This is a genomic window from Microbacterium sp. (assembly GCF_049650565.1).
In the GTDB taxonomy this organism is placed as follows: Bacteria; Actinomycetota; Actinomycetes; order Actinomycetales; family Microbacteriaceae; genus Microbacterium.
This window is the reverse complement of record NZ_JBASAK010000073.1, coordinates 1-43,185: the sequence shown is the minus strand read 5'-3', so window position 1 is coordinate 43,185 and position 43,185 is coordinate 1. Positions and strand designations below refer to the sequence as shown.

General features: G+C 69.2%; 44 protein-coding genes and 1 pseudogene. 31 read left to right on the top strand and 14 right to left on the bottom strand.

Going from position 1 to position 43,185, the window contains the following annotated elements; all coding sequences use genetic code 11:
- The 3 genes from WA967_RS12565 to WA967_RS12555 form a co-directional block, all read left to right on the top strand.
- Positions 1-1,056, top strand: a 1,056-nt coding sequence (locus WA967_RS12565) for an AAA family ATPase (RefSeq protein ID WP_424423079.1), incomplete at its 5' end; no start/stop codon positions are given.
- Between the two features lie 36 nt (positions 1,057-1,092).
- Positions 1,093-1,968, top strand: a complete 876-nt coding sequence (gene ftsY / locus WA967_RS12560) for a signal recognition particle-docking protein FtsY (protein WP_424423077.1) — start codon at positions 1,093-1,095, stop codon at positions 1,966-1,968.
- 38 nt (positions 1,969-2,006) lie between these two features.
- Positions 2,007-2,507, top strand: a complete 501-nt coding sequence (locus tag WA967_RS12555) for a DUF2004 domain-containing protein (RefSeq protein WP_424423075.1) — start codon at positions 2,007-2,009, stop codon at positions 2,505-2,507.
- Positions 2,508-2,525: 18 nt separating this feature from the next.
- On the opposite strand, the gene WA967_RS12550 is transcribed toward WA967_RS12555, so the two are convergent.
- From WA967_RS12550 to lipB, 4 genes are all read right to left on the bottom strand, one after another.
- Positions 2,526-3,206, bottom strand: a complete 681-nt coding sequence (locus WA967_RS12550) for a GNAT family N-acetyltransferase (RefSeq protein WP_417553986.1) — start codon at positions 3,204-3,206, stop codon at positions 2,526-2,528.
- Positions 3,203-5,581, bottom strand: a complete 2,379-nt coding sequence (locus WA967_RS12545; protein ID WP_424423073.1) for a hypothetical protein — start codon at positions 5,579-5,581, stop codon at positions 3,203-3,205. The genes WA967_RS12550 and WA967_RS12545 overlap by 4 nt, the downstream gene beginning before the upstream one ends.
- An 84-nt stretch (positions 5,582-5,665) precedes the next feature.
- Positions 5,666-6,658 carry a lipoyl synthase gene (gene lipA / locus WA967_RS12540; RefSeq protein WP_424423071.1) on the bottom strand — a complete coding sequence of 331 codons (993 nt, stop codon included), beginning with the start codon at positions 6,656-6,658 and terminating at the stop codon, positions 5,666-5,668.
- Positions 6,655-7,299, bottom strand: coding sequence for a lipoyl(octanoyl) transferase LipB (gene lipB / locus WA967_RS12535; protein WP_424423069.1), 645 nt, complete (start codon positions 7,297-7,299; stop codon positions 6,655-6,657). Before lipB ends, lipA begins: the two co-directional genes overlap by 4 nt.
- Positions 7,300-7,403: 104 nt before the next feature.
- On the opposite strand from lipB, the gene WA967_RS12530 reads away from it, so the two are divergent.
- On the top strand, positions 7,404-7,988 hold the full coding sequence (locus WA967_RS12530) for a TetR/AcrR family transcriptional regulator (RefSeq protein WP_424423067.1): 585 nt from the start codon (positions 7,404-7,406) through the stop codon (positions 7,986-7,988).
- A 65-nt stretch (positions 7,989-8,053) separates the two neighbouring features.
- The gene (gene ffh, locus WA967_RS12525) at positions 8,054-9,607 is read left to right on the top strand and encodes a signal recognition particle protein (protein ID WP_424423066.1); all 1,554 of its coding nucleotides are present in this window, start codon (positions 8,054-8,056) and stop codon (positions 9,605-9,607) included.
- A 73-nt stretch (positions 9,608-9,680) separates the two neighbouring features.
- Here ffh and WA967_RS12520 read toward each other — a convergent pair whose 3' ends face one another.
- The 3 genes from WA967_RS12520 to WA967_RS12510 all read right to left on the bottom strand — a co-directional run bounded on the left by WA967_RS12520 (position 9,681) and on the right by WA967_RS12510 (position 13,697).
- On the bottom strand, positions 9,681-10,352 hold the full coding sequence (locus tag WA967_RS12520) for a GDSL-type esterase/lipase family protein (RefSeq protein WP_424423085.1): 672 nt from the start codon (positions 10,350-10,352) through the stop codon (positions 9,681-9,683).
- Positions 10,353-10,420: 68 nt separating this feature from the next.
- The gene (gene glpK, locus WA967_RS12515) at positions 10,421-11,935 is read right to left on the bottom strand and encodes a glycerol kinase GlpK (protein WP_424423064.1); all 1,515 of its coding nucleotides are present in this window, start codon (positions 11,933-11,935) and stop codon (positions 10,421-10,423) included.
- 49 nt (positions 11,936-11,984) lie between these two features.
- Positions 11,985-13,697: an FAD-dependent oxidoreductase gene (locus WA967_RS12510; protein ID WP_424423061.1), complete on the bottom strand. Its 1,713-nt coding sequence runs from the start codon at positions 13,695-13,697 to the stop codon at positions 11,985-11,987.
- Positions 13,698-13,785: 88 nt separating this feature from the next.
- On the opposite strand from WA967_RS12510, the gene WA967_RS12505 reads away from it, so the two are divergent.
- A complete protein-coding gene (locus WA967_RS12505; RefSeq protein WP_424423059.1) occupies positions 13,786-14,766 on the top strand; it encodes a sugar-binding transcriptional regulator in 981 nt (326 codons plus the stop codon).
- A gap of 6 nt (positions 14,767-14,772) precedes the next feature.
- Here the strand turns inward: WA967_RS12505 and WA967_RS12500 are convergent, their stop codons facing one another.
- Positions 14,773-15,864 (bottom strand): glutamate--cysteine ligase, encoded by a 1,092-nt coding sequence (locus WA967_RS12500; protein ID WP_424423083.1) that lies wholly within the window; start codon positions 15,862-15,864, stop codon positions 14,773-14,775.
- A gap of 263 nt (positions 15,865-16,127) precedes the next feature.
- Here WA967_RS12500 and rpsP point away from each other — a divergent pair, with 263 nt between their 5' ends.
- From rpsP to WA967_RS12475, 5 genes are all read left to right on the top strand, one after another.
- Positions 16,128-16,556, top strand: coding sequence for a 30S ribosomal protein S16 (gene rpsP / locus WA967_RS12495; RefSeq protein WP_424423057.1), 429 nt, complete (start codon positions 16,128-16,130; stop codon positions 16,554-16,556).
- A 6-nt stretch (positions 16,557-16,562) separates the two neighbouring features.
- Positions 16,563-16,793, top strand: coding sequence for an RNA-binding protein (locus tag WA967_RS12490; RefSeq protein WP_424423055.1), 231 nt, complete (start codon positions 16,563-16,565; stop codon positions 16,791-16,793).
- Positions 16,777-17,349 carry a ribosome maturation factor RimM gene (gene rimM, locus WA967_RS12485; RefSeq protein WP_424423052.1) on the top strand — a complete coding sequence of 191 codons (573 nt, stop codon included), beginning with the start codon at positions 16,777-16,779 and terminating at the stop codon, positions 17,347-17,349. Before WA967_RS12490 ends, rimM begins: the two co-directional genes overlap by 17 nt.
- A 13-nt stretch (positions 17,350-17,362) precedes the next feature.
- Entirely contained in the window at positions 17,363-18,133 is a 771-nt protein-coding gene (gene trmD / locus WA967_RS12480; RefSeq protein WP_424423049.1) for a tRNA (guanosine(37)-N1)-methyltransferase TrmD, read from the top strand.
- 87 nt (positions 18,134-18,220) lie between these two features.
- Positions 18,221-18,958 (top strand): class I SAM-dependent methyltransferase, encoded by a 738-nt coding sequence (locus tag WA967_RS12475; protein WP_424423046.1) that lies wholly within the window; start codon positions 18,221-18,223, stop codon positions 18,956-18,958.
- 3 nt (positions 18,959-18,961) lie between these two features.
- On the opposite strand, the gene map is transcribed toward WA967_RS12475, so the two are convergent.
- Positions 18,962-19,744: a type I methionyl aminopeptidase gene (gene map / locus WA967_RS12470; RefSeq protein WP_424423043.1), complete on the bottom strand. Its 783-nt coding sequence runs from the start codon at positions 19,742-19,744 to the stop codon at positions 18,962-18,964.
- A 101-nt stretch (positions 19,745-19,845) separates the two neighbouring features.
- Between map and WA967_RS12465 the strand changes: the two genes are divergently transcribed.
- From WA967_RS12465 to WA967_RS12425, 9 genes are all read left to right on the top strand, one after another.
- Positions 19,846-20,331, top strand: a complete 486-nt coding sequence (locus tag WA967_RS12465; RefSeq protein ID WP_424423041.1) for an MFS transporter permease — start codon at positions 19,846-19,848, stop codon at positions 20,329-20,331.
- Positions 20,332-20,498: 167 nt separating this feature from the next.
- On the top strand, positions 20,499-20,846 hold the full coding sequence (gene rplS, locus WA967_RS12460; protein WP_424423038.1) for a 50S ribosomal protein L19: 348 nt from the start codon (positions 20,499-20,501) through the stop codon (positions 20,844-20,846).
- A 121-nt stretch (positions 20,847-20,967) separates the two neighbouring features.
- Positions 20,968-21,705, top strand: coding sequence for a signal peptidase I (gene lepB / locus WA967_RS12455; protein ID WP_424423035.1), 738 nt, complete (start codon positions 20,968-20,970; stop codon positions 21,703-21,705).
- Positions 21,702-22,364: a ribonuclease HII gene (locus tag WA967_RS12450; protein WP_424423032.1), complete on the top strand. Its 663-nt coding sequence runs from the start codon at positions 21,702-21,704 to the stop codon at positions 22,362-22,364. The genes lepB and WA967_RS12450 overlap by 4 nt, the downstream gene beginning before the upstream one ends.
- Positions 22,365-22,376: 12 nt before the next feature.
- Complete coding sequence (locus WA967_RS12445; RefSeq protein ID WP_285632578.1) at positions 22,377-22,703, top strand: DUF2469 family protein; 327 nt, start codon at positions 22,377-22,379, stop codon at positions 22,701-22,703.
- Positions 22,704-22,826: 123 nt separating this feature from the next.
- Entirely contained in the window at positions 22,827-23,189 is a 363-nt protein-coding gene (locus tag WA967_RS12440) for a YraN family protein (protein ID WP_424423029.1), read from the top strand.
- Positions 23,186-24,715 (top strand): YifB family Mg chelatase-like AAA ATPase, encoded by a 1,530-nt coding sequence (locus WA967_RS12435; RefSeq protein WP_424423026.1) that lies wholly within the window; start codon positions 23,186-23,188, stop codon positions 24,713-24,715. The genes WA967_RS12440 and WA967_RS12435 overlap by 4 nt, the downstream gene beginning before the upstream one ends.
- Complete coding sequence (dprA, locus tag WA967_RS12430; protein ID WP_424423024.1) at positions 24,712-25,890, top strand: DNA-processing protein DprA; 1,179 nt, start codon at positions 24,712-24,714, stop codon at positions 25,888-25,890. The genes WA967_RS12435 and dprA overlap by 4 nt, the downstream gene beginning before the upstream one ends.
- A 66-nt stretch (positions 25,891-25,956) precedes the next feature.
- A complete protein-coding gene (locus WA967_RS12425; protein ID WP_424423022.1) occupies positions 25,957-26,859 on the top strand; it encodes a tyrosine recombinase XerC in 903 nt (300 codons plus the stop codon).
- A 141-nt stretch (positions 26,860-27,000) separates the two neighbouring features.
- On the opposite strand, the gene WA967_RS12420 is transcribed toward WA967_RS12425, so the two are convergent.
- Complete coding sequence (locus WA967_RS12420) at positions 27,001-27,579, bottom strand: murein hydrolase activator EnvC family protein (RefSeq protein ID WP_424423020.1); 579 nt, start codon at positions 27,577-27,579, stop codon at positions 27,001-27,003.
- A 315-nt stretch (positions 27,580-27,894) separates the two neighbouring features.
- On the opposite strand from WA967_RS12420, the gene rpsB reads away from it, so the two are divergent.
- From rpsB to WA967_RS12375, 9 genes are all read left to right on the top strand, one after another.
- Positions 27,895-28,839 (top strand): 30S ribosomal protein S2, encoded by a 945-nt coding sequence (gene rpsB, locus WA967_RS12415; protein WP_424423018.1) that lies wholly within the window; start codon positions 27,895-27,897, stop codon positions 28,837-28,839.
- 41 nt (positions 28,840-28,880) lie between these two features.
- Positions 28,881-29,708: a translation elongation factor Ts gene (tsf, locus tag WA967_RS12410; protein WP_424423016.1), complete on the top strand. Its 828-nt coding sequence runs from the start codon at positions 28,881-28,883 to the stop codon at positions 29,706-29,708.
- 98 nt (positions 29,709-29,806) lie between these two features.
- Positions 29,807-30,523 carry a UMP kinase gene (pyrH, locus tag WA967_RS12405; RefSeq protein WP_424423014.1) on the top strand — a complete coding sequence of 239 codons (717 nt, stop codon included), beginning with the start codon at positions 29,807-29,809 and terminating at the stop codon, positions 30,521-30,523.
- A gap of 73 nt (positions 30,524-30,596) precedes the next feature.
- The gene (gene frr / locus WA967_RS12400) at positions 30,597-31,151 is read left to right on the top strand and encodes a ribosome recycling factor (RefSeq protein WP_424423012.1); all 555 of its coding nucleotides are present in this window, start codon (positions 30,597-30,599) and stop codon (positions 31,149-31,151) included.
- Positions 31,152-31,156: 5 nt separating this feature from the next.
- A complete protein-coding gene (locus WA967_RS12395) occupies positions 31,157-32,239 on the top strand; it encodes a phosphatidate cytidylyltransferase (RefSeq protein WP_424423009.1) in 1,083 nt (360 codons plus the stop codon).
- On the top strand, positions 32,239-32,823 hold the full coding sequence (locus WA967_RS12390; RefSeq protein WP_424423007.1) for a DivIVA domain-containing protein: 585 nt from the start codon (positions 32,239-32,241) through the stop codon (positions 32,821-32,823). Before WA967_RS12395 ends, WA967_RS12390 begins: the two co-directional genes overlap by 1 nt.
- Before the next feature lie 65 nt (positions 32,824-32,888).
- Entirely contained in the window at positions 32,889-33,542 is a 654-nt protein-coding gene (locus tag WA967_RS12385) for a transglycosylase SLT domain-containing protein (RefSeq protein ID WP_424423004.1), read from the top strand.
- 9 nt (positions 33,543-33,551) lie between these two features.
- Complete coding sequence (locus WA967_RS12380; protein ID WP_424423001.1) at positions 33,552-33,839, top strand: hypothetical protein; 288 nt, start codon at positions 33,552-33,554, stop codon at positions 33,837-33,839.
- Positions 33,840-33,841: 2 nt separating this feature from the next.
- Positions 33,842-34,552 (top strand): alpha/beta hydrolase, encoded by a 711-nt coding sequence (locus WA967_RS12375; protein ID WP_424423081.1) that lies wholly within the window; start codon positions 33,842-33,844, stop codon positions 34,550-34,552.
- Here WA967_RS12375 and WA967_RS12370 read toward each other — a convergent pair whose 3' ends face one another.
- Positions 34,553-35,632 carry an AI-2E family transporter gene (locus tag WA967_RS12370; RefSeq protein ID WP_424422999.1) on the bottom strand — a complete coding sequence of 360 codons (1,080 nt, stop codon included), beginning with the start codon at positions 35,630-35,632 and terminating at the stop codon, positions 34,553-34,555. It abuts the gene before it with no gap.
- A gap of 161 nt (positions 35,633-35,793) precedes the next feature.
- On the opposite strand from WA967_RS12370, the gene WA967_RS12365 reads away from it, so the two are divergent.
- A complete protein-coding gene (locus tag WA967_RS12365) occupies positions 35,794-37,590 on the top strand; it encodes a glycosyl transferase (RefSeq protein WP_424422996.1) in 1,797 nt (598 codons plus the stop codon).
- Positions 37,587-38,519: a tetratricopeptide repeat protein gene (locus tag WA967_RS12360; RefSeq protein ID WP_424422993.1), complete on the top strand. Its 933-nt coding sequence runs from the start codon at positions 37,587-37,589 to the stop codon at positions 38,517-38,519. Before WA967_RS12365 ends, WA967_RS12360 begins: the two co-directional genes overlap by 4 nt.
- A 20-nt stretch (positions 38,520-38,539) precedes the next feature.
- On the opposite strand, the gene glgB is transcribed toward WA967_RS12360, so the two are convergent.
- From glgB to WA967_RS12345, 3 genes and pseudogenes are all read right to left on the bottom strand, one after another.
- Positions 38,540-40,747, bottom strand: coding sequence for a 1,4-alpha-glucan branching protein GlgB (gene glgB, locus WA967_RS12355; protein WP_424422990.1), 2,208 nt, complete (start codon positions 40,745-40,747; stop codon positions 38,540-38,542).
- On the bottom strand, positions 40,744-42,816 hold the full coding sequence (locus WA967_RS12350) for a maltotransferase domain-containing protein (RefSeq protein WP_424422988.1): 2,073 nt from the start codon (positions 42,814-42,816) through the stop codon (positions 40,744-40,746). Before WA967_RS12350 ends, glgB begins: the two co-directional genes overlap by 4 nt.
- Positions 42,817-42,870: 54 nt before the next feature.
- Positions 42,871-43,185, bottom strand: a pseudogene (locus WA967_RS12345) (glycogen debranching enzyme); the annotation flags it as partial.

Genomic DNA, 43,185 nt, shown 5'->3' with positions numbered 1-43,185 from the left:
CGCGCGGTCATCCGCCGTGCGCAGCGCGAGGCGGCATCCGCCGTCGCCGAGGAGGTCCCGCGCGTGCTGGACTCGGTCTCGCGATCGGTCACCGAAGCGCACGTCGCACTGGCCGCCGCCGAGGCCGAGCGCTCGGCCCACAACGAGGAACTCACGGGGCTGCGGGTCCAGGAGGGCTCGCTGCGGGAGCGTCTGGCGGGCCTGACCGAGAGTGTGCACGGGCTCGAGCTGCAGATCCACGAGAAGAAGCTGCACCTGACCGGGCTCCTGGAGCGCGTGGCATCCGAACTCGCACTCGACGAAGATATTCTCATTGCGGAATATGGACCGGATCAGCCGGTTCCCCGCGACCCTGGCGCGCAGGAGCAGGACGACGACGCCGCGATCCCGTTCGACCGCCGCATTCAGGAGCGCCGACTGAAGGACGCCGAGCGCAAGCTCGCGCAGCTCGGTCGGGTCAACCCGCTGGCGCTGGAGGAGTTCGCCGCGCTCGAGCAGCGGCACGCGTTCCTCACCGAGCAGCTGGCCGATCTCACCAGGACCCGCCAGGACCTGCTGGCCATCATCGCCGAGCTCGACGAGCGGATGCAGGTGATCTTCGCGGAGGCGTTCGAGGACACCAAGCAGGCGTTCGGCGAGGTGTTCCCGCTGCTGTTCCCCGGCGGATCGGGAAGCATCTCGCTGACGAACCCCGACGACTTGCTCACCACCGGGATCGAGGTGGCCGTGCGCCCTGTCGGCAAGAAGATCGAGCGGCTCTCGCTGCTCTCCGGCGGGGAGCGATCGCTGGCCGCCGTGGCCCTGCTGGTCGCCATCTTCAAGGCGCGCCCGAGTCCCTTCTACATCCTCGACGAGGTGGAGGCGGCGCTGGACGACGCCAACCTCGGCCGGCTGCTGACGGTGTTCGAGCAGCTGCGCGAGAACTCGCAGCTGCTGGTGATCACGCACCAGAAGCGCACCATGGAGATCGCCGACGCCCTGTACGGCGTCTCGATGCGCCAGGACGGCGTCTCGGCGGTCGTCGGCCAGCGCGTCGGTGACCGCGCATCCGTCTGAGCACTCGCGGAGTCACAGCCTCACTAGGCTGGAGGCATGGCGGAGAAGTCCTGGTCCCTCGGTCGCGCGCTGCGCGGCATGTTCGTCAAACCCACCATCGACGAGACGACGTGGGACGATCTGGAGGTCGCGCTGATCACGGCGGACTTCGGCCCGGGCATCACCGAGGCGCTGCTGGACGAACTGCGCGAGAAGGTCGACCACTACCGCACCACCGACCCGAAGGATCTGCAGCGCATGCTGCGGGAGACCCTCGAGGAGCGCTTCGCCAAGTTCGACACCACGCTCAAACTCACCGAGCGCCCGGCCGTCGTGCTGGTCGTCGGTGTCAACGGGGTGGGGAAGACGACGACCATCGGCAAGTTCACCAAGTTCCTGCGCGGGTTCGAGCGCAGCGTGGTGGTCGGCGGCGCCGACACCTTCCGCGCCGCAGCGGTCGAGCAACTTGCCACCTGGGCGCAGCGCGGGGGAGCCGCCATCGTCCGACCCCAGCACGAGGGGCAGGATCCGGCATCCGTCGCCTATCAGACCGTCGAGTACGCCAAGCAGCACGGTATCGAGATCGCGATCATCGACACCGCAGGCCGGCTGCACACCAAGGGCGGGCTGATGGACGAGCTGTCCAAGGTGCGCCGGGTGGTCGAGAAGCTCGCACCGATCAGCGAGGTGCTGCTGGTGCTGGACGCCACGACCGGCCAGAACGGCGTGCTGCAGGCCGAGGCGTTCCTCGAGCACGCGGGCGTCACCGGCCTGGTCATCACCAAGCTCGACGGCTCCGCGAAGGGCGGATTCATCCTGGCCGTGCAGGAGCGCACCGGCATCCCGGTGAAGCTGCTCGGACAGGGCGAGGGCATCGACGATCTCACCGGGTTCACGCCGCACGTGTTCGTGCAGTCCCTGGTCGGCGCGTAGGACTACCGGACGGGCGCAGAGGCTGGTTTCATAGCGATATGGCGATCGAACACGACTACTTCGGAGTCCTCTCCGCGGGACCCGACGGGGCCATCTTCTGGAGTGAGCGGATCGAGTTCGGCGACCAGTCCCTGACCGTGGACCTCACGGCTCCCAACCAGGATGACGTCTCGCAGGAAGCACTCGATGTGGCGGCGGGGCTGATCTCCGGCATCGAGAATCTGGATGCCGTGGTGCGGCGCGCCATGCTGGCCGAGGTCGACGACCGCACCAGCGAGGTGACCGAGTACATCCTGCAGCAGCAGGAGGCGTACGGCGATGAGCTGGAAGAGGTGCTGGTGGATGTCAGCGGCGACGCCGCGGTCGACATCATCCGCTCGCTGTGCCTGATGAGCATGACGATCCTCGCCGACGAGCACGGCGGCACCGATCCGTTCGCCGTCATGGAGTACGCGCTGGATGCGGACGCCACCGATGACGTGCTGCTGGTCAACCTCGGGTCCGACGGCTCCGTGCTGTCGGTGATGAGCGCGGACTGACCTCCGGCGCGGCTGAGGTCAGAGCGGGGAGCGCGCGATCTCGGGATAGCGGTCCAGTTCGAGTGCGCGCAGCCGGTCACGCGCGGCGGCGGCGCGCAGTCGGCGTGCGTCGGGGTCGTCCGCCGACTCGAGGATCTCATCCAGGTAGTGCCGCACGGCGCTCTGCTGACGCGCATCCAGCGCACCGCGATCGGAGATCGCTCCGTCCTGGTCGAAGACCGCCAGAAGCATCCCGTGCTCCCGGTCCGCACCCGCTGCCACGGGCGGCTGGAAGTACGGCAGGTCGAGCGCGAGCGCCCCGAAACGCGCGTAGAAGCGCAGCCGCGCCGTGGGGTCGCCGTGCACCGGATGCACCGGCTGCACGTCCGGACGGTCGAACTCCGCCAGTAGCACGGTGGCCGATGCTCCCCAGCCGGAGAGGACCGCGGACATCAGTCCGGAGCCGACGCCCTGCCCGCGAGCTTCAGGAGCAGTGACCAGGTACTCCAGCAGCACGGCACCGCCGTAATGCTCGATGATGGCGGCGCCCAGCATCGGACCGTCCTGATCGTGCGCGAGCACCGCTTGCGCACCGTGATCGAACTGGGCGATGAGATCGTCTTCGGATACCAGCTCACCCGGTCGGAACGACGGCGCCATCAGGGATCGGTGCACGGCCCGCAGCACCGGTGCGTCAGAGCACGGCTCGAACGAGATCATCGGCGGGCTCCGTGCCGCTGGTGATGGCGACTGCCCGCACGGCGTGACATCACGAGCATGACCACCCCGGTCGCCACGGCGATCGTCAGGATCGCTACGACGAACCACCACGTGATGCCGCCCCGCAGGCCGAGTCCCTCCTGCAGCAGTGAGGCTATGCCGGAGATGCCGATGACGGCGAGGATGACGCCGAGCACGCGCTCGACCCGCTCGGTGCGACGCTCGCGCTCGGCCTGCCTGTCGTCGAGGATGCGGCCGAGGCGGCGGTGGCAGACATCCAGCAGCGGCTGCAGGCGCGAGCCGAGCACATCCCGCACTGCCCGCTCGAAGCCTTCTCGGAGCAGGTCGTAGCGGTTCGAGGCGAGCACCGTGTCGAGGTCCACGCGCAGCGCCGGCGATGACACGATCGCGGGTGCCTCGATGAACAGCATGATGGCGTGCTTGGACTGCACGAAGGACTGCAGCTCCAGCTCGGCGCGCTCGATGACTCGGATGAGCTCGCCGAGCTGATCGGTCACCTCTCGCTGCGTCGCATAGTCGTCATCGGCGTTCGAGGCGTCCGCCGCTGCGAGCTGCCGTTCCACGTCGGTGAGCAGTTCGGAGATGCGCTCGGCGTGATCCCGCACGCGCACCTGCCAGGACTCGTACATGCCGTGCATGCTGTGCGCGAAGGTGAGGAAGCTCTCGATCTCGCTCACCGCGTAGTCGGGGGAGCGGAAGCTGGCGAGCAGCGTCACGTTCGAATTCGCGGCGAGCAGCTCGTCGTTGAGGTGCAGCAGTTCGAAGCGGTGCACCGCGTCGACGTCGTACATCGCCCAGTCCGCCACGCCGGAGGCGCCCGCGGGGAGCGGATGCAGCAGAGGCTGAGCTCCCCAGAGGCCCGCGATCTCCCGGGCCGACAGCAGCGACGTTCGCACCCCTGTGACGTCCCGTGATGCGCGTTCGATGGTCACGTGCACGCCGAACGAGCCTGATCGTGCGGAGATCGGATCCGCCGGTGCGTCGTGCGCGTCACCCGAGGGGTCGAGTCCCGGCTGCAGGAGCACGCGCAGGTCGTCCAGGATGGCCGCGGTCACGTCAGACAGCCGCGAGAGGTGCGTGCCAGGGGCCGCGCGCGGATGCAGGTGCAGCGCCTGCGGGATCTCGGTGAGGTCGCCGAACACCGGGGTTGCGAGATTGACGATCCTGGCGACCTCGAAGGCGGGCGCATCCACCAGGTCGACGTCGAACAGCACGGCATGATTGCCCAGTTCGGAGAGCTGGACCCGGGTGCGGATCCTCAGCGGCTCGGCATCCGTCCCCGGAACAGCGAGCAGCATGTCCTCCAGCTGGAAGGTCGAGCCGCGGTAGCGGCGGCCGAGGCTGTCCGAGCCCTGCCAGACATCGCTCAGGGTGAGCCGGCGCAGCACCTTCGCCACGCGCAGCGGGCCGAGCCGCCCGCGCTTCTCGCCGGCATCGGCGAGAAGGCGCACGGCATCGTGGTCGGCGGACAGCTCGTCGGCTCCGGGGCGCAGGATGCCGAACCCGTACACGATGCGCATGCGGCCCTCGTCCACATGCAGCCACGGCTGTGCGGCGGCGTCGTGCACGGCCTGCAGCGAGGCCAGATGGCCGCGCAGCTCGCTGGCGTCGTTGGGCCGGAACCCGCCGCGGTCGATCAGGGTGGTGATCCGGGCGAGGTCCACATCGGCGGGGGTGCTGCGGCGGGTGAGCAGGTCCGAGGTCGCGACCGCGATGTCGTGGATGGCCCGGTAGTAGCGGTGCTCGAAGCGCGTCTCGGCGATCAGCCGGCGCCGACCCGGGTGCGCGGGGAGGTCGCCGGCGGACTGCCGGACCGCAGCGATCCGCGCCACGGCCTCCGCCGTCACGAGGACGACGGCGCGCAGATCACCGGTGAGAAGAGCGGTCTCGACGTCGAACTCCTGGTTCATGAAGCGCAGCAGATCCCAGGCGACCGCTTCGGCGCCATCGGGTGCCAGCGAATCCGCGGTGTCGACGGCCGCGTTGACGGCGGCGCGGATCAGCGAATGGTCCCAGTTGAGCTCCCAGGCCTCGTTCACGAGATTCCTGAGGTACATCGCCAGCACCACGCCGCCGAGCGGGAACGCGGATGCTGCTCGCACGGCGGCGGGCAGCAGGTTCCCCAGCCGGATTCCGTGGGCGGCATGGCCGTCGTCCGCGCCGTCGGCGACGGCGCTCTGCCACCAGTCCAGGCTGAGGACCTCGCGGATGTCCTCCTGCTGCTCGCTGGTCAGCGCGTACTCGGATCCCTCGCCGCGCTGCGCGATGAACGCCGCGGAGAGCCAGGCGCGAGCATCCTCGGCATCCTCGTTGGCCAGCGCGAAGATGTTCGCGTACTCCTCGTCCGTTCCCACGGCTGCCCCCAGACTGCGCGGTGTCCCGCGGTGAGTCCGATTGTGCACGAGATCACCGTGCGAGCGCCATGCCCCGGCGCGAACTCACACCGCCTGGGCGAAGCCCTTCTCGACGCTCTCCGCGATGTGCGCGAGGTGCGCAGGAATCGGGCGGCCCTTCGAGATCATCGACTGCGCCCACAGCCGGCCGGCGCGGTACGACGAGCGCACCAGCGGACCGGCCAGCACGCCGAGGAACCCGATGCGCTCGGCCTCCTCCTTGAACTCGACGAACTCGCTGGGCTTGACCCAGCGGTCCACGGGGTGATGCCGCGGCGTGGGCCGCAGGTACTGCGTGATGGTGATGATGTCGCAGCCGGCGTCGTGCAGGTCGTGCAGGGCCTGGACGACCTCCTCCGGCTCCTCGCCCATGCCGAGGATGAGGTTGGACTTGGTGATCAGCCCGGCCTCGTGTCCCTGCGTGATGACGCCCAGCGAGCGCTCGTAGGTGAACGCCGGTCGGATGCGGCGGAAGATGCGGGGGACGGTCTCGACGTTGTGCGCGAACACCTCGGGACGCGCGTCGAAGATCTGGCCCAGGAACTCCGGCCTGCCGCTGTGGTCGTTCGCCAGCAGCTCGACGCCCGTGTTGGGGTTCTTCGCGTGGATCTGCCGCACGGTCTCGGCGTTCAGCCAGGCTCCCGTGTCGGGCAGGTCGTCACGGGCGACGCTGGTGACGGTCGCATACCGCAGGCCCATGCGCTGCACGCTCTCGGCTACGCGGCGCGGCTCGTCGGTGTCGTAGGCGGCGGGCTTGCCGGTGTCGATCTGGCAGAAGTCGCAGCGACGCGTGCACTGCGAGCCGCCGATGAGGAAGGTGGCCTCCTTGTCCTCCCAGCACTCGTAGATGTTGGGGCACCCGGCCTCCTGGCACACCGTGTGCAGGCCCTCGTCCTTCACCAGCGAGTGCAGGGCGCGGTACTCGGGCCCCATCTTCGCCTTGGTCTTGATCCACTCCGGCTTGCGCTCGATGGGGGTCTCCGCGTTGCGGACCTCCAGGCGCAGCAGCTTGCGTCCGTCGGGATGCGCGGCGCTCATACCAGGGCTCCTTCGGTGGCGTACTCGGCGGCGAAGGCATCGGAGACGGCCTGCACCATGTCGGCGGGGGAGACGTCGGCACCGATGACCTCACTGATGGTGGTGACACCGGCATCCGTGATCCCGCAGGGGATGATGCCGCCGAAGCCCGCGAGCGTGTTGTCGCAGTTCAGGGCGAAACCGTGCATGGTCACTCCCTGCTGCACGCGCACGCCGATCGCGGCGATCTTGTCTTCGGACAGTGGTCGACGAACCCACACTCCGCTGCGGCCGGCGACCTGGTATCCCTCGACACCGAGCGGCTTCAGGATGCCGATCAGCAGGCGCTCCAGTCGGCGCACGTGCGCGACGACGTCCATCGGCTCCGGCAGGCGCACGATCGGATAGCCGACGAGCTGCCCCGGGCCGTGCCAGGTGATCTTGCCGCCGCGGTCCACGTCGACCACGGGCGTGCCGTCCTGCGGGCGCTCCTGCGGCTCGGTGCGCTTGCCGGCGGTGTAGACGGCCTCATGCTCGAGCAGGAGCAGTGTGTCTGGCCGGTCGCCCGCGACGACGTCGCGGTGGATGCTGCGCTGCAGCTCCCACCCGTCCATGTACGGCACGAAGTCCGGCGCGAGACCGGCGATGCGGATGTCGAGCATGTGCGCTCTCCCAAGGTTGTTGGATGCGGTGCAATAATGCGGCAGGGTTCAGCATACGCCCGTTGCCGGGGCGGTGTGCAAGACCGTGCCGGTACGCTGGCGGCATGGCATCCGAATCCCGTGCAGGCAGGCCGCGCGCCTCATCGCGGGAGACGCTGGCCGAGGCTGCGTGCGAGCTGTTCCTGGAGAAGGGTTACGAGGCGACCTCGGTCGTCGACATCGCGCAGCGCGCCGGCGTGAGTCGCTCGAGCTTCTTCAACTACTTCGCCTCGAAGAGCGATGTGCTGTGGTCGGGTCTGGATGCCCGGATCGCGGCGGCCTCGGTGGCGCTGGCGGCTCTCGGGAGGGATGCCGACGGACCGTCGGTGCGCGCGGCGGTGGAGCCGATCGTGCACGGCTTCGCGCCCGATCCGCTGGCGCTCGCCCTGCGCAATGCCGCCGTGATGGGCCTGGAGCAGGAGCTGCTGCGCGATACCGGGCTGCGCCAGGCGCGCATCGCCTCGGCAGTGGCCGGCGCTGCCCGCAGCGCGGGGATCGACGCGATCCGTGCCGACATCCTCGGCGCCGCTCTCGCCGCCGCCGTGCTGTCGTCACTGCGCGTCTGGGCCGAGCAGGGCGCGGGGCAGGCATCGCTGGAGGCGCAGTTCGACCAGGCGCTGCGCAGCATCCACGATCTTCCCTGGGGCTGAGCGGACGGAATCGGCTCGGGCAGCGCTCGGAGTGGAGGCTTCCCTCCCGTAGAATCGGAGGCACCATGGCTACATTTGGCACGCTCTCCGATCGGCTCACCGAGACCTTCCGCAACCTGCGCACGAAGGGAAAGCTGAGCCCCGCTGACGTCGACGGCACCGTTCGCGAGATCCGTCGCGCCCTGCTGGATGCCGACGTCGCCCTCGCGGTGGTGAAGGACTTCACCGGCAAGGTGCGTGAGCGCGCGCTGGGCGATGAGGTCAACAAGGCGCTGAACCCGGCCCAGCAGGTCGTGCAGATCGTCAACGAGGAGCTCGTCGCGATCCTCGGCGGCGAGCAGCGGCGCCTGGAGTTCGCCAAGACCCCGCCGACGGTGATCATGCTCGCGGGCCTGCAGGGCTCCGGCAAGACCACGTTCGCGGGCAAGCTGGCCCGCCAGTTGCAGGGCGAGGGGCACACGCCGCTGCTGGTCGCCGCCGACCTGCAGCGTCCGAACGCCGTCACCCAGCTGCAGGTGGTCGCCGAGCGCGCCGGCGCCACGATCTTCGCGCCCGAGCCGGGCAACGGCGTCGGCGACCCCGTCAAGGTCTCCCAGGCCGGCGTGGACTTCGCCCGCCGTCAGCAGCACGATGTGGTGATCATCGACACCGCCGGTCGCCTCGGTGTGGACGCCGAGCTCATGAAGCAGGCGTCCGACATCCGCAAGGCCACCAACCCCGACGAGGTGCTGTTCGTCATCGACGCGATGATCGGACAGGATGCCGTCAACACGGCCAAGGCGTTCCAGGAGGGCGTCGACTTCACCGGCGTCGTGCTGTCCAAGCTCGACGGCGACGCCCGCGGTGGTGCGGCGCTGTCGGTGGCATCCGTCACCGGCCGCCCGATCATCTTCGCCTCCACCGGTGAGAACCTCGAGGACCTCGAGCCCTTCCACCCCGACCGCATGGCGAGCCGCATCCTCGACCTCGGCGACATCCTGACCCTCATCGAGCAGGCCCAGGCGGCCTTCGACGAGGAAGAGGCCATGAAGATGGCCGAGAAGCTCGCCAACGAGGCCTTCACGCTCGAGGACTTCCTCGATCAGATGCAGCAGATGCGCAAGATGGGCTCGATGAAGAAGATGCTCGGCATGCTGCCGGGCATGGGCCAGATGAAGCAGCAGCTCGACAACTTCGACGAGCGCGAGATCGATCGCACCGAGGCGATCATCCGGTCGATGACCCCGGCCGAGCGCCGCAACACCAAGATCCTCAACGGCTCGCGCCGCCTGCGCATCGCCAAGGGCTCGGGCATGACCGTCACGGACGTCAACCAGCTCGTGCAGCGCTTCGAGCAGGCCGCCAAGATGATGAAGACCGTCGCCCGTGGCGGCACCCCGCAGATCCCCGGGATGGGCCCGATGGGCAAGCCCGGCGCGTCGGCGAAGCGCGGCAAGAAGGGCGCCAAGGGCAAGAGCGGCTCCCGGTCCGGCAACCCGGCCAAGCGCGCCGCCGAGAACGCGGGCCTCGCGACTTCGAGCGCTCCGGCCACCGGCTCGGGCTTCGGTCTGGGCGGAGCCAAGGGCGCGCCGACCGAGGCCGACCTGGCGGAGATCCAGAAACTGTTCGGCAAGAACTGAGCGACGACCCTTCGACGGGCTCAGGGCCCCAGGGAAGGAGCCGAGGCTCAGGGACTCGGGGAGCCAGGACTGGTCAGAGCGGATGCCCGGCGCGGGCGAGCTCCTTCCGGATGACCACCAGCAGCTTGTGCTGGCCGGCGACGGTGGGATGCTCGTGGTCGTCCTGCAGCAGCGTCGGCGGGTCCTCGCGCAGCGGCTGGCCGATGTCCACGTAGGTGCCGTGGACCGCCGTCACGGCCCGCTTGACGGCGGCTGACGTCTCGGTGATCTCCTGCGGCTCGTCCTCATCGGGATCCCACAGCGTGCTGAGGCCGATCAGCTGCGCCTTCGGCAGAGCGCGATGCAGGGTGTCGACGGTCTTCTCCGTGGCGGCCTCGATGTCGGCATCCGACTGCCCGACGTCGTTGTCCGACCCCTGCACGATGACGATCGTCGGGGCGTCCTTCACCGCCTGCGGGATCAGGCCGGCGAAGCTCGACCCGCAGGAGCCGACGGTGACGAAACCCGCGCCGCTGCACGCGAGGTTGTCGACGCTGACGCCCGTCCGCGAGGACAGCTGGGTCGGCCAGTCCTCGCCGTCGTCGAGCCCGTAGCCCGCCATGATCGAGTCGCCGATCGTGACGACCACCGTGTCGCCCGGGGCGGGCGTGCGCACACTGGCGGCAGCGGCAGCGCACCCGCTGAGCAGCACGGCGCACAGCACGCCGGCGAGCAGCGCCCATGCGCGAGGACGTCGGGTTCGCATCACGGTGCCGACGCTACGCCCTGCGCATGAGCGCCGCATCGGCTTCCGCTAAGAGTCCGCGGTGCCGTTCACCTGACGTCGTCGTCGACCCAGTCCATCGACTTGGTCACGGCCTTGCGCCACAGGCGCAGCTGCCGGTCGCGCTCATCGGCATCCATCATCGGCTCCCATCGACGGTCCGGCTGCCAGTTCGCCGACAGCTCGTCGAGGTCCTTCCAGAAGCCGACGGCCAGTCCCGCCGCGTACGCCGCACCCAATGCGGTGGTCTCCGAAACCACCGGCCGCACCACAGGGACGCCCAGCACGTCGGCCTGGAACTGCATGAGCGCGTCGTTGGCGACCATTCCGCCGTCCACCTTCAGCTCGCTGAGGGCCACGTCGGCATCCGCATTCACGGCGTCCAGCACGTCACGGGTCTGGAAGGCGACTGCCTCCAGCGCCGCCCGGGCGATGTGATTGCGGTTCGCGAAGCGGGTCAGCCCCACGATCGCGCCGCGCGCGTCCGGACGCCAGTACGGCGTGAACAGCCCCGAGAAGGCCGGAACGATGTATACGCCGCCGTTGTCCTCCACTGCGGCCGCCAGCTTCTCGATCTCGGGCGCCGACGAGATCAGCCCCAGCTGGTCGCGCAGCCACTGGATCAGCGAACCCGCGACGGCGATGGAGCCCTCCAGTGCGTAGTGCGCGGGGGAGTCGCCGAGCTTGTAGCCGACCGTGGTCAGCAGCCCGTTGGCCGAGTGCACGATCTGCTCGCCGGTGTTGAAGATGAGGAAGCACCCCGTGCCGTAGGTGTTCTTGCTCTCGCCGGCCTGGAATGCCGCCTGTCCGAACGTCGCTGCCTGCTGATCGCCCAGGATGCCGGCGATGGGCGTCTCGCGCAGCAACGACGAGCTCTCCGCCTTGCCGTAGATCTCGGACGAGGAGCGGATCTCGGGCATCATCGAGGGCGGCACTCCGAACGCCTCGAGGATCTCGTCGCGCCATTTCAGGGTCTGCAGGTCCATGAACAGGGTCCGCGAGGCGTTGGTGACGTCCGTGGCGTGCACGCCGCCTCGCACCCCGCCGGTGAGGTTCCACAGTACCCAGCAGTCGGTTGTGCCGAACAGCAGATCGCCGGCATCCGCCTTCTCGCGCGCGCCCTCGACGTTCTCCAGGATCCAGGCGATCTTCGTGCCCGAGAAGTAGGTCGCCAGCGGCAGCCCGACGATCTGCTTGAAGCGGTCGATGCCCCCATCGGATGCCAGCCGATCGACGATCTCCTGCGTGCGGGTGTCCTGCCAGACGATCGCGTTGTACACGGGTTCGCCGGTGCGGCGATCCCACACGACGGCGGTCTCCCGCTGGTTGGTGATGCCGACGGCGGCGATGTCGTGCCTGGTCAGGTGCGCGCGGGTGAGGGCGAGGCCGACGACCTCCTGCACGTTCCGCCAGATCTCCGCCGGGTCGTGCTCGACCCAGCCCGCACGGGGCAGGATCTGCTCGTGCTCCTTCTGACCGGTGGCCACGGGCTTCCCCGCGCGGTCGAAGATGATCGCCCGGCTGGACGTGGTGCCCTGATCGATCGAGAGGATGTATTCGGCCATGCGGCCCTCCTTCGGCGGATCCTCGATGACCCGCGTCGCCATCATGCTGTCAGTTGCGCGCCGGAACCGAGAGTGCCAGGCCGTGCGCGTCGTTCAGCAGGTGAACGGTGGCCTCGAGCTCGGCATCCCGCCGATCGGCGTCCCAGCCCAGCAGCGGCGCCAGCGCATCGCCGACCTCGACCAGCAGGTCGGTGGTGACCCCGCCCGCGAAGGCGATGTTCGAACGGCGCAGCACGATGTCGGCCAGCTTCACCACCAGTTCGTGCTGCACCATCCACTCCAGCTCGCGCACCGAGAGGGCGCCGCCTGCCAGCAGGCGGTCGTCCTCCTTCTCGATGTGCTCCCACACCTGCGCGGCACGGGTCCCGTAGCGCTCCAGCAGCAGGTCGGCGCGCGCGGCGTCGGCGCCGGGCAGGTTGGTGGCCTTCCACGCCGCGCGAGCGCGGGTGGTGCGCGGGAAGCCGTGCCCGCCGCCGATCGGAAGACCGGCGGCGGAGACCGAACGGGGACGGTCGAGGATCTCCAGCACGCGGTTCGCGAGGTGCTCGCCGAGCGCGCGGAACGTGGTCCACTTGCCGCCCACCAGGCTCAGCATGGGCGTCGAACCGCTGTCGTCCCGCTCGATGCGGTAGTCGCGCGAGACGAAACCCGGCGCGGTGTCCTCGTGGCGGGGGAGCGGACGGATGCCGGCGAAGCGGTACACGATCTGATCCCTGTCCACGGCGATGGTGGGGAAGACGTGGTGGATGAGGTCGAAGAAGTAGTCGATCTCCTCCTCGGTGCAGCGTGCGGGCTCGCGCGGGTCGGCGTCGATGTCGGTGGTGCCGACCATGACACGGCCCTTGAGCGGGTAGATGAGCACGATGCGGCCGTCGGAGTGCTCGAAGAAGATCTCCCGGCCCGCCGTGGCGGCCAGCAGCTCGGGATGGTCCAGCACGATGTGCGAGCCCTTCGTGCCGCCCATGAACCGGGTGTCCGTGCCGAGGATCTCGTTGGTGAGGTCCGTCCAGGGGCCGGATGCGTTGACGATGACGTCGGCGGCGATCGCGAACTCCTGCGCGGTCTCGCGGTCGCGCAGCACGACCTTCTCGCCGTCGCGGGCGACCGCCTCGACGTAGTTCAGCGCGTAGGCGGAGGCGTGGGCCGAGCGACCGTCCTGCAGCACGTCCAGCGCGAGTCGCTCGGGGTCGTGCATGGAGGCGTCGTAGTACGTGGCGGTGTATTTGATGTGCGGGTCCAGGTGAGGCAGCTCGGCCAGGGAGGACGTGCGCCCCAGGAAGCGGTGTCGGGGCACCGAGCCGCCGTCACGCGAGAACATGTCGTAGATGGTCAGACCGACCTTGATCAGCAGAGCCCCACGCTCGCGCGGCTTTCCGCTGCGGTGCAGCAGGAACCGGAAAGGCGCGGACAGGACGCCCGAGAAGGTGGAGTAGATCGGGATCGTGGTCTCGAGCGGCTTGACGTAGTGCGGCGCGATGCGCAGCAGGCCGTTGCGCTCCTGCACGGACTCCCGCACCAGGCGGAACTCGCCGTTCTCCAGATACCGGATACCGCCGTGGACCATGTGGCTGGAGGCCGACGATGCGCCGCCTGCGAAGTCGCCGCGGTCGACGATCACGGCGTCCACGCCCTGCAGGGCGAGATCCCGGAACAGGGAGATGCCGTTGATGCCGGCGCCGATGATCAGCACGGTGGTGCGACCGGCGCTCCGGACGGCCTCCAGCTCCTGCTGACGGTGTGCGCTGCGCGTGATCTCGACCATGGTGTCCCCTTCGTCCCTGGTACCAGCATCCGGCTTGTGACAGAATCATGCAAACGCTCTGCACGAATGTGCAGAGACTGTTCAGGGGATGGTTGCAATGACAGCGGATGCCGCTCGCGCGGACGCCAGGACGACCGCTGCGCTCACCGCGGCGAAGCTGTACTACCTGCAGGACATGACCATGGATGTCATCGCGGCCGAGCTGGGCACCTCGAGGTCTTCTGTCTCCCGGCTGCTGGCGCATGCGCGGGAGACCGGGCTCGTCGACATTCGCATCAACTCGCCATTCGAGAGGGTCGGACAGCTGGAGGAGCAGCTGCGACGACAGTTCCGCATCGCGGCGCACATCGTGCCCATGTCCGGCATCGTCAGCGAGGTGGAGCGGCTCGAGCGCGTGGCGCTGACCGCCGGTCGGCTGCTGTCGCAGTTCATCGACTCGAACATGGTGGTGGGCATCGCGTGGGGCTCCACCGTCGGCATGGTCAGCCGGGCGCTCGTGCAGAAGGAGACCCACGGAACCACCATCGTGCAGCTCAACGGCGCGGGGAACGTGCAGACCAGCGGGCTGGAATACTCGAGCGAGATCCTGCAGCGGTTCGGGCACGCGTTCGGCGCAGTGGTGGAGCAGTTCCCGGTGCCCGCATTCTTCGACGACCCCGAGACGCGCGCTGCCATGTGGCGCGAGCGCAGCACCCGTCGCGTGCTGGCATTCCAGTCGAAGATGGACATCGCCGTGTTCGGGCTCGGGTCACCGCAGTCCGAGGTGCCCAGCCGCGTCTACGTCGGCGGCTACCTCAGCAGGGACGACTATCGCAGTCTGCGCGAGGACGGCGCCATCGGCGACGTGGCGACGGTGTTCTTCCGCGCGGACGGCAGCTGGAAGGACATCCGTCTGAACGCCCGTTCCACGGGCCTCGGCCTGGATCGGCTGCGGCGGGTGCCCCGCCGTGTGTGCGTGGTGTCCGGCGCCGCCAAAGCCGGGACTCTGCGCGCCGCGATCGCCGCCGGGATCGTCACCGACGTCGTGCTCGACGAGACTCTCGCACGGCTGCTGGTCGGCGAGGACTGAACGGCCTCAGTCCGCGAAGGCGGTCTCGGGGCCGGCGCGGAACTCGCGGATGAGGTGGCGCACGACCTCGTGCAGGTCGCCGCCGCCGGCATCCGCCGCCTTCAGCTGTCGCGAGTAGCTGGCTCCGTCGCGCAGGATGTCGCGCACTCCATCGAGCTCGCGGGTGCAGGACAGGTCTGCGGCGACGGGCTGCAGATCGTCCAGGACGGCGGTCAGATGCTCGCGCACGGGCACCTGGGAGCCGGCCTCGTCGACGATGACGCGCGCATCCAGCCCGTAGCGGGCGGTGCGCCACTTGTTCTCCCGGTGGAACCACGGCTGCAGGCCCGGCAGCGGGATGCCGACGTCCACCTGCCGGGAGAAGTGCTCGACCAGGCACTGCGTGAGCGCGGCGACCGAGGCCAGCTCCGTGAGCGTCGACATGCCGTCGCAGGCGCGGATCTCGATGGTGCCCCAGCGCGGTGCGGGGCGGATGTCCCAGCGCACCTCCGATGCATCGCGCATGACGCCGGTGCGGATCATGTCGTCGAGGTAGTTCTCGAAGTCCTCCCAGGTGTGGATCGGCCAGGGCAAGCCCGCAGTGGGCAGCTGCTGGAACACCAGGGAGCGGTTGGAGGCGTAGCCGGTGCGCTCGCCCGCCCAGAACGGGCTGGACGCCGAGAGGGCCTGAAGGTGGGGGAGGAAGGCCGAGAGGGCGCTGATGATCGGCATCACCTTGCGGCGGTCCTCGATGCCGATGTGCACGTGGATGCCCCAGATCATCATGTTGCGGCCCCACCACTGGGTGCGCTCGATCATCTTCCGGTAGCGGGTCTTCTCCGTCACGCGCTGGTTGAACCACTGCGCGAACGGGTGGCTGCCTGCCGAGAGCAGCTCGATGCCCGCGGGATCGGTGGCGCGCCGCACGGCCCCGATGGCCGCGGCGATGTCGTCCACGGCATCCTTCACGGTGCCCCCGACGCCACTGGTGACCTCGATCGTGTTGGTGAGTAGCTCCCCGGTGACGGTGTGCCGCTCGTGGGCGCTCTGCGCCTCGAGCACCTGCAGCAGCTCGGGTGCTCGACCCACCAGATCGCCGCTGTCCGGATCAGCCAGCATGATCTCCCACTCCAACCCGACGGTGGAGCGGGCGGAGGACGCGAATTCGGTCGGCACGCGCACAGTCTGGCACGCGGGATCCTCCCTGCGCACACGCCGTGTCGCACGGTTTCGCGCCCAGCCCCAGGATCTGGCAGAATAGAGGGTCGGACGGCTGCTCGACCCTCTATCCAGCTTTCGTCCCCCATCCAGAGCCTCCGCCGGGTTGTGCACCCCACTCTCCAGGCGTCGTTCATCTTCCTTTCCACACATTCAGGAGAATCGTGGCTGTCAAGATCCGTCTCAAGCGCTTCGGCAAGATCCGCGCGCCCTACTACCGCATCGTCGTCGCCGATTCGCGCACCAAGCGCGACGGTCGCGTGATCGAGGAGATCGGCAAGTACCATCCCACCGAGCAGCCCTCGTTCATCGAGGTCGACTCCGAGCGCGCGCAGTACTGGCTGTCCGTCGGCGCCCAGCCGAGCGAGCAGGTCACCGCGCTGCTGAAGCTCACTGGCGACTGGGGCAAGTTCAAGGGCGACAAGGACGCGAAGTCCACCGTCCAGGTCGCCGAGGCCAAGGCCGCGTTCGAGGTCGACTCCTCCAAGAAGTCGGTCATCAAGCCCCAGGCCGAGAAGAAGGCCGAAGAGCCCGCCGAGGCTCCCGCCGCTGACGCGGAGGCCGCTGAGGCTCCCGCCGCAGACGCAGAGTAATCCGCTGTGCTCGCCGCCGCGCTCGAACACGTCGTCAAGGGGATCGTCGATCACCCGGAGGACGTCCGCATCACCGCATCCGCGTCGCCCCGGGGCGACCTGCTCGAGGTGCACGTGCACCCGGATGACCGTGGTCGCGTGATCGGGCGCGGCGGCCGCACCGCCAAGGCGCTGCGCACGCTGATCTCCGCCCTCGCCGACGGACACCGCGTCCGCGTCGATGTCGCGGACGACTGACGTGGCCGGCGAGAAGAACCAGCTGCGCGTCGGCCGCCTGCTCAAGGCGCACGGCCTCAAGGGCGCGTTGAAGCTCGAGCTGTACACCGACAATCCCGAACGGCGCTTCGTGCCGGGTGCCGAATTCACCCTGCAGGTGCCGGAGGCATCCGAGTGGCATGGCAAGACCATCACCATTCGCGACTACCGCGTGATGAACGGCAGCTCCGTCGTCTTCCTGCACGGCGTCGAGGACCGCACCGCCGCCGAGTCGCTGGTCAAGGCGATCCTGTGGATGGACGAGGACGATGAGGTCGAGGACGACGCCTGGTACGCGCACCAGCTGATCGGCCTGGACGTCGTCCGCGACGAGACCGTCATCGGCCGCGTACTGCGCGTCGATCACCTGCCCGCGCAGGACCTGCTGATCGTGAAGACGGCGGATGCCGAGGTCATGGTGCCATTCGTCGAGGCGATCGTCCCCACCGTGGACATCCCCGGTCACAGGATCATCGTGACCCCGCCTGCCGGCCTCTTCGAGGAGCTTCCGACCGCGGACGACTCCGCCTCGGAGTGATTCCGGGATCGTCATGCGCATCGACGTCGTCTCGATCTTCCCGTCGTACTTCGACGGCCTGACGCTCTCCCTGCTGGGAAAAGCGCAGGAGACCGGCATCCTGGATCTTCACGTGCACGATCTGCGCGACTGGACGCACGACCGGCACCGCACAGTCGACGACACGCCCTACGGCGGCGGCGCCGGCATGGTCATGAAGCCCGAGCCCTGGGGCGAGGCCCTCGACGCACTCGTCTCTGCACAGGCTGGAAGCCCGGACCCCGATGCTGGATCCCTGAGCCCCGAGCCTGGGTTCCTGAGCTCCGAGCTTGGGTTCCTGAGCCTGTCGAAGGGCCGCCCCACCATCATCTTCCCCTCACCCGCGGGTGAGGTCTTCACTCAGGCCACTGCCCGCGAGCTCGCGACGCGCGAGCACCTGATCTTCGGTTGCGGCCGGTACGAGGGCATCGACGAGCGTGTGTTCGAGTACGCCGCCGAGCTCGGCGAAGTGCGGCTGATCAGCCTGGGCGACTACGTGCTCAACGGGGGAGAGGTCGCCGTCATGGCGATGACCGAGGCCATCGGCCGGCTCATCCCCGGCGTGGTGGGCAACCCCGAGAGCCTGGTCGAGGAGTCGCACGAGGACGGGCTGCTGGAGTACGGCTCCTACACCAAGCCCTCCGTGTGGCGCGGGCGCGAGGTCCCACCGATCCTGCTCAGCGGGAACCACGGTGCGATCGCGTCCTGGCGGCGCGAGCAGCAGCTCGAGCGCACGCGCGCGCGACGGCCCGACCTGCTCGACTGACCTCCACAGCATCCGCTGCACTTCGTCGCATCCGCTCCACCGATCGATGGCGCGGATGCGACGAAATGGCGCGGATAGGCTGGAGGGATGGCTGATCAGTCGCTGGCGAAGTCGTTCCTGAACGCGGGGGAGGACTACGACCGGTACCGTCCCGGCTTTCCCGACGAGGCCGCGGATGCCGTGCTGCCCGGCTCCGTGGACGTCGCGCTCGACCTCGGCGCGGGCACGGGCAAGTTCACCTCCCTGCTGGTCTCGAGGGCAGCCAGGGTGATCGCCGTCGAGCCTTCCGAGCAGATGCTCGACGTGCTGCGCGCGAAGCTGCCCGGCGTCGAGGCCCACGTCGGCACGGCCGAGCGGATTCCCAGTGCGGATGCCGCGGTGGATGTCGTGACCGTGGCGCAGGCGTTCCACTGGTTCGACCGCGAGCCGGTGTGCGCGGAGATCAGGCGCGTGCTGCGGCCGGGCGGGACGCTGGGGCTGCTGTGGAACCACTCGGACCCCTCGTGCGCCTGGGATCGCGCCTGCACCCGGGTCGCGCACCCCGGACTCGCCGGCGGGCTGACGGCCGATGACGCCGTCACCGAGGTGCTGCCGGGCTTCGGCGAGCCGCGGCTCGTGCAGGTGCCCTGGCAGGAGCGGATCACCCGCGCCGACTACATCGCGCGATGGCTCACCGTGAGCTCGTTCCTGGCGGCATCCGAGACCGAGCGCACGCGCATGGTCGGCGAACTGCACCGCATCCTCGACGCGGATCCGGCGACCCGCGGACAGGACGAGTTCGACCTGCCGCAGATCACCGACGTGTACGTGTACCGGGCGGCCTGAACCTCAGTCGACGCCGAGGAAGCCGCGGTCGGTGAGAACGATCGGGCCGTCCTCCGTGACGGCGACCGTGTGCTCGGAGTGCGAGCCGCGCGAGCCGTCGGCGCTGCGGAGCGTCCAGCCGTCGGGATCCGTGATCAGCTCGTCGGTCGTGGCCAGCAGCCACGGCTCCAGTGCGAACACCAGCCCCTCGCGCAGGGGGAAGCCGCGTCCGGCGCGGCCGTCGTTGGGCACGTGCGGGTCGCCGTGCATGATCCGGCCCACGCCGTGGCCGCCGAAGTCCGTGTTGATCGAGTAGCCCTCGCCGTGCGCGATGGCGGCGATGGCCGCGGAGATGTCGCCGATGCGGTTGCCGACGGTCGCGGTCGCGATCGCGGCATCCAGTGCCCGGTTCGTCGTGTCGATCAGGCGCAGGTCCTCATCGCGCGGAGTCCCGACCACGAAGGACACAGCGGAATCGGCCACCCAGCCGTCGACGGAGACGGCGAAGTCCAGCGAGACCAGGTCGCCGTCGCGCAGCTGGTAGTCGTGGGGGAGGCCGTGCAGCACGGCGTCGTTGACGGAAGTGCAGATGACCTTGCCGAACGGCCCGTTGCCGAACGAGGGTGCGTAGTCGATGTAGCACGACTCGGCGCCGGCCTTGCGGATGAGATCGTGGGCGTGGCGATCGATGGAGAGCAGATTCGTGCCCACCTTGGTCTCCGCGCGCAGCGTGGCCAGCGTCTCCGCGACGAAGCGGCCTGCGGCTCGCATCTCGTCGATCTCGGCCGGCGTGCGCAGTTCGATCATGGGAAATCCTCTCGTCGGCATCCATTCTTCCAGTTCCCCGCCATCGCAAGCTCACAGCGAAAACCCGCGGCTCGGGGTGCGGATGCACGTACCATCGGAGCATGTGGTTGCGTGAGGCATTCTTCCGCTGGCTTCTCCCGGCGGCGTTCCTGCTGCCGCTGTGGCTGGTCGTCGGCTGGATCATCTTCGGCCGCAGCGGGTGGAGCCTGCTGTGGGTGCTGCTGATGGCGGCGCCCGCGGTGTTCGCCGGGCAGCTGATCCTCACGCTTCTCACCAGGTCGCGCCCCTCGGTGCGCGCCGAGCGCGCACTGTCCTGGTGGGATGTTCTGGGCTTCACGGTCTGGCACGTGCTGACCGTCTCGGTCGGCCTGTTCGCCGCCGGTGCCTTCGGTTGGCTGCTGACCGGCGCGATCGTCGCCGCCATCGGACTGTTCTGGCTGCAGCTGTGGCAGCTGTGGAACGAGGCTCGCGGCAGCGGTCTGCGCATCCGCGAGGCCATGAGCTGGAGTGCGCCGCGCGAGGATCCCCCGTCGGCGCGCGCACAGCCCGACGTCGTCGTCATCGAAGAGCGTCCGCGCAAGGACTGACTCCGGTTTTGCCTGCGGTGCGGTTCATGGCAGAATGGATGCTTGTGCCGTGATCCGGTTCTGCCCCAGGGGAGCCTGCGGTCGCCTCGCGCGCCGCTCGGCACACGCCCGTTCTTAATCCTTTGAATCATGCATCCGACCTGAGGCGAGTGCAGAGAGAGACGATCATGCAGATCCTCGACGCCGTCGACGCGGCTTCACTCCGTTCCGACATCCCTGTCTTCAACCCCGGTGACACCGTCAAGGTGCACGTGAACATCACTGAGGGTTCGCGTTCGCGCATCCAGGTGTTCCAGGGCGTCGTCATCGGCCGACAGGGCGATGGCGTGCGCGAGACCTTCACCGTGCGCAAGATCAGCTTCCAGGTGGGCGTGGAGCGCGTGTTCCCGGTGCACTCGCCGGTCATCGACCGCATCGAGGTCGTCACCCGCGGTGACGTCCGTCGTGCCAAGCTGTACTACCTGCGCAACCTGCGCGGCAAGAAGGCGAAGATCAAGGAGAAGCGCGACAACTGACGCGCTTGAGCCTGCACGGAACCCCGAGACACGATCGTCTCGGGGTTCCGTCGTCTGGGCATCTGTGTGCGACCCTTGTAGATGCCGCGCCCACGCGGTGCACGAGAAGAAGAGAGATCAGATGAGCACGGATGCCGTCGAGCCTGCGGAGAAGGCCCCCCGGCGGCGCAGTCTTCTGACCTTCCTGCGCGATGTGCTGGTGATCATCCTCATCGCCGCCCTGGTCTCGTTCGTCGTGAAGACCTTCGTGCTGCGCTCGTTCTACATCCCGTCCGGATCCATGGAGCGCACGCTGCTCATCAACGACCGCATCCTGGTCGACGAGCTGACCCCGCAGTGGACCGGATACGATCACGGCGACGTCGTGGTGTTCAAGGATCCGGGCGGGTGGTTGCCGCCTGTGCCGCAGGCGCCGGCGAGGCCGTTCATCGTCGAGGCCGCCGACTGGGTGCTCACCTTCGTCGGCCTGTCGACGTCGGATGCCCAGGACCATCTGGTCAAGCGCGTCATCGGACTGCCCGGCGACCATGTGGTCTGCTGCAACGCCCTCGGCCAGATCACCATCAACGGCTCGCCCATCGACGAGGCCTCGTACCTCGATCTGCCCGCCGGCGACACCGCGGCCTCCGACGTCGACTTCGACGTCACGGTCCCCGCCGACAGGCTGTGGGTGATGGGCGACAACCGAGACCATTCGCAGGACTCCCGCGCGCACCAGGAGCTGCCCGGCGGCGGCTTCGTGCCACTGGAGAACGTCGTGGGGCGTGCATTCCTGACCACCTGGCCGCTCGACCGGTTCGGACTCATCGACACCCACGACGAGGTGTTCCGCTCGGTGCCGGCGGCGAAGAGCAAGTGACCGTCGTCGCGCCCACGCTGCGCCTGGAACGGCAACTGCTCAAGGATGAGTTCGACATCGTCATCGCCCTCGACGAGGTCGGTCGAGGAGCGCTGGCGGGCCCTGTCGCGGTGGGGGCGGCGGTGATGGATGCCGCGGGGTCGCGCCGACGCGTGCCCGAGGGGCTGCGCGACTCCAAGATGATCACCGAGCGCAGACGTCCGCCGATGGCAGAGCGTGCGGCCGCGTGGGTGCAGGCCTCGGCGGTCGGCTGGGCGAGCGCCGCCGAGATCGACGAGGTCGGCATCATGCGCGCGCTGGGACTGGCGGCATCCCGGGCCGTGCAGGGCATCGTGGATCTCGGGGCCTCGCTGGATCGTGCGCTGGTGCTGCTGGACGGGAACCACGACTACGTCTCCCGCGTGCACCCCGTGTCGCTGACCGTCCGCACGGTCATCAAGGCCGACCGGGACTGCGCGTCGGTGTCGGCCGCGTCGGTGATCGCCAAGGTCGCGAGGGATGAGTGGATGATCGAACAGCATCCCCAGCATCCGGCGTATCAGTGGGATCGCAACAAGGGCTACGCGAGTGCCGAGCATCGCCAGGCGATCCGTGAGCTGGGGTTGTCGCCGCTGCATCGCGCATCCTGGGCGATCGCCGATGCCCCGACCCTCTTCTAGGATGGAGTCATCATGGATGAGGATGCCTTCGACGACTACGACCGCGAACTCGAGCTCGCGCTGTTCCGCGAGTACCGGGACGTCGTCGCACAGTTCCAGTACGTCGTGGAGACCGAGAGGCGCTTCTACCTCGCTAACGAGGTGAACGTCGTCCGTCGCGACACCGAGAACGACTTCTACTTCGAGATCTCGATGACCGACGTCTGGGTCTGGGACATCTACCGGGCCGACCGGTTCGTCAAGGCGGTTCGCGTGCTGACCTTCAAGGACGTCAACGTCGAGGAGCTGCAGCGCCGGGAGTTCGAACTGCCCGATGAGCTGTCGCTCGACGGCAAGTAGGTCTATCCCTCCGCACTCCGCTCCGCAGCGGCTTCTTTCCACAGACCCTCGGTTCTGAGAAGTTCTGCACAAGGACTGGGTTCACGGTGATCCGGCGTCGGTGCACCGCGTCAGGCTGTCGTCATGGCAGCGAAAGACGAGTTGGGACGTGCGGGCGAGCAGCGCGCGGCGAGGCATCTGCGCGCGCAGGGATACATCATCCTCGACCGCAACTGGCGGTGCCCCCAGGGCGAGATCGACATCGTCGCCCGGCGCGACGATGTGCTGTGCGTCGTTGAGGTCAAGACCCGCAGGTCCGTGCGGTACGGCCATCCGTTCGAGGCCATCGACGAGCGCAAGCGCCATCGGCTCTGGCGGCTGGCATTCGCATGGGCGGCCGCGCATCCCGATGCCGCCCGTCGGCGTGAGATCCGCCTGGAGGCCATCGGCCTGATCGGAGCGGATGCCGATACCGCGCAGCTCGAGCATCTGGTGGACCTGCTGTGAGCACCGCGCGGACGTGGGCGGTGGCGCTGACCGGTGTGGACGGTCACCTGGTGGAGATCGAGGCGGACTTCTCGGCGCAGACACCGGAGTTCAGCATCATCGGGCTGCCCGACAAGGCGCTCGGCGAGGCCGTGCAGCGGGTGCGCAACGCCTGCAGCAACTCCGGGCTGGACATTCCGCGGCGCAGGCTCACCGTCAACCTGTCGCCGGCGAGCCTGCCCAAGCACGGTTCGGGGTTCGACATGGGAATCGCGATCGCGACGGCGGCCGCCGGGGGACTGCTGCCTGCCCGTGCCATTCGCGGAACCGTGCACATCGGGGAGTTGGGGCTCGACGGGCGCGTGCGGCCGGTGGCCGGTGTGCTGCCCGCGGTCTACGCGGCCGCGCGGGCGGGCTTCGAGCGCGTGATCGTGCCGCATGCCAATGCTGCGGAGGCCGCACTGGTGCCCGGCATCGAGGTGCGTGCCGTGGCCTCGCTGGCGGAGGTGGCGGCGCTGCACGGCGCTGACGTGGAGGTGCCGGACGTCGAAGCGGTGGAACTCGCCGCGTCCGACGACCCGGAGAGGCATTCCCTGAATCTGGCGGACGTCATCGGGCAGGAGGAGGCCGTCGACGCGCTGATCATCGCCGCAGCAGGCGGCCACCACATGATGCTCAGCGGGCCTCCTGGATCGGGCAAGACGATGCTGGCGCGCCGGCTCCCGGGCATCCTCCCGCTGCTGCTCGACGACGAGGCGCTGGAGGTCGCCGCGATCCGATCGCTGGTCGGCGAGCCGGTGACGAGGCTGGACCCGGTGGTGCCGTTCGTCGCACCCCATCACAGCGCCTCGATGGCGGCTCTCGTCGGCGGCGGAACGCGGGTGGCGAAGCCGGGTGCGATCGTGCGGGCGCACCGCGGAGTGCTGTTCCTCGATGAGACCCCGGAGTTCCAGAGGGCGGCGCTGGACGCGCTGCGGCAGCCGCTCGAGTCCGGGCGCATCGAGGTGCACCGAGCGGGGTTCACCGCCAGCTACCCGGCGCGCTTCCAGCTGGTGCTGGCCATGAATCCCTGTCCGTGCGGCAACTACGGGGTGCGCGGCGCCGAGTGCGCGTGTCCGCCGATGTCCATCCGCCGCTACGCCTCGAAGCTGTCGGGGCCGCTGCGGGACCGCATCGACATCGACCTGCAGGTCGCGCGCGTAGCGGCGGCCAGGGCGACCTCCGGCGAGCGTTCGAATGTGACATCCGAGAGCGCGAGAGAGCGGGTGGTCGCCGCACGCGGTGCGGCCTCCGAGCGCCTGCGCGGTACACCCTGGCGAGTGAACGGGGAGGTGCCGGGCGAGCGGCTCCGGCTCGGTGCACTGCGTCTGCCGGCGACCGTCAGAGCGCCTCTGGATCGTGCGCTGGAGCGCGGGACGGTCACGCTGCGCGCGTACGACCGGGTGCTGCGCCTCGCGTGGACGATCGCCGATCTGGCCGGCGCAGTGTCGCCGGGAATCGATGAACTGGGCCGTGCCCTGTTCCTGAAGAAGGGCCTGCTGGCATGAAGACGACGACGAGGATCAGGATGCTGGACGATGCGCGGCTGCTGCCGCTCGCCGAGCGGCTGCGCCCGGCCGGGGATCCTGTGGAGACGCTGGCGCGCGTCGCATGGTCCGTCCTCGTGGAACCGGGTGACGGGACGGCCGGCGCGCTGGTCGACGCGCATGGGGCGCCGCAGGCGCTGGAGATCGCCTTGCAGGATGCAGGCCTCCTGACCCCGGGCATCGTGACCCCGGCCGCCCTCGCCGACGCACGCACCCGCTGGCACCCGCGTGCGCACGCGCAGGCGGTGATGGAGGCGATGACCTCGTGTCTGGATGTCGGCGGGCACCTGATGCTCCCCGGGGACACCGGGTGGCCCGCGGGGCTGCAGGATCTGGGTCCGCACGCGCCGCTGGTGCTGTGGGCGCGCGGTGACCTCACCTCGTTCACCGCCGGGCCGGCCGTGGCGATGGTGGGTGCCAGGGCCGCCTCCCCGTACGGCGAATCCGTCGCGGCCGACATCGCCGGTGATCTGGCAGGGGCCTGCGCAGTCGTGGTGTCCGGCGGGGCGTACGGCATCGACGGCGCCTCGCATCGCGCGGCGCTCGGCGTGGGCGGCGTGACCGTCGCCTTCCTGGCGGGGGGAGTGGACCGCGCGTATCCGGTCGGTCATCATCAGCTGTTCGAGCGCATCCGCAAGGGCGGTCTCGTGGTCAGCGAGGTGCCCTGTGGTGGCGCGCCCACCAAATGGCGCTTCCTGCAGCGCAACCGATTGATCGCCGCTGCGAGCCTCGCGACGGTGGTCGTAGAGGCCGGGTGGCGCAGCGGCACGCTCAACACCGCCGGGCACGCGGCCGCCCTGGGGCGCCCGATCGGCGCCGTGCCGGGGCCGGTGACCAGCGCAGCCTCGGCCGGATGCCATCGGCTCCTGCGCGAGTTCGACGCGATCTGCGTCACCAATGCGCAGGAGGTGCGCGAGCTCTGGGATGACAGAGCGCTCGATGCGCCTTCGCAGCCCCGCGTCGATCCGGAGCGCGTCCGCCTGCTGGATGCGATGAGCATGCGCACGCCGCGGGATGCCGGTGACCTGGCACGCCGGTGCGGTCTGAGCGTCGACCGGGTGCGGAGCCTGCTGGGCCTGCTGGCCCTCGACGGCGTGGTCGTCCAGACGCCGGAGGGATGGCGGCGGATCGGGTGAGGCCAAGCGCGGGCACGACCGGCGCGTGAGCGCGCCGTCACCTCGCGTGCGGGGCATGCTGGAGGAGTGGAGTACGCAGCGGCCGTGGAGGCCTTCACTGTGCACCTGACTCAGGTGCGCCGGCTGTCGCCCGCCACCGTGCGTGCATACCGCTCCGACCTCGCCGACCTCGGGCGCACGCTGCGCGACGGTTCGCTGGCGTCCGTCGACCTCGAAGTGCTGCGCGAGTGGCTGTGGCAGGCCACGCAGCGCGGGGACGCGCGTTCCACGCTCGCACGGCGTGCCGCAGCCGTCCGGTCGTTCTTCGGCTGGGCGCACGAGACGGAGCTGATCGACGTCGACCCCAGCCTTCGGCTGGTGGCCCCGCGCCGGTCGAAGACGCTGCCCGTCGTCGCGTCCGCCGACGGCATGCGCGAGCTGCTGGAGGCTCAGCGCATCGCGGCGGAGTCCGGCGACCCCGTCGTGCTGCGCGATCACGCCATCCTCGAGCTTCTTTACGCGGCAGGCATCCGCGTGTCGGAGCTGTGCGGCGCCGACGTCGACGATCTGGATCTGCACAGGCGCACGATCCGCGTGCTGGGCAAGGGCGCGAAGGAGCGTGTGGTGCCATTCGGCGGCCCGGCCGCGGCGGCACTCGGCGCGTTCCTCACGCGCGCGAGGCCGGTGCTGCTCGCGCGCGCCGCGAGGCCCACGGCGGCGCTCTTCCTGGGCGCCCGTGGCGGACGCATCGGCCCGCGCACCGTCTACGCCCTTGTCGCCCGCGTGCTGGGACCGGTGGTGGGATCGGATCATGTCGGTCCACACGCGCTGCGGCACTCCGCCGCGACCCATCTGCTGGACGGCGGTGCCGACCTGCGCGCGGTGCAGGAGCTGCTCGGGCACGCCAGCCTCGGCACCACCCAGATCTACACCCACGTGTCCGCGGAGCGGCTCACTGCCGCGTATCGCCTCGCGCACCCGCGAGCCTGACGCGGATCCTGCTCGTCGCACGCCTTCGCTTGGCGCCGCATGCGGCCACCCGCAGGCGCATCCGGCTCGGCGCACCCGGCTCGGCGCACCCGAATCCGCCACCTGTCCGGATCCATGGCCGACAGCCGTCGAGGTGAGAACTCAGGCTGCGCAGCACGGCAGAAGGACGGCGCGCGGAAGCCCGCCGAACAGGCCGCGCGGGTTCACGTATCGTCCGTCCACACGCACGCCGACGTGCAGCGTCCCGCTCGCCGCGTGCCCGCCCGCAGCCGTCGTCCCCACCTCATCGCCAGCGGCCACCGCGGTGCCCGGCGCCAAGGTCGACGCGACGGGCTCGAGAGTCGTGACGTACCCATGACCGTGATCGATCGTGATCAGCGGCCGGCCCGCCACATCGCCGCGGAACGCCACCACGCCCGCCGCCGGTGAGCGCACGCCGCCGGCGGGCACGGCTGCCACGTCCATGCCGCGATGTCCGGGGCCGTATTCATGTGCCGGGGCGCGGAACTGCTGCGTCACGGTGCGCGCGCCCTCAACCGGCCACGTCCAGGGATATCCCGGAGCGGCATCCGCAGTGCTCTCGGATGCCGCCTGCGGGCCGGTACGGCTGCCTGCGCCCGCCGCGGGGGCCGGCGCGAGCACGCACAGCGCGACCAGCAGCAGCACCGCCGTCTGCGCGTGGAGCCGACGGCGTCGCACATCGCTGCGGATCCCGGTCATCCCCCCACTCTCGCACCGCTTCGGAGGGTCGAAGCGCTCGATTCGCACTGCCGGTGGACAACTCCGCGCGCTCGGAGAATGTGCAGGGCGAGCGGCCCTGCCTGCGCCCGGCATGAGGCACCGCATCCTGTACACTGAAGGGGCATCCCGAAATCGGGATGACTACGCGTGCCCAGAGCGACTCCGTCGCGGCATCCACTCCCACAGGTCCTTCTCTCCGAGAAGGCGGGTGTGCGCCGGGCACCAGGATCGTCGATCGCGAGATCGACGGGAACAACCTCAACGGCGTGAGAGCGCCAGAAACAGGAGACGACCATGGCTGTGGTCACCATCCGCCAGCTGCTCGACAGCGGCGTGCACTTCGGACACCAGACCCGTCGGTGGAACCCGAAGGTGAAGCGCTTCATCCTCACCGAGCGCAGCGGCATCCACATCATCGACCTGCAGCAGTCGCTGGCGTACATCGACCGCGCCTACGACTTCGTCAAGGAGACCGTCGCCCGCGGTGGCACGATCCTCTTCGTCGGCACCAAGAAGCAGGCGCAGGAGGTCCTCGCCGAGCAGGCCACCCGCGTCGGCCAGCCCTTCGTCAACCAGCGCTGGCTGGGCGGTCTGCTGACCAACTTCTCGACCATCGCCAAGCGCCTCGCCCGGATGAAGGAGCTCGAGGAGCTCGACTACGAGAACCCCGCAGCTTCGGGCTTCACCAAGAAGGAGCTGCTGCTCAAGAAGCGCGAGCTCGACAAGCTGCACAAGTCGCTGGGCGGCATCCGCAACCTGTCGAAGACGCCTTCGGCCCTGTGGGTCGTCGACGCCAAGCGCGAGCACCTCGCCATCGACGAGGCCAAGAAGCTCGGCATCCCGGTGATCGGCATCCTGGACACCAACGCCGACCCGGACGACTTCCAGTACCCGATCCCCGGCAACGACGACGCGATCCGCTCCGTCTCGCTGCTGACGCGCATCATCGCCGACGCCGCGGCCGAGGGCCTGCAGCAGAAGCACAACCCCGAGGGCGACGCCGAGCCGCTCGCCGAGTGGGAGCAGGAGCTCCTGCAGGGCGACGCCGCCGAGGCACCTGCTGCCGACGCCGCCGAGTCCGGTGTCGAGGCGCCCGCCGAGTCCGGTGTCGAGGCGCCCGCTGCCGAGGCCGAGGCTGCCGCTGAGGCGCCCGCTGCCGAGGCGCCCGCTGCTGAGGCCGCTGAGGCCGCTGAGGCCGCCCCTGCTGAGGCGCCCGCTGCCGACGCAGACACCAAGTAATCCGCACACCCGCACAGATACGAAGCAAGGAGCCACCACACATGGCCAACTTCACCATCGCCGACATCAAGGCGCTGCGCGAGCAGCTCGGAACCGGAATGGTCGACACCAAGAAGGCGCTCGAGGAGGCCGACGGAGACGTCGAGAAGGCCACCGAGATCCTGCGCCTGAAGGGTGCCAAGGGCAACGCCAAGCGCGCTGACCGCTCCACCAGCGAGGGCCTGGTCGCCGCTCGCGAGACCGACGGCGCCGTGACGCTGATCGAGCTCGCCTGCGAGACCGACTTCGTCGCCAAGAACGAGCGCTTCATCGCGCTGGCCGACAAGGTGGCCGACGCGGTCGCCGTTGCCGGCGCCGACTCGCTGGAGGCCGCGCTGGCCGCATCCGCCGGTGACAAGACCGTCGCGGATCTCATCTCCGAGGAGGCGGCGATCATCGGCGAGAAGGTCGAGCTGCGTCGCGTGCGCACCGTCAAGGGCGATTCCCTGTCGGTGTACCTGCACCACACCAGCAAGGACCTGCCGCCGCAGATCGGCGTCGTCGTGGCCTACACGGGCGCCGACGCGGAGACCGCTCGCAGCATCGCGCAGCACATCTCGTTCGCGAACCCCTCCTACCTCAGCCGCGAGGACGTCCCCGCGGCCGACGTGGAGAAGGAGCGCGAGATCGTGACCGAGATCTCTCGCAACGAGGGCAAGCCTGAGGCCGCCCTGCCGAAGATCGTCGAGGGTCGCGTGACCGCGTACTTCAAGCAGGTCGCGCTTCTCGAGCAGGACTACGCCAGGGACAACAAGAAGTCCGTGGAGCAGGTGCTGAAGGAGGCGGGTCTCACCGTCACCGACTTCGCCCGCTTCAAGGTCGGCGCGTAACACCTCGAAGGGGTTCGGATCAACCGCGATCCGGACCCCTTCTGCATGCCCGGAACAGTCCGAGGCACTATCTTGAAACCGGACGAGAGGACCCACCCATGACTGAACGCACCGGACGCCGTCGCGTCCTTCTCAAACTGTCCGGCGAGGCATTCGGCGGGGGATCCCTGGGCGTGAACCCCGATGTGGTCAGCGGCATCGCCCGGGACATCGCCGCAGCCGTGGACCGCGTCGAGATCGCGGTGGTCGTCGGTGGCGGCAACTTCTTCCGCGGCGCGGAACTGAGCCAGCGCGGCATGGACCGCGGCCGCGCCGACTACATGGGCATGCTGGGCACCGTGATGAACGCCCTCGCGCTGCAGGACTTCCTCGAGCAGGCCGGCGCGCCCACGCGTGTGCAGTCCGCCATCCAGATGACCCAGGTCGCCGAGCCCTACATCCCGTTGCGGGCGGAGCGCCACATGGAGAAGGGCCGCGTCGTGATCTTCGGCGCGGGTGCCGGCCTGCCGTACTTCTCCACGGACACCGTCGCCGCGCAGCGCGCGCTGGAGATCGGCGCTCAGGAGGTGCTGGTCGCCAAGAACGGGGTGGACGCCATCTACACGGCCGATCCCCACAGGGACCCGAATGCGGAGCGCATCGAGCGTGTGACCTACCGTGACGCCCTGCAGCGCGGCCTGAAGGTCGTCGACTCCACGGCGTTCAGCCTGTGCATGGACAACGCCATGGACATGCGCGTGTTCGGCATGGAGCCCGCCGGCAACGTCACCCGCGCACTGCTCGGCGAGCCGATCGGCACGCTGGTCACGGCCTGAGCGCGCGCATCTCCACGGTCCGGCGGAGCGCGCCGGATAGAATCGTCAGAAACCCCTGAAGCAAGGAGCCCTCGTGATCGCGGATGTCCTCTCCGAAACCACTGTGCGCATGACGCGTGCCGTCGATGCCGCCAAGGAGGACTTCGCCACGGTCCGCACCGGGCGCGCCAACCCTCAGCTGTTCCAGAAGGTGCTGGTCGACTACTACGGCTCGCCCACACCGCTCGCGCAGCTCGCGTCGCTGGCGAATCCCGAAGCCCGTTCGCTCATCGTCACGCCCTACGACAAGTCGGCGCTGAAGGCCATCGAGCAGGCGATCCGCGACATGCCGAACCTCGGCGCGAACCCCAGCAACGACGGCAACATCATCCGGGTGACCATGCCCGAGCTGACGCAGGAGCGACGCAAGGAGTACGTCAAGCTCGTGCGGTCCAAGGGCGAGGACGCGAAGGTCCGCGTGCGCGGCATCCGCCGCAAGGCGAAGGATGAGCTGGATGCGCTCAAGGACGAGGTCGGCGAGGACGAGGTCGCGCGCGGCGAGAAGGAGCTGGATGCTCTGACCCGTCAGCACGTCGAGGCCATCGACGATGCCCTCAAGCGCAAAGAGGCTGAGCTCCTCGAGGTCTGAGCAGGATGTCCGGCGAGAACGACGGGGAGGATCGGCGTCCTCCCGAGCGGGGTGCGGCCGAGCCGCAGCCCGTCTTCGACGTGTCCCAGGTGCCGCCGCGCCCTCCTCTGCCGCCGCGTCCCGCCGACCCGCTGTCCACGGGCGAGCACAATGCCATCCGCGAGCAGTGGCGGGCCCGCAAGGGCGAGATCGAGACGCACGTCTCGCAGGCCAGGGATCACTTCGATCAGGCCAATGAGCGCATCAAGGAGCGCACCGGGCGAGACCTGATCCTGGCGATCGTCATCGGCGTGGCCTTCGGCGGGGCACTCATCGCATCGCTGCTGTTCACCAAGTGGCTGTTCGTGCCGATCGCCCTCGCCGCGGGCCTGCTGGGCACCTATGAGCTCTCCCGCGCGCTGCGCGCAGGCGGACGACGGGTGGACGTCGTCGCCCAGCTCATCGCAGCCGTCGGCGTGCTCCTGGCAGGGGCGTCCGGTCAGTTCTGGCTGAGCTGGGTCGTGCTGATCGTCGCTGTGTCCTTCATCGCCGTGTGGCGGATGGTCGCGCAGATGGTCGTCAAGGACGGCAGGATGTACGGCGACGTGCTCTCCGACGTCGTGGTGGGCGCCTTCGTGCAGGTGTACGTGCCATTCCTCACCTCGGTCGCGATCATGCTGCTGCTGCAGGATCGGGGTGAGTGGTGGGTGCTCTCGTTCGTGGCGATCGCCGTGGCCGCAGACACCTGCGCATACGTCGCGGGCCTGTCGCTCGGGAAGCATCCCATGGCGCCGAGGATCAGCCCCAAGAAGACCTGGGAGGGCTTCGCCGGCGCGGTCGTCGGTTCCCTTGCTGTGGGCGTGGCGCTGGCGGTCTACCTGCTCGAGCTGCAGTGGTGGTGCGGTCTGATCCTGGGTGCTGTCATCCTGATCTCGGCGACGCTCGGCGACCTCGGCGAGTCGATGCTCAAGCGCGACCTCGGCATCAAGGACATGAGCTCCTGGTTGCCCGGCCATGGCGGTCTGCTCGATCGGCTGGACAGCATCCTGCCGTCGACGATCCCCGCGCTGGCCCTGTACTTCCTTCTCTCCGCGTGGATGGTGTCGTGATGGCTGATGAAGATCTGGACGTGTTCGACGAGGAGGAGGAGACGCCGGCGGCGTTCCCCCTCACCGCAGGACGGCGTCGCGGCTACCACCGCGCAGCCGTCGACACCTTCCTCGAAGCCGCTCGCGCCGCGTTCGAGGACGGCCGCGACGACTTCGGCGCGGAGGACGTCCGCAGCGCGTCGTTCCCGCTGGTCAGGCACGGCTATGTGATCGCCGACGTCGACGCGGCACTGGGACGCGTCGAGGACGCGTTCGCATCCCGCGCACGCGAACAGGCGGTCCGGTCGATGGGAGTGACCGAGTGGGTCGCGAAGGCGCGGGAGGATGCGCAGTGCGTGCTCGACCACCTCGCGCGCCCCGCCAAGCATCGGTTCGCCCGGGCGAACCGGCTCGCCTTCGGGTATCGGATCGGTGAGGTCGATCACGTCGCCGACCGGATCTCGGCGTTCCTGCGCGACGGAGACGCGCTGAGCGTGGAGCAGGTCCGCGGTGCGGCGTTCCGCATGCAGCGGGGCGGCTACCGCGAGGAGCAGGTGGACGCCCTGCTGGATGCGACGGTGGAGGTCATGCTCGCGGTGCGCTGATTCTCGCGCCACACGGGAGACTCTCATGGACGTTCCAGGGTCTTCTGCGTAGACTGGCACCCATCGTGACTCCCGATAACGAATTGATATCGACGCCGGTGCGCCCGAACGCATCCCCGTCGAACCTGAAGCATCCGTGGCGACGTCGTCTGAGTGCTGTCGGCGCCGGGCTGGCCGTCATCGGCTTCTCGGCGGCGCTGCTCGCTCCGACCGGCAGCGCGTCGGCTGATCCGTCCGGACCCGCGACCGCGTCGGTGACCACCTTCGATCTCGCAGCCAAGGACACCCAGAACATCACGGTGACCGTCGAGGGCGCGAAGATCGAGCCCATGGTCCGTGGCGGCTTCGAGGTGTACGTCAAGCCGAAGCCCACGCCGAAGCCGGAGACGGCATCGGCCAAGCCCAAGGCCGGCGGCAGCTCCATCCCGAAGTACACCGGCGGTGGCAGCAAGGAGGAGTGGATGGCCGCGGCGGGCATCTCCGCCGGCGACTACCCCTACGTGGACTACATCGTCTCCCGCGAGAGCGGCTGGAATCCCAACGCCACCAACAGGTCCTCCGGCGCGTGCGGCCTGGTGCAGGCGCTGCCGTGCAGCAAGGTGCCCGGCAACGGCTACAACCCGGTCGACAACCTGCGCTGGGGGACGGGGTACGCCACCGGCCGCTACGGCGGTTGGGCGGGCGCGTACAACTTCTGGCGGACCCACCACTGGTGGTAGACCGAAGGCATGGCACGATCTCACAGACGGCGGACTGACACCACCCGCGCGGATGAGTCCTTCGAGCGCCTGCTCGCCGGCTGGAAACGCACTGAGACGCGCCGGGGCCGGGAGTGGATCGTGCAGCCGGTCGCGGGAGCGAAGTCGGTGAAGGAGTACACCTGCCCCGGATGCGGCGGAAGCATTCTGCCCGGTACCGCGCACCTGGTCGCGTGGCGCGCCGACGGGGTGATGGGGGAGTCCGCCGACCTCGCCGCGCGTCGGCACTGGCACACGCACTGCTGGCGCATCGCGTGACGCTGCAGATTCGCGGGCCGATGCTGCTCCCCGCGCAGCGCACCGACGTCGAGCTGATCACGGCCGACGGAGTGACCCTGGTCGGCGAGCTCGCCGTCCCCGCCGAGCACGAACCGGTCGCCACGCTCATCGCCCTGCATCCGCTTCCGACCGCCGGCGGCAACATGGACACCCATGTGCTGCGCAAGGCCGCCGCCCGCCTGCCCGCTCAGGCGGATCTGGCCGTGCTGCGGTTCAACACGCGGGGCACGACCTCACCGCGCGGTGCCAGCGGGGGCTCATTCGACGGGGGAGGGCTCGAGCAGTTCGACGTGGCCGCCGCTGTCGACTTCGTCCGCGAGCGAGGTCTTCCCGACCCGTGGTTGGTGGGCTGGTCGTTCGGCACCGAGCTCGCAGTCAAATACGGTCGCGATCACGACATCCGCGGCGCCATCCTGCTCTCGCCGCCGCTGCACCGGGCGACGGATGCCGAACTCGAGGCGTGGAAGGGCGATGCGCGGGAGCTCGTCGCCGTCATCCCCGAGCTCGACGACTACCTGCGGCCGGACGAAGCCGTCCGGCGCTTCGCCTGCGTGCCGCACGCGAAGGTGATCGCCGTCGCCGGCGGGCGGCACCTGTGGGTGGGAGAGACGCAGACGCGGCGCGTGCTCACCGAGATCGTCGCCGCCGTCAACCCCGCGGCGCTGCCGCTGGCCACGACCTGGGACGAGTGATCAGCGCGCGTCCATGCGGGGACGCAGCACCTGTCGGTAGATGATCAGGATGCTGGCCGCCACGGGGATCGCGATGAGGGCGCCCAGCAGCCCCAGGAGGGCGCCGCCGGACAGCGCGGCGATGACGACCACCGCACCGGGCACGGCGACGGCGCGGCTCATGATGCGCGGCGCGATGAAGTACGCCTCGACCTGCATGTAGATCAGGTAGTAGATGGCCGCAGCCAGCGCTGTACCGGGCGAGCCGACTCCCGGGATCAGACATGCCAGCACGATGATCGTCGAGCCGGTCAGGGTGCCCACCAGCGGGATGAGCGAGAAGAAGAACGCGATCACTGCCAGCACGGCGGTGAAGGGCGCATGGATGATCGACAGGTAGATCGAGCTGAGGACGCCGTTGATCACGCCCAGCGTTACCTGCCCCATCACGTAGTGCCCGACGGAGTCGGTGATCTGGTCGGCGATGTCGATGAAGCGATCCCGGCGGGATGCCGGCACCAGGTGATACACCGCGCGCTTGAGCGAGGGCGTGGATGCCGTCAGGTAGATGGTCAGCACGAGCACGATGAACGCGCCGAACATGCCGGTGAGCACAGCGCCGCCGACCACCAGCACGCCCTGCCCGATCGACCCGCCCCATTCCGTCACGTTCTTGGCCCAGTCCTCGGTGGCCAGCCAGTTCTCCACATACGCGAACACGTCGTCCACGCGCAGGTCGGGGAAGGTGTCGGTCATCCAGTCCTTGAGATTCTGGACGGTCTGATCGCCATTGACGATGAGGTCCGTGACCTTGGTGACCAACTGGGAGATCTGCTCGATGACGACCGGGAGCACGATCAGCACGATGGCCGTGAAGACGCCGAGCACCGCGAGGATGGTCGTCAGCACAGCCGCCCACCGCGGGAGTCCACGACGCGTGAGGAACGACACCAGCGGATCCAGGCCCAGGCTGAGGAAGAGCGCGGTGCCGAGATACAGCAGCACGGTGGAGAGCATCTGAACGCTGGTGAGCAGCATGATGCCCAGGCCGACGCCGAGCGTCGCCACCAGAGCGGTGCGGAAGGGACTGTGGATCTTCATCGTTCTCCTGATCGGATGTCGCAAGCCTAATCGCCTGCGGTGGCACGGCCCGATAGGACGTGCGGCGCGCACTCGTGGGCAATGCACAGCCGCTTTCGATAGTCTGAAATGTCGAGCGGAGACCGCCGGGACGCGTCCGGTGGCACGTAAGGAGCTGATTCGTGCGATTCGTATGGGCCGTCGTGGCCTTCGTGCTGGCCACGGTACTCATTGGCCTGGGGATCGCCCAGCGCACCGTCTTCATGGGGCCCTCGGAGCAGCGCATGACTCTGAGCGTCGATGACTCGTCGCCATACGTGATGGTGGATGCCGATGTGCTCCGTGCTCACCCCGGGCTCCAGACGCTGATGGTGCGGGACAAGGGCGACATCTTCGTCGCCTACGCCCGCACCGCGGACATGACGGCCTGGCTCTCCGATACGGCGTACGATCGCGTGTCGCTCACGAAGTCGCACAAGCCGAAGACCGAGCGCATCGAGGCGAAGCAGCAGCCCGCTGACGGCGGCGAGACCTCCGGCCGATCGCCGGTCGGATCCGACCTGTGGCTGGACTCGTTCGCCGACAAGGACGCCCTGGTCGCCGAGATGCAGCTGACGAAGGGCAACAGCGTCCTGATCGCCAAGGACGGCGTGAAGGACGCGCCGACGAACATCCTGGTGTCGTGGCCGCTGGACACGCGCACGCCGTGGGCTGGGCCGCTGATCAGTCTCGGCGGCCTGCTGCTGGCCATCGGCATCGTGCTGTACATCCTCGGCATCCGGCACCAGCGTCGCGGACGCGGGCCCCGCCGCAAGGGTCCGGGGCCGTTGCCCGAGACGCAGCCGATCACCATGCCCGAGCGGGCCGAGATCGAACACGGCACGGTCGAGAACCGCGCCGCGCGACGCGCGCCGCGCCGGCTCGCCATCGCCGTCCCCGCGCTGGCCGTGACAGCGCTGCTCGCCACCGGCTGCACGGCGGACTCGTGGCCGCAGTTCTCTGCGGGAACCCCGACCCCGACCCCGACCCCGACCGTCGTCAAACCGGACAACCAGAAGCCACCGGTGATCACTCAGAAGCAGGGCCAGCGCATCGTCGGCGACATCGCGAAGACGCTGACCAAGGCGGACACGGATCTCGACGCCGCGCTGGCGGAGACCAGGCTGAGCGGTGCGGCGCTGGCGGGGCGCCAGACCGAGTACGAGCTGCGCAGCAAGATCGAGGATCGGAAGGCCACCGCACTGCTGTCCCCTGCGGGCGCGGTCAAGATCCTGCTGCCCGAAGCCACCGACAGCTGGCCCCGGACGGTGCTGGCGCTCACTGTGGCGGAGAACGACGCCAAGAAGCCTCCCGTGCTGCTGACGATGACCCAGGCGGACCCGTGGGCGAACTATCGGGTCACGGCCATGGCCGACATGCCGGCCTCGAGCGCATTCCCCGACGTCGCTCCGGCCTGGCTCGGCACGACGAGGGTTCCGGCGGAGTCGGCGTTCCTGTCCATCCCGCCGTCGGAGCTCGCAGGCGCGTTCTCGAACTTCGTGGACGCCGGAGACAAGAGCGAATTCGTCGGCCGCTTCGACGACCTGGCGACGAAGGCCGCCGATTCATTCCGCGCGAGCAGGGACGCCATCGTCAACGGACTCAAGGACGCCGGCGCAGGCACGACCTCCCAGGCGACCTTCGCGATGGCTCCCTCCGAATACGAGCCGCTGTCTCTGGCGACCCTCAACAGCGGCGCCGTGGTCTCGGTGAGCGTGATCGACACCCAGCAGGTGACGCCGACGTCGCCGGACGCGGTGATCAAGTACGACGGGAACGCCGAGGCCAAGGCACTCACGGGCGCCTCCGAGGCAGCCAAGGGCGTGGAGACGACCTATGGCATCCAGCTCTTCTTCGCTGTGCCCGCGCAGGGCTCCAACGAGCAGATCCGTCTGCTGGCCTATCATCAGGACCTCCTCAGTGTGAAGGTGATCAAATGACCGAGATCTCTGCCGCCGCGCTTCGCGGCGCCGTCGACCTGTCATCCCTGCGGGGCCGTGCCGCGCAGCCCGCCGACCAGGACGGCGCGCCATCCGAGGCGCCCTCCGGCCTCGTCGTCGACGTCACCGACGCGAGCTTCGCCCAGATCCTCGAGCTGTCCCGCTCCGTGCCGGTGGTCGTGGACCTGTGGGCCGAGTGGTGCGGACCGTGCAAGCAGCTCAGCCCCATCATCGAGAAGGTCACCCGCGAACTGGCGGGCCGCGTCGTACTGGCGAAGGTCGACGTCGATGCCAACCCGCAGATCGCCCAGGCGTTCCGCGCCCAGTCGATCCCGCTGGTGGTCGCGCTCATCGGCGGCCAGCCGGTGCCGATGTTCACCGGGGCGGTGCCCGAGGAACAGGTGCGCGAGGTCTTCTCGAAGCTGCTGGAAGTCGCCGCGCAGAACGGCGTGACCGGCACCGTGCCGGCCGACGGCGCAGAGGCCCCGGCGCCTGACGAGCCCGACGAGAAGCCCCTGCCTCCGCTGCACGCCGAGGCGTTCGCCGCCATCGAGGCCGGTGACTACGCACGTGCGATCGCCGCCTATCAGCACGCTCTCGCGGAGAACCCGCGCGATGAAGAGGCCAGGGTGGGTCTCGGCCAGGTGCGTCTGCTGGACCGGGTCCAGGGACTGGACCTGCAGGAGGCACGCGCCGCGGCCGCTGCTGCGCCGACCGATGTGGAGGCGCAGTTCCGCGTCGCCGACCTGGACATCGCGGGCGGGCACGTCGAGGACGCGTTCGGACGCCTCCTCGACCTGTTCGCGGCCGCCGACGACGATCAGCGCACGCCGGTGCGCGAGCGCCTGGTCGAGCTGTTCGAGTTGATCGGGGCGGCGGACCCGCGCGTGGCATCCGCACGGACCCGCCTGGCGTCGCTGCTGTTCTGAATCCGCCCTCAGGTCCTCGGTCAGCCCTTGCCGATCGAGGGGATGTGCGGGTCGTTCTGGTAGCGGAACCAGATCGTCGACAGTGCGGGGAGTGTCGCGATCGCGATGGCAGGTGAGTCGTAGTCCTCGCAGTGCGCCTCGATGAACCCCATGTTGCCCGCGCCCGCACCGCCGTACTCCACGGCGTCCGAGTTGAGGACCTCCTGCCAGGAGCCCTCCTTCGGCAGCTGCAGACGGTAGCCGGAGAGTGTCGCACCGGAGAAGTTCGTCACCACGGCCAGATGACCGCCGTGCGCATCGCGTCGCTCGAACACCACGACGTTGGGATCCCAGGTCGGGCCGCCCAGCCGGGTGAAGGCCGAGGACTCGTTGTCGCGCTCCCACAGCGGGGCCTGCCGCCGGTACACGGCGTTCAGCGCACCGACGAAGTGCTCCAGCTGAGTGTGCGCGGGCTGGTCCAGCAGCCACCAGTCCAGCTCCCTGTCGACGGACCACTCGCCGATCTGACCGAACTCCTGCCCCATGAACAGCAGCTTCTTGCCCGGGTGACCCCACATGTACGCCAGGTAGGCGCGGACGTTGGCGAGCTTGTGCGCGTGGTCTCCCGGCATCCGCGAGACGAGGGTGCCCTTGCCGTGCACGACCTCGTCGTGGCTGATCGGGAGGACGTAGTTCTCGCCGAACGCGTACACGAACGAGAAGGTGATCTCGCCCTCGTGGTGCGAGCGGTACAGGGGGTCGCGCTTCATGTACTCCAGCGAGTCGTTCATCCACCCCATGTTCCATTTGAAACCGAACCCCAGGCCGGCGGCGGAGGTCGGTGCGGTCACACCGGGGAAGGCGGTGGACTCCTCGGCGATCATGACGATGCCCGGATGCAGGCGGTACGTCGTGGCGTTGACCTCCTGCAGGAACCTGATGGCCTCCAGGTTCTCGCGGCCGCCGTGCACGTTGGGCTCCCACTCGCCGTCCTCGCGGGAGTAGTCCAGGTACAGCATGGAGGCGACGGCATCGACGCGCAGCCCGTCGACGTGGAACTCGCTGAGCCAGTACAGCGCGTTGGCCACGAGGAAGTTGCGCACCTCGTTGCGGCCGTAGTCGAAGATCAGCGTTCCCCAGTCCTGGTGCTCGCCGCGCCGCGGATCCGGATGCTCGTACAGCGGGCGCCCGTCGAATCGTGCCAGCGCGAAGTCGTCCTTGGGGAAGTGGCCCGGCACCCAGTCCATGAGCACCCCGATGCCGGCCTGGTGCAGACGATCGATGAGATAGCGCAGATCGTCGGGGGAGCCGTAGCGGCTGGTGGGCGCGTAGTATCCGCTGACCTGGTAGCCCCAGGAACCGCCGAAGGGGTGCTCGGCCAGCGGCATGAACTCGACGTGCGTGAAGCCCGTGGCGGTGACATGCTCGATGAGCGGGTCGGCGATGGAACGGTAATCGAGTCCTTCGCGCCACGAACCCAGGTGCAGCTCGTAGATCGACATGGGCTGCGCGACAGCGTGTCGTGCGGCACGGCGGGTCATCCACGCCCCGTCGGCCCAGGTGTAGGCGCTGAGCGTGACGACGGATGCCGTCGCCGGCGGCACCTCCGCCTGCTGCGCCATCGGGTCGGCCTTGAGGATCCACTTGCCGGCGGGAGTGAGGATCTCGTACTTGTACCTGCTGCCCACCGACACATCGGGGACGAAGAGCTCCCACACGCCGCTGGCGCCCATCGAGCGCATGGCGTGGCCCTCGCCGTTCCAGCTGTTCCAGTCGCCGCAGACGCGCACGGCCTGGGCATCCGGCGCCCAGACGGCGAAGTCGACCCCGGTCTCGCCATCCAGGGCACGGGGGTGTGCTCCCAGCACCTGCCACAGTCGCTCGTGGCGCCCCTCGCCGATCAGATGCAGATCCATCTCGCCCAGAGCCGGCACGTGGCGGTACGGGTCACCGGCGAGCTTCTCGTTCTGGCCGGCGTAGACGGTGGCGATGCGGTAGGCCGAGGGGGGACCCGCGTGCCTGCCCTCCCAGATGCCGTGCACCACGTGCTCGAGGGGAAGCCTGTCGCCGTCGAGGAAGACGGCGGTGACCGACTCCGCGAGTGGACGGCGCGTGCGGATGATCGTGATGGTCCGGCCCGCGGCATCCGTGGCCGGATGCGCGCCGAGAAGCATATGGGGGTTGTGATGCGCGCCGACGGCGGCCTTCTCCCACTCCTCGGAAACGGAGACGTCCTCGATGTAGCTCATGATCGCTCCTTCACCCTCAGGATGTGAACCGGCTCGGCGAAGGCGTCGAGCCGCACGTAGTTGTGATCGTTCCACGTCCACGCGGCTCCTGTGATCAGATCCTCCACCTCGAATCCATCACCGGGCTGTACGCCCCAGATGCGCGTGTCGAGATGCACGGTCGTCTCGCGGACGGAATGCGGGTCGAGGTTCGCGACGACGATCAGCGTGTCGGCACGGCCAGTGCTGGTGAACGCCGCGTCCAGGTGCTTGGAGTACACCAGGATCGCGTCGTCGTCGCTCCAGTGGAACGAGATGTTGCGCAGCTGCTGCAGTGCGGGATGCGCGGCGCGGATCGCGTTCAGCCTGCGCAGCAGCGGTGCCAGCGACTCGCCGCGCTCCTCGGCGCCGTCCCAGTCGCGGAACTTGAACTCGTACTTCTCGTTGTCGATGTTCTCCTCGGAACCGGGCCTGGCCACGTTCTCGATCAGTTCGTACCCCGCGTACACGCCCCAGGTCGGCGCCGCCGTCGCCGCGATGCAGGCGCGGATGCGATACGCCGCGCGGCCGCCGAATTGCAGGTACTCGGTGAGGATGTCGTGGGTGTTCACGAACAGATTCGGCCGCATGTAGTCGCTCGTCTCCTGCGAGACGCTGGTGAGGAACTCCTGCAGCTCGGCTTTGGTGTTGCGCCAGGTGAAGTACGAGTAGCTCTGCTGGAATCCGACCGCGGCCAGCGCTTGCATGACTGCCGGGCGTGTGAACGCCTCGGCCAGGAACACCACGCCCGGTTGCGCGGCGTCGACCTGAGCGATCAGCCACTCCCAGAACTGCAGCGGCTTGGTGTGCGGGTTGTCGACGCGGAAGATCCGCACGCCCAGGTTCACCCAGTGCATGACCACGCGCAGCATCTCGGCGTAGATGCCCTCGGGGTCGTTGTCGAAGTTCAGCGGGTAGATGTCCTGGTACTTCTTCGGCGGGTTCTCCGCATAGGCGATGGTGCCGTCGGGCAGTGTCGTGAACCACTCCGGATGCTCGACGACCCAGGGGTGGTCGGGGGAGGCCTGCAGCGCCAGGTCGAGCGCCACCTCGAGCCCCTCCTTCTGCGCGGCGCGCAGCAGTGCGCGGAAGTCCTTCTCGGTGCCGAGCTCGGAGTGGATGGCGTCGTGCCCGCCCTCGGCGGAGCCGATCGCGTACGGCGAGCCGGGGTCGCCGGGCTCGGTGGTCAGCGAGTTGTTGCGGCCCTTCCGGTTGGTCGTGCCGATGGGATGCACGGGCACCAGGTACAGGATGTCGAAGCCCATGCCCGCGACACCCGGCAGGCGCTTGATGGCCGACCGGAACGTGCCGCTCTTGACCGTGCCGTCCTTGCGGCGGGCTGCGCCCTCGGAGCGGGGGAAGAACTCGTACCAGGAGCCGACGCCCGCTGCCCGGCGCTCGACGCGCAGCGGCAGCCAGTCGGTGACCGATCCCAGTGCAGCGTGCGGGCGCGCGGCGAACGCAGCGGCGAGCGCGGCGTCCGTGGACACGGTCGTCAGCTCCCCGGCATCCGCCGGTCGGAGTCGTGCGGCTGCGGCCCGCAGCATCCGCCTCTCGGCCGCCGGACGATCCTTCTCGGACGCCGCAGCGGTGAGCAGCGAGACGCCCAGCGCGGACATGACCCCGATATCGACGCCGGCGGCGGCCTTGACCTCGCTCGCGTGCGCCCACGTGGCGAAGTCGTCGGCGAAGGCCTCGAACCGGTACTGCCAATCGCCGACGGCATCGAGCGCGATCTGCGCGCGCCATCGGTCGGTGCCGTCCTCGAGCGCGTCCAGTCGGTGCAGGCTCTCGGTGCCGGAAGGATCCCGCAGCCGTACGTGCACTCCGATGCGGTCGTGCCCCTCGCGGAAGGCGACGACGCCGAACGGCACGACCTCGCCGGCGAACGCCTTGGGCGGGTACTCCTGCGGCACGCGCGGCGTGGGGAGGAACAGGGGTATCCGCCCTGCGCGCACGCCCTGCGGAGAGGGGGTCTCGGCGGCGGGCCGCAGAGGAATCCGGGCGGGGCTTCTCAGCGCCGCGGGTTCTTGAGCGGTTCGTGCTGCCACACCTTGAATGTACCGCTCAGCGGGACTTCTGCCAGCCCCTCGACGGGCTCGACGTCACTCCACCCGGAAAAGCCGCATCGAAGTGCCGGGAACGGGCAGCACATCGCCCGGGGCGTGTCGCCTGTGCTCGTCGGACGGGCTCTCATCGGCGCTCGACCAGAGCTCGACGAAACCTGTCGCGCCCTCGATGGAGTCGGGCAGCCGCACGTCGATGGGGGCCTCGGTGCCGTGCACGATCAGCAGGATGCGGTTGGACGCCCCGTTCTCCGGGACGCTGGCCGCCACGTACTGCAGGGTGCGGTTGCGGGGGTCGTTCCACTGCTCGACGTCCATGGTGTCGCCGTTCTGATCGAACCAGTCCATGACGCT

Coding starts and splice junctions, on each gene's coding strand:
- rplS (WP_424423038.1), top strand. CDS start 20,499: ATGCAGATCCTCGACGCCGTCGACGCGGCTTCACTCCGTTCCGACATC.
- rpsB (WP_424423018.1), top strand. CDS start 27,895: ATGGCTGTGGTCACCATCCGCCAGCTGCTCGACAGCGGCGTGCACTTC.
- tsf (WP_424423016.1), top strand. CDS start 28,881: ATGGCCAACTTCACCATCGCCGACATCAAGGCGCTGCGCGAGCAGCTC.
- WA967_RS12380 (WP_424423001.1), top strand. CDS start 33,552: ATGGCACGATCTCACAGACGGCGGACTGACACCACCCGCGCGGATGAG.
- WA967_RS12500 (WP_424423083.1), bottom strand. CDS start 15,864: ATGCTGGCTGATCCGGACAGCGGCGATCTGGTGGGTCGAGCACCCGAG.
- glgB (WP_424422990.1), bottom strand. CDS start 40,747: ATGAGCTACATCGAGGACGTCTCCGTTTCCGAGGAGTGGGAGAAGGCC.
- WA967_RS12390 (WP_424423007.1), top strand. CDS start 32,239: ATGGCTGATGAAGATCTGGACGTGTTCGACGAGGAGGAGGAGACGCCG.
- WA967_RS12420 (WP_424423020.1), bottom strand. CDS start 27,579: ATGACCGGGATCCGCAGCGATGTGCGACGCCGTCGGCTCCACGCGCAG.
- WA967_RS12370 (WP_424422999.1), bottom strand. CDS start 35,632: ATGAAGATCCACAGTCCCTTCCGCACCGCTCTGGTGGCGACGCTCGGC.
- WA967_RS12445 (WP_285632578.1), top strand. CDS start 22,377: ATGGATGAGGATGCCTTCGACGACTACGACCGCGAACTCGAGCTCGCG.
- lipB (WP_424423069.1), bottom strand. CDS start 7,299: ATGCTCGACATCCGCATCGCCGGTCTCGCGCCGGACTTCGTGCCGTAC.
- WA967_RS12555 (WP_424423075.1), top strand. CDS start 2,007: ATGGCGATCGAACACGACTACTTCGGAGTCCTCTCCGCGGGACCCGAC.
- dprA (WP_424423024.1), top strand. CDS start 24,712: ATGAAGACGACGACGAGGATCAGGATGCTGGACGATGCGCGGCTGCTG.
- WA967_RS12510 (WP_424423061.1), bottom strand. CDS start 13,697: ATGGTCGAGATCACGCGCAGCGCACACCGTCAGCAGGAGCTGGAGGCC.
- WA967_RS12520 (WP_424423085.1), bottom strand. CDS start 10,352: ATGCGAACCCGACGTCCTCGCGCATGGGCGCTGCTCGCCGGCGTGCTG.
- ftsY (WP_424423077.1), top strand. CDS start 1,093: ATGGCGGAGAAGTCCTGGTCCCTCGGTCGCGCGCTGCGCGGCATGTTC.
- lepB (WP_424423035.1), top strand. CDS start 20,968: ATGAGCACGGATGCCGTCGAGCCTGCGGAGAAGGCCCCCCGGCGGCGC.
- WA967_RS12360 (WP_424422993.1), top strand. CDS start 37,587: ATGACCGAGATCTCTGCCGCCGCGCTTCGCGGCGCCGTCGACCTGTCA.
- WA967_RS12505 (WP_424423059.1), top strand. CDS start 13,786: ATGGTTGCAATGACAGCGGATGCCGCTCGCGCGGACGCCAGGACGACC.
- map (WP_424423043.1), bottom strand. CDS start 19,744: ATGATCGAACTGCGCACGCCGGCCGAGATCGACGAGATGCGAGCCGCA.
- WA967_RS12530 (WP_424423067.1), top strand. CDS start 7,404: ATGGCATCCGAATCCCGTGCAGGCAGGCCGCGCGCCTCATCGCGGGAG.
- rimM (WP_424423052.1), top strand. CDS start 16,777: ATGTCGCGGACGACTGACGTGGCCGGCGAGAAGAACCAGCTGCGCGTC.
- ffh (WP_424423066.1), top strand. CDS start 8,054: ATGGCTACATTTGGCACGCTCTCCGATCGGCTCACCGAGACCTTCCGC.
- trmD (WP_424423049.1), top strand. CDS start 17,363: ATGCGCATCGACGTCGTCTCGATCTTCCCGTCGTACTTCGACGGCCTG.
- pyrH (WP_424423014.1), top strand. CDS start 29,807: ATGACTGAACGCACCGGACGCCGTCGCGTCCTTCTCAAACTGTCCGGC.
- glpK (WP_424423064.1), bottom strand. CDS start 11,935: ATGGCCGAATACATCCTCTCGATCGATCAGGGCACCACGTCCAGCCGG.
- WA967_RS12395 (WP_424423009.1), top strand. CDS start 31,157: ATGTCCGGCGAGAACGACGGGGAGGATCGGCGTCCTCCCGAGCGGGGT.
- WA967_RS12550 (WP_417553986.1), bottom strand. CDS start 3,206: ATGATCTCGTTCGAGCCGTGCTCTGACGCACCGGTGCTGCGGGCCGTG.
- WA967_RS12465 (WP_424423041.1), top strand. CDS start 19,846: ATGTGGTTGCGTGAGGCATTCTTCCGCTGGCTTCTCCCGGCGGCGTTC.
- lipA (WP_424423071.1), bottom strand. CDS start 6,658: ATGAGCGCCGCGCATCCCGACGGACGCAAGCTGCTGCGCCTGGAGGTC.
- WA967_RS12440 (WP_424423029.1), top strand. CDS start 22,827: ATGGCAGCGAAAGACGAGTTGGGACGTGCGGGCGAGCAGCGCGCGGCG.
- WA967_RS12475 (WP_424423046.1), top strand. CDS start 18,221: ATGGCTGATCAGTCGCTGGCGAAGTCGTTCCTGAACGCGGGGGAGGAC.